A 55840-nucleotide genomic window follows, 5' to 3' on the forward strand; every position below is an offset into this window, starting at 1 on the left:
GCCGCTGCGGCGGGGCCTCGACGCGACGTCCGCGCAGGAGGCCGCCCCGCACCTGCGCTCCCTCACCGGCACGCCCGCCGTCGCGCTCGTCGACGCAGACGGCACCTGCCTGGCGTGGAGCGGCCCCTTCGAGGGGCTGTCCGAGCAGTTGCTCGCCGCCGCACATCGCGCGATCGCCGAGGACCGGCGCGTCCTCGTCGGTCACGGCGACCTCCGGCGGGGCGCCGACGATCAGGCCGCGCGGGCCGTCGTCGTACAGCCGCTCGTCATCGACGGCGTCGGGGTCGTCGGCGCGCTCGGCGTCGTCACGACCACCGAACCCGGGCCGGCCCTGCTCGGTGTGCTCACCGAGGTCGCCCGTTACGCCTGCAGCCAGATCGAACTCGCCGAACTCGACGCCTCCCGCGCCCGCCTCGACCGCGCCGAGGTGCGGGCCCTGCGCGCGCAGATCAGCCCGCACTTCATCTACAACGCCCTCGGTACCGTCGCGTCCTTCGTGCGCACCGACCCCGAACGCGCCCGCGAACTGCTCCTCGAATTCGCCGACTTCACCCGGTACTCGTTCCGGGCGGCCGGGGAGTACACGCTGCTCGCCGACGAACTGCGCAACATCGACCGCTACCTCACGCTCGAACGGGCCCGCTTCGGCAACGCCCTCGAGGTGCGGTTGCAGGTCGCGCCGGAGGTCCTGAACGTGGTGCTGCCGTTCCTCGCCCTGCAACCCCTCGTCGAGAACGCCGTGCGGCACGGCATCGCCGGCAAGAGCACCCGCACCGGCACCATCAGCATCGTTGCCGCGGACGAGGGCACCGACTGCGTCATCAGCGTCGAGGACGACGGCGTCGGAATGGATCCCGAACTCCTGCGCTCGGGCGACCTCGACGCCGAGGGACAAGGTCGCACCAGCGCGAAGGAGGCGGCGCACGTCGGACTCGCCAACGTCGACGACCGCCTGCGCGCGGCGTTCGGCAACGACTACGGCCTCGTCGTCGAGACGGCTCCCGGGGCCGGGACGAAGGTCAGCATGCGGGTACCGAAGTTCCGTCCCGGGATCCGGGCATGACGCGACCCTTCCGTCACCCGGTCACCCTGTGCGCGAGTGGCCCGGTCCGCTCCGCTCGGGCGGTCCGGCATGGCACGATGGACCGGCTGTGAACGACACCACCGACACCCTCACCGTGCTGGCCGTCGACGACGAACCGCCGGCCCTCGACGAGCTCGCGTATCTGCTGCGGCGGCGCGAGGAGATCGGCCACGTCCACACCGCGGGCGAGGCGACGACCGCGCTGCGGCTGCTGCGCGACGGCGGAATCGACGCGGTGTTCCTCGACATCAACATGCCCGGCCTCGACGGCCTCGAGCTCGCCGGCATCCTGCGCAACTTCGCGAACCCGCCCGCCGTCGTGTTCGTGACCGCACACGACGACCGGGCCGTGGCGGCGTTCGACCTCGGGGCCGTCGACTACCTGCTCAAACCCCTGCGCGAGGAACGGCTCGCGGAGGCGGTGCGCCGCATCGCCGAGCGCCGCACCCGCGGAACCGAATCCGCTACCACGGGTGCAGCGACCTCGGACGAGGTGATCCCCGTCGAACTCGGCGGCGTGACCACCCTGGTGCCGCGGTCGTCGGTGCAGTGGGTCGAGGCCGACGGCGACTACGCACGCCTGCATACCGGCACCGGCTCCCACCTCGTGCGCATCCCCATCTCCACGCTCGAGAGCCGCTGGGCCGACGCCGGGTTCCTGCGGGTGCACCGCTCCTACCTCGTGGCGCTGCCCCTGGTGACCGGCATCCGCAGCGTCGGTTCCGGCCTCGTGGTGTGCCTGCGCGCCGAGGAGGGCAAGCCGGCCGTCGAACTGCCAGTGAGCCGTCGTCACACCCGCGAACTCAAGGACCGCCTGATCCGCGGCCCGATGCAGACCTGGACGAGCAGATGAGTCCGTCCGGCGGCTCACCCTCGCGCAGCTCGGGCGGCAGTTCGGGCGGCCCGCCGCCGCGGGAACGGGTGGTGCTCGCCCAGCGCCGCGGCGCCCGCATTGTGCGCACCCGCGTGGAGGTCCAGGAACAGACCGAGGTCGGGGAGGCGATGGTGCGCGGCCTGGTCCGCGCCCAGCTCGGCCTCGCCGCACGGCTCGCGCTCGTCGCGGTGTGTCTGCTGTGCGCCCTGCCCGTGCTGTTCCACTTCGTGCCGCACCTGACGGACGTGACCGTGCTCGGCATCCGGTTGCCGTGGCTGCTGCTCGGGTTCGTCGGATATCCGCTGCTGCTCGGCATCGGCCGGCTCTACGTCCGCCTGGCCGAACGCAACGAGCAGGACTTCACCGACCTGGTCGACGACTGAGCGGCTCATGGATACCGGTTCGATCCCCGTCGCCACCGTCGTCGGTCTCGTCGCCGCTGCCGCCGCCACCGTCGCGATCGGCATCTACGGAGTCCGGCTGGCCCGCACCACCTCCGACTTCCTCATCGCCTCCCGCAGCGTCGGACCCCGGTGGAACGCCGCCGCGATCTCCGGTGAATACCTTTCCGCCGCCTCGTTTCTCGGCGTGGCCGGACTCATCGCCAAGTACGGCGCCGACGCCCTGTGGTACCCGGTGGGCTTCACCGCGGGCTACCTGGGTCTGCTGCTGTTCGTCGCCGCCCCGCTGCGCCGGTCCGGCGCCTACACCGTGCCGGACTTCGCGGAGTTCCGGCTCGGTGCGCGGTGGCTGCGCACCCTCTCGATGGTGATCGTCGCCGTCGTCTGTGTGCTCTACCTCGTCCCCCAGTTCCAGGGCGCGGGACTGACGCTGAACATCCTGCTCGGGGTTCCCGACTGGGTCGGCGTCGTCGCGGTCGCCCTGATCGTCGTCGGCAACGTCGTCGGCGGCGGCATGCGCTCGATCACCTTCGTCCAGGCGTTCCAGTACTGGCTCAAGCTCACCGCCGTCGCGGTGCCCGCCCTCGTGCTCGCCGTCCACTTCTTCGACGACGACCGCGCGGTCGGACAGCCGGCGCCGCCGACGGTCACCGAGCGCACCACCGTCGACGTCACCACCGATGTCGTCGTCCAGGTCGGCGAACCCCTCGCGGTCACAGCCACCGGCCGGGTCGACGGACGGACCGTGGACGGCACCGTGCTGCTCGCGCCCGGCGAGCACGAGGTGGCCGCCGGCACGGCGCTGGTGCTCGAACCCGGTGCGGCCGTGCCGGTAGTGGCCGGGGCGCCGGCCACCAACGACGACTGGGTCGCCCCCGGCGGAGGGATCGGGGGCGCCCACCCCATGTTCCAGGTGTATTCGCTGATCCTCGCCACCTTCCTCGGCACGATGGGATTGCCGCACGTGCTGGTGCGCTTCTACACCAACCCGGACGGGCGTGCGGCCCGCATGACGTCGCTCGCGGTGATCGCCCTGCTCGGGGTGTTCTACCTGTTCCCGACGCTGCTCGGGGTGTTCGCACGCCTGTACGTGCCGCAACTGCTCATCACGGGCCGCTCCGACGCGGCCGTGCTGCTGCTGCCGGGGTCGGTGCTCTCCGGATTAGGGGGCCAGCTGCTCGCCGCGCTCGTCGCGGCAGGGGCGATCGCGGCGTTCCTGTCCACGTCCTCGGGATTGCTGGTCAGCGTCGCCGGCGTCCTCTCCACCGACGTGCTGCGGGGACGCGTGCGCGACTTCCGGATCGCGGCCGTCCTCGCCGGTCTGGTGCCCCTCGGGCTGTCGCTGGCGGTGACGTCGCTGGACCTGTCGCGGGCCGTGGGCCTGGTGTTCGCGGTGGCTGCCTCCACGCTGTGCCCGCTGCTGATGCTCGGTATCTGGTGGCGCGGGCTCACCGCCGCCGGCGCGGCCGCCGGCATGGTGACCGGCGCGGTGGTGGCCGGGGGCGCGGCGCTGGTCGTCGTGCTGGTACGGATCGATCCCGAGGCCGGTGGCGGGTGGGTCGCCGCCCTCGTCGGCTACCCGGCCGCGGTGAGTGTGCCGCTCGCGTTCGTCACCATGGTCGTCGTCAGCCTCGCCACCCGCACTCGCGTCCCGGCGGACGTCGGCCGGGTCTTCTCCCGCATGCACGTGCCCGAGCGGCTCGGGATGGGCAGGGACCGGGAACTCGGGGCGTTCGAGGACACCGGCGTTCCGGCGGAGCCTCTCGGACCGGGACGGCCGTCCCCGCGCGGGGAGCGCTGAGCCGCCACTCGTCGCGCCCGGCAGACCGTTCGCCGCACCGGGCGACAGCTCACCGTGTGACCGGTGCCACCTTCTTTCCGTGTGACTCTCGTCTCATTACGGTCTACTGGTAGTACGCCTCACAGGGGCGATCCCTGAAGCCACGACCAAGGAGTCGGCAGTGACCACAGCTCACCTCGGCAAGGGCGGGGCGATCGAACGCCGCACGCCCGATGCGCAGGACTTCGTCGACATGCAGGCGAGTCCGGAGTTCCAGGACTTGCGCCGCCGGCTCCGGCGGTTCGTCTTCCCGATGACGGCTCTCTTCCTCACCTGGTACTTCGTGTACGTCCTGCTGGCCACCTACGCCGCCGACTTCATGGCGACCAAGGTGCTCGGCAACATCAACCTCGGCCTGATCCTCGGACTCGGCCAGTTCGTCTCGACATTCGTCATCACCGCGCTCTACGTGCGGTTCGCCAATCGTGACCTGGATCCGCGTTCCGCCGCGATCCGCGAAGAGCTGGAAGGACCGGCCCAGTGACAACGAATGCGCTCGCGCATGTGACAGTTCTGGCCCAGGGTGCCACGGACGTCGGTAACCCCCTGTTCAACATCGCGATCTTCGTCGCGTTCGTCGTCGTGACGATGAGCCTGGTGATCCGGGCCAGCCGCTCGACCAAGAAGGCCTCCGACTTCTACACCGGCGGCGGGCAGTTCTCCGGCCCGCAGAACGGCTTCGCGATCGCCGGTGACTACCTGTCGGCCGCGTCGTTCCTGGGCATCGCCGGCGCCATCGCGGTCTACGGGTACGACGGCTTCCTGTACTCCATCGGCTTCCTCGTCGCCTGGCTCGTCGCCCTGCTGCTCGTCGCCGAACTGCTGCGTAACACCGGCCGATTCACCATGGCCGACGTGCTGAGCTTCCGGCTCAAGCAGCGGCCCGTGCGTATGGCCGCCGCGCTGTCCACCCTCGCGGTGTCGCTGTTCTACCTGCTGGCCCAGATGGCCGGTGCCGGTGGCCTCGTCGCGCTGCTGCTCAACATCGACGGCAAGCTCGGCCAGGGCATCGTCGTCGCCGTGGTCGGTGTCCTGATGATCGTGTACGTGCTCGTCGGCGGCATGAAGGGCACCACCTACGTGCAGATGGTCAAGGCCGTTCTGCTCGTCGCCGGCGCCGGCATCATGTTCGTGCTCGTGCTGTTCGCGGTCCGCGGCAACTTCTCGCAGTTGCTGGCCGACGCGCAGGCCATGGTCAACAGCTCCACCAACGAGGCCGTCGCCGGCCGGGACGTGCTCGCTCCGGGCGCCAAGTACGGCATCAGCGACATGACCCGTCTCGACTTCGTCTCGCTCGGCATCGCCCTGGTGCTCGGCACCGCCGGCCTGCCGCACGTGCTGATGCGCTTCTACACCGTGCCCACCGCCAAGGAGGCACGTCGCTCGGTGACCTGGGCCATCGCCCTCATCGGCGGGTTCTACCTGTTCACCCTGGTGCTCGGCTACGGCGCCGCCAAGCTGGTCGGACCGGACGTCATCCTCGGCGCCCCCGGCAAGGAGAATTCGGCCGCCCCGCTGCTCGCCTTCGAACTCGGCGGCACCATCTTCCTCGGCATCATCTCGGCCGTCGCGTTCGCCACGATCCTCGCGGTCGTCGCCGGCCTCGCGATCACCGCGTCCGCGTCCTTCGCCCACGACATCTACGCCAGCGTGATCAAGCGCGGCAACGCCTCCGAGGAGGACCAGGTGCGGGTCTCCCGCATCACCGTCGTGGTCATCGGTGTGGTCTCGATCGTGCTGGGCATCCTGGCGATGGGGCAGAACATCGCCTTCCTGGTGGCCCTGGCCTTCGCGGTCGCCGCCTCCGCCAACCTGCCGACGCTGCTGTACTCGCTGTTCTGGAAGAAGTTCAACACCACCGGCGCCCTGTTCAGCATCTACGGCGGCCTGATCAGCTGCCTGCTGCTCATCGCCTTCTCCCCGGCGGTGTCCGGCAAGCCGTCCTCGATGTTCCCGAACGTGGACTTCGCCCTCTTCCCGCTCGCCAACCCCGGCATCGTGTCGATCCCGCTGGCCTTCGCCCTCGGCGTCGTCGGCACCTTCATCGGCCGCCGCAAGCTGGAGGACCCGGCCAAGCAGGCCGAGATGGAGGTCCGTTCGCTCACCGGTGTCGGTGTGGAAAAGGCTGTCGCCCACTAGGCAACACTCACGGAGCGCGGGTTCGGGGTCGATCACCCCGGGCCCGCGCTTCGGCGTCTACGCTGCCGGGCATGGCCAAACTCGAGGTATCGACCGATCTCCCGCTCGAACCGCACGTGACCTGGGTGCGCGCGTCGGATCTGCACGGGTTCGACGAATGGCTGACCATCCACGACGGGTGGCGCAGCGACCTGCCGAGCGAACTCGTCGTCGGCACCACCGCCGAGTCGGTCGTGTCGGTGAAGGGCATGCGCAACCGGGTCGCGTGGACCGTCCGCGAGATCGACTCGCCGCACCATCTCGTCCTGCACGGTTCCGGTAAGGGCGGCACCCGCTTCAAGTTGCGGATGACGGTCCGGGCGGCCGGGGTCGGTTCCGTGCTCAGCCTGAACATCGACCTGGGTGGGGCGCCGCTGTTCGGGCCGATCGGTTCCGGAGTCGCGCGGGCCCTGCACGGCGACATCGAAGCCTCGCTGCGCCGGTTCGCCGAGCTGTACGGCTGAGTCGCCTATGAGGTGCGCCGAGGATGCACTTTTCGCGGGCGACACGCGGAGGCCGGCGCGAGAACTGCACGCTCGCCGGCTCCTCTCGGCACAATGAGGCGATGACGACCCGCACGTTCGAAGGCCGTCGTCTGAATCTGACGAACCTCGACAAGGTGCTCTACCCCGACACGGGCACCACGAAGGCCGACGTGGTCGACTACTACGTGGCCGTGGCCCCGGTGATGCTGCCGCACGTCGCGGGCCGGCCCGGCACCCGCAAGCGGTGGCCCGAGGGTGTCGGCGGCGAGTCGTTCTTCGAGAAGAACGTCGCCTCCCACGCGCCGAAGTGGCTCACCCGCAAGACGGTTCACCACAAGCAGCGGTCGGTCACCTATCCGGTCTTCGACTCCGTCGCGGCCCTGGCCTGGCTCGGGCAGCAGGCGGCACTCGAATTGCACGTGCCGCAGTGGCGGTTCGCGGGTTCCGTTCCGGGCCCTGCGACGCGGATCGTGTTCGACCTCGACCCCGGGGAGGGGGTCACGCTGGTCCAGTGCGCCGAGGTGGCCCGGCTGGTGCGCGACATGGTCGGCGGGCTGGGCTGGCCGGCCTACCCGGTCACCAGCGGCAGCAAGGGGATACACCTGTATGTTCCGCTCGACCGCGAACTCGCGCCGGGTGGGGCGTCGGCCGTGGCCAAGCAGGTGGCGATCAACCTCGAGACGCTGCATCCGGACCTGGTCACCGCGACGATGGCCAAGGCCGCGCGCGGCGGCCGGGTGTTCCTCGACTGGAGCCAGAACAACCAGGCCAAGACGACCATCGCCCCGTATTCCCTGCGCGGTCGCGAGCAACCGTGGGTCGCCGCACCCCGCACCTGGGACGAACTCGACGATCCCGGACTGCGCCAGCTACGGTTCGACGAGGTGCTCGCGCGACTCGACACCGGACCCGACCCGCTCGCCGACCTCGACCCGCCGCTGCCCGAGCCCGACGCCCTGACCGAGTACCGGGGCAAACGCGATCCGTCCCGCACGCCCGAACCCGTTCCCTCCGCAGTGGGTTCCGGGCCGGGCGACTCGTTCGTCATCCAGGAACACCACGCTCGCCGGCTGCACTACGACCTCAGGCTCGAACGCGACGGGGTGCTCGCGTCGTGGGCGGTACCGAAGAACCTGCCGGACGGCCCGGGCCGCAACAACCTCGCGGTGCGCACCGAGAACCATCCGCTCGAGTACCTCACCTTCCACGGCGTCATCCCCAAGGGGGAGTACGGCGCCGGCAGCATGACGATCTGGGACACCGGCACCTACGAGACCGAGAAGTGGCGCGACGACGAGGTGATCGTGCGCCTGCACGGCGGGCGGGTGCAGGGCAGGTATGCGCTGATCCGCACGGCCGGCAACCAGTGGCTCGCCCACCGCATGAAGGACCAGGGCGTGCAGGCGGGTCCGTCGACGGGATTGCCGCGCGACCTCGAGCCCATGCTCGCGACACCGGGTGAGGTGACCGGGCTCGACGCCGACGAATGGGCCTTCGAAGGAAAATGGGACGGCTACCGCGCCGTCGCCGAGATCGAGAACGGGCAGCTGCGGCTGCATTCGCGGTCCGGTCGCGACATCACGGGCGACTACCCCGCCCTGGCCGACCTCACCCGCATCCTGGACGGACACGACGTCGTCCTCGACGGGGAGGTGGTCGCGTGCGACTCCCATGGCGTCACGAGCTTTCCGTTGCTACGGACCGGCGGCACCCCGCAATACTTCGTGTTCGATGTCCTCTACCTCGACGGGGTGACCCTCTACCGCAAGCCCTACGCCGACCGGCGACGGGTGCTCGATGCGCTCGCGGCCGCGGCCGACGGGCTGATCGTGCCGGACTTGCTGCGCGGCAACGGAACCGAGGCGCTCGAGGAGAGCACCCGGCGCGGCTGGGAAGGTGTGGTGGCCAAGCGGCGGAGCTCGGTGTACGTGCCGGGCCGACGCAGCCCCGACTGGTTGAAGTCGAAGAACTGGCTCACGCAGGACGTCGTCATCGGCGGCTGGCGCCTCGGGAAGGGGGCTCGTGCCGGCACTTTCGGATCGTTGCTGGTCGGCGTGCACGGAGAGGCCGGACTGGAGTACGTCGGCCGTGTCGGCACCGGCTTCGACGAACCGCAGCTCGCCGAACTGTCGGCCGCCCTGTCCGGTCTGCGGCGCCGCACCACCCCCTTCGTCGGCGACGTTCCGCGCGAGGACGCGCGGGATGCAGTGTGGGTGACCCCGAAACTGGTGGGGGAGGTGCGGTTCCGGGAATGGACCGACGCCGGCAAGCTCTGGCATCCGAGCTGGCGCGGGCTGCGTGACGACATCGACCCTCGGGACGTGCAGATGCCCGAGCAGTAGTTGCCGGACCCTGGCCGCGCCGGGTCGTCGGCTACGTCTGCCGTGCCCGCTCGAGCATCGTGAGGTAGGTGTCGAGCTGGGCCGCACCGGCGAGGAGGGCGCGGCTGCGCTCGGTCAGCCGATCCTGCCAGGAGTCGAGGAAGGCCGTCGACGCGTCGGCACCGCCTGCCGTGCGCAGCGAGTCGACGAACCGGGTGACCTGGGCCAGCGGACAGCCGCCCCGGCGCAGTTGCCGTGCGATCTCGGCATCGCGCACGCAATCCGGCCCGTATTCGCGGTAGCCCGTGGCCCGGTCGCGGTCGGGCCGCAGAATGCCCTGGGTTTCCCAGGTGCGCAACGTGGCCGGGTGCATGCCGAGTCGGCGTGCGAGCTCACCCACCGTCAGCGGTCGACCGCGCACGGGGGTCGACGTCGCGGTGGCCAGGGCGTCCAGAACGGTCGCCACCTCGAGGCGGGTGTCGCGTTCGGCGAGCAGCGCGACGTGCGCGGCGTCGATGAGCCGGTAGGCGGATTCGGTGTCGCCGCGATTGGTCGCGTGCATGATCTCCGTCGCCTGCCGGTGCCCGTGGCCCCTGCGCAACGCGAGGAAGGTCCGCAGCGCCTGTGCATGGAAGGACGTGTAGCGCCGATAGCCGGACTCGCTGCGCTCGGCCGGTGGGAGGATTCCCGCAGCGTCGTAGTTGCGGATCGCCTGCGCGGACAACCCGTGTTCCCGGGCCAGGTCGACAGGTCGCACCGTGCACCTCCGATTGAAGGTTCGACCTGCGGATCGCAGGTCGAGGTCGCAGAAGTTTCACTGGATTCTTCAACGATATCGTCGAGGGCAGTTCCTTTCGCGAGAGGAGTGTCATGTCATCTACCGCCTCACTACGCGAGATCGCCCGTCCGCTCGACGACCCGGCCGGCGTGGACCATGCCTTCGACGAGCTGCTCGCCGCGCGGAGCGAGCCGCCGGTCCTGCTGGCCCTCGGCGAGCCGACCCACGGGATCGAGGCGTTCCCGCTGCTGCGTAACGAACTCCTCGGTCACCTCGTCGGACGGGGGTTCCGGTCGATCGCCCTGGAGACCGACTTCTTCGCCGCGTCCGTCGTCGACGATTACGTGGCCGGGGCGCCAGGAGAGATCGACACGGTGCTCGCGACCGGGTTCAGCCACGGGTTCGGCGCCGTGCCGGGTAACCGGGAACTCGTCGAGTGGCTCCGCACGCACAATGCCGGGTGTGCGCCGCAGGATCGGGTTCGCTTCCACGGGTTCGATGCGCCGGTGGAGTACTCCGGTGCACCGAGCCCGCGACACGCCCTGGTCCGGGCCGGGGACTATCTGCCCGCGGCGCTGCGACCCCGATCGGTCCACGACCTCGACGCACTCCTCGGCGAGGACGCGGACTGGACCGACCAGGCGGCCATGTTCGACCCGGCCGCGTCCGTCGGAGACTCCGATCGTGCTCGGGCCCTGCGCATCGTCGCCGACGACGTCGCCGGCGCCCTGCGTCGCGCGGCACCGGCCCTGCGTCCCGCCGACCCGACCGGTTACGACCGAGCCGTCGCGCACGCGCGCACCGCGCAGGGCCTGCTGAGCTATCACGCGGCCATGGCCCATCCCGGCCCCGATCGCATCGCCGACCTGCTCGGCGTGCGCGCCGAGATGATGGCCGAGAACCTGCTCGCGATCGTCGCGCAGGAGCAGCAACGCGGACCCGTCCTGGTGTTCGCGCACAACGTGCACCTGCAGCGCGCGCAGTCCCGCATACAGGCCGGCGAGGACGAGGCGCACTGGGGAAGCGCCGGCGCGCACGTCGGACTCGTCCTCGGCGAGCGGTACGTCTTCGTGGCAACCGACGCCGGCCCGCACAGCGACCCGGGCACCCTCCAGCGGGTGCTGGCCGAGGCGACGACCCGGCGCGCCCTGTTCCCGGCGCCGGCTCTGCGCGCCGCGCTCGACCCGTCGATCGTCCCGGGCGCACCGATCGTGCCCGGCCACATCCCGCTGGGCCCGGCCGACCTGGACGGTGCCGACGCGATCGTCTTCGTCGCCGACACCGACGGAGAGCGGCACCGATACTGGTAGCCGGCCGCGGCGGAGCGACGGCCGGACCTGCGGTACGCCGCCCGGACACGCTGCGCGGCAGAGCGTCTCGCGCGCAGGCTCCTGCGCACCCACACCGGGAATAACTCGCTCGCATCTTCGGAATTCGCACAGGCCACGGCGTGGGCAGATTCCGAAGATGCGAGCAAGTCCGGGCGGTGGACGACCGCCGGGGGGTACGGAAACCTCACCCCGGGGTGCCTGTCGTCCTCCGCCGCACCGGCGCACCGTGGTCACACGGCACATCCGCCGACTGTGGCACGGGCGGCGCGCCCGGAGGAGGAATGTTCACGATGTTGCAGACGACCGACAGGGGCCGCCTCGGCCGTACCCTGATGACCGCGTACGGCGCGGTCGCCTACGCCGTGTTCTTCGCGGTGTTCCTGTACTCGATCGGGTGGGTCGAAGGTCTCGTGGTACCCCGCACCATCGACGAGGGGCCGCAGACGCCCGTCGTCGTGGCCGTGATGGTGAACCTGGCCCTGTTGTCCGTCTTCGCCGTTCAGCATTCGGTGATGGCCCGGCCGTGGTTCAAGCGCCGGTGGACCCGCATCGTCCCGCAACCGATCGAGCGCTCGACGTTCGTGCTGTTCGCCACCGCCGCCCTCGCACTGGTGATGTGGCAGTGGCGTCCGCTGCCGCAGGAGATCTGGGACGTGGACGCGACCCCGGTGCGCGTGGTCCTGTACGCGGTGTCGTTCGCCGGATGGGGTCTCGTGCTCGCATCGACCTTCGCGATCGACCACTTCGACCTGTTCGGCCTGCGCCAGGTGTTGCGGAACTTCGCCGGGAAGCCGCCCGCCGAAACCGAGTTCCGCACCCCGATGCTGTACCGGGTGGTGCGACATCCGCTGTATCTGGGCTTCCTGATTGCGTTCTGGGTAGCGCCGACGATGAGCGTGGGGCACCTGCTGTTCGCCGCGGTCACCACCGGATACATCCTCGTCGCACTGCGGTTCGAGGAACACGATCTGACCGAGACATTCGGCGACCGGTACCGCGACTACAGTGCCCGCGTGCCCCGGCTGGTTCCGCGCCCGCGCGCGATGAGCCGAACCTGACCATGTTCCGGGCCGGCTCCGGTGCGGACGATCCGCACCGGAGCCGTGCAACGCCGTAGGGTGCTTCCCGTGAGTATCGCGAAGTCCCTAGCCCTGTTCGCCGTGGCAGCGCTGTTCGAGATCGGCGGCGCCTGGCTCGTGTGGCAGGGAATCCGGGAGCAGCGCGGCTGGATCTGGGTAGGCGCCGGGGTGATCGCCCTCGGCGCGTACGGGATGGTGGCAACGCTGCAGCCGGACGCGAACTTCGGCCGCATCCTGGCCGCCTACGGCGGAGTGTTCGTCGCCGGATCGCTCGGGTGGGGGATGATCGTCGACGGCTTCCGCCCCGACCGCTGGGATGTGGCCGGGGCGCTGGTGTGCCTGCTCGGCGTGGCGCTGATCATGTACAGCCCGCGCTGAATCCCGGCGCGGTCAGCCGACGGTCACCGTCCCCACGGCCGGTGTCGAGTTGCAGATGGGGCCGCTGCTCAGGTTCACCGAACCGAATACGGTGGTGAGCACGTTGCCCGGCCCGGTGTTCACCACCTTCGCCAGGTTCGGGTACGTCCCCTCGAGGTCGACGATCCCCGCCTGGCCGGTGCTCTGGTTGAGCCAGGCGACCGACACCTGCCCGGCGGCAGGAATGGGGCCCAGTCCCGGTGCGGTGGAGAAAAGTACGTGACCGGGTGGGATCCCGGGACTCGCCTCCGGCCCGGCCTGCGCGGTGACCGCCGTGATCGAGGCCAGGCTGCCCTGGTTCAGGCATCCGAAGGTCAGTGCCGTGCCGAGGGATTGGGGCGGTGCGGCGCCGGCGCTGCCGGCGAACAGGACGGCCGCCGCGATCGGCGCGGCAGTGGCGAGGATTGCTCGGGTGGTTCGGGCGGCGCTCATGCTGATGCTCCTGGGATCGGAATGTCACGTCCGGGTGCCGACCGCCGCGCCCCGCCGGCGGCGCGCCCCGCGCACCGAATGACGCCCCCGAGTGTAGATCGCGAACGGCGGCGCATACGACGTTTCGCGGATCTTGGTTGCCGGGGATGTCAACGCACGCGGTAGAACTGCGCGGCGTTGTCGTGCAGTACCCGCGCGGCGAGTTCCGGGCCCAGGGCGTCGGTGACGATCTCGACGTCCGCGTCGAGGAACGGCCGCGGGGCCCGGGTGGACGGCAGATCGGTGCCGAACATCAAGGCATGCGGGTTCCGGTCGGCCACCGCGCGCAGCGCTGGGGCGACGTCGAAGTCGACTCGGCCGAAACCGGTCGCCTTGACCCGGACCCCTCGGTCGACCAGGGCCGCCAGGTGCGGCAGTCCGGCGGCGGACAGGCCCAGGTGGTCGATGCTCACCGCCGGGAGGGCGGCGATCGTCCCGGTGAGTTCGGGCAGTGCGCGCGCATCGACGTACAACTCGGTGTGCCAGCCGGCGACGTCGTGCACTCGGCGGGCGAGCGTGCCGAGGTGGTCGACGGATTCCGAACCGCCGCGGCGGATGTTGAACCGGATGCCCCGCACCCCGGCGTCGTTCAGCCGCGTGATCTCGTCGTCGGTCACGGTCGCCGGCAGCTGCGTGACCCCCACGAAGCCGGGTCCGAGCAGCGAGAGGGCGTCCAGCAGACAACTCTGGTCGAAGCCGTGGAAGGAGCCGGACACGACGGCGCCCCCGGTGACGCCGAGCCCGCGGACCCGCTCGCGATAGTCGGCGACCGTGAAAGCCGGGGGCACGTACCCCTGGTTCGGGGTCACCGGGAAGCGGAGATCGACGATGTGGAAGTGGGCGTCGAAGATCGGCATCCGGTGGGCACCGGTCACGTGCGGGTCACCGCGTCCGCGGTGATCTCCTTCACGGACGTCAGGCCGCTGAGCCCGAGCGTCAGATCGAACTCGGCAATGATGTTCGCGACGGCGTCGCGGGCTCCGTCCCGGCCGCCGACGGCCAGCCCGTACACGTGCGGGCGGCCGACGGTGACCGCGTCGGCGCCGAGTGCGAGCGCCTTGAACACGTCCGATCCGGTGCGGATTCCGCTGTCGAGCAGTACCGGCACCCGGCCTTCGACGACGGGTGCGATGCCGACCAGGGCATCGAGTGCGGCGATCGCGCCGTCGACCTGGCGGCCGCCGTGGTTGGAGACGATGATGCCGTCGACCCCGGCGTCGAGGGCGCGGCGGGCGTCGTCCGGGTGGAGGATGCCTTTGAGCAGCACGGGGAGATCGGTGCGCTCGCGCAGCGACTCGATCTCCGTCCACGTCAGGGAGGGTCGGGAGTAGATGTCGAGGAACGTCTCGACCGCGGCCCGGGGTTCGGGGGAGCGGAGGTTGTCGAGGAGCCGGCCGGGGTAGCGCCGACTCATCGAGAGCAGTGACCTGATCGCGCCGAGGGTCACCTCCACCTCGGGACGGGCGCCGGTGGCGGCCGCGATGCGCTCGCGGACGATGCGCACGAACGTCGGGTCCGAGGTGTACTGGGCGATCCCCTCGCCGCGGGCGAACGGCAGGGAACCGAGGTTGAGATCCTGAGGCCGCCAGCCCAACAGGGTGGTGTCCAAGGTGACGACCACGGCGTCCGCGCCGATCGCCTTCGCGCGGGCGAGCAGGCTGTCGACGAGGTCGTCGTCGCTGCTCCAGTACAACTGGAACCAGCGCGGAGCTTCCCCCATCGCCGCCGCGGTGGCCTCCATCGGGGCGCAGCCCTGGTTGGAGAGGATGTAGGGCACACCGAGTTCGGCCGCCGCGCCGCCGATCGCGACGTCGGCGTCGGGGTGCGCGAGTTCGGCGGCGCCGACCGGCGCCAGCAGGACCGGGGCGGGCAGGGTGCGGCCGAACAGCTCGACGCTCAGGTCGCGGTGGGACACGTCGCGCAGGACGCGGGGGACGATCTTCCAGCGGTCGAACGCCTCCCGGTTGGCGCGCATCGTCGCGCCCTCACCGGCGCCCCCGGCGATGTAGGCCCAACCACGGCGGCTCGTCTTCCGTCGCGCCAGGCGTTCCAGCCCCGCGAAGTCGGTCGGCACCGGGGGAGTGCGCCCGAGCACCCCGGCCCGGTAGATGACGTTCTGACGGGCACGGCCCGCGCCGGGCTGCGGCGTCACGGGTCCCTCGCTCATCGGCGATTCCTCACAGGTGCGTCGGGTCGGGGATCGTCTCGGACGCTACCGGAACGGCGGCCGCGCCGGACCTGAGCGACCGTCGCCCGAGCGGGACGGTGGACAGATCTCCGTATACCCCCTAGGGTATGTAGTACCCCGCGGGGTATGAACCTCGAACGACGGCACGATGCCCGCCTGATGTGGGCCGAGGAGTGGACAATGAGGGAAATCGACATCGCCGCATTCGCCGACGCGTGGAAGTCCGGCGCGACCGTGGTCGACGTGCGCGAGGACTACGAGTACGAGCAGGCACACGTGCCCGGCGCCCAGTGGATTCCGCTCGGCGAACTCGGGTCCCGCCTCGCCGAGATCCCGGGAACCGACCTCGTCTACGTCGTCTGCGCCTCCGGTAACCGCAGCCTGCGCGGCGCGGACATCGTGTCCGCGTCCGGACGGCCGGCGGTCTCGGTTGCCGGCGGCACCAAGGGCTGGTTGCAGGCCGGTCACCCGATCGAGCAGGGCGGCACCCGATGAGCCTGCCCGAGACGGTCGACGTCCGTCGCGCACGCGAGCTGCTCGCCGCCGGGGCGGTCCTCGTCGACGTGCGGTCCGCCGCCGAGTGCCGGTCCGGGGAACGGATGGTCAGGAGCGGTCGCCGCTGAAGGCGACGCCGGATCGAGCGGCCCGTGAGCCGGGAAGCGGCACCGAGTCGGACGATGGGCAGGGGAATACCCCACGGGGTATGATGGGTTCATCTTCAGTATGAAGGGGCCGACCATGACAGTTAACACCGTGAATGCCGCAGAATCCACCACCCAGGTCCTCAACCGGCTGCGCCGTGCTCAGGGCCAGCTCGCCGGGGTCATCTCCATGATCGAGAACGGGCGCGAGTGCCGCGAGGTGGTCACCCAGCTCGCAGCCGTCTCGCGTGCCCTGGATCGCGCCGGCTTCAAGATCGTCGCCACCCGGTTGCGGCAGTGCGTCCTCGACGAGCAGGACGACACCTGCGTCGACAAGCTGACCGAGGAGGAACTCGAGAAGCTCTTCCTCGCGCTCGCCTGACATCAGCGAATCACGAAGGAGCGTTATGACACTCGCCCTCGCCACCACGCTGCGCGCCCCGCTCGACGACGTCGTCGAGCGCACTCGTGAGGCGCTGAAGGAGCAGGGCTTCGGGGTGCTCACCGAGATCGACATGCAGGCCACCCTGAAGACCAAGATCGACGTCGATATAGAGCCGTACGTCATTCTCGGGGCGTGCAACCCGCCGCTCGCGCACCAGGCGGTGTCCGCCAACCGGCAGATCGGGCTGCTGCTGCCGTGCAACGTCGTCGTCCGGCGTGATCCGGAGGACTCCGGCACGGTGCATGTCGAAGCCATGAATCCCCAGTTGATGGTGCAGGTGGCCGAGGATCCCGAGTTGCAGCCGGTCGCCGACGAGGCCGCGCGGCGGCTGCAGGCGGCGATCGACGCACTGGGCGGCTGAGCCACGTCGAGACGGGCGCCGAGATCTCTCTCGGCGCCCGCGTGTGTCACCCGCCTTCGTATGCCGCCCGGGCCTTCGCGCGCAGGAGGCGTACCGCGCGCGCCGGGTCGTTCGTGCCGTAGACGGCGGTGCCGGCCACGAAGCAGTCGGCACCGGCCGCCGCGGCAGCCCCGATGGTGCCGAGGTTCACTCCACCGTCGACCTCGATGAGCACGTCGAGTTCTCCTGCATCGACCAGGCGTCGCGCCACGCGCACCTTGTGGAGCATCTCGGGAATGAACCGCTGACCGTTGAAGCCCGGCGGCACGCTCATCACCAGGAGCGTGTCGAAGTGCGCGAGCGTGCCGAGGTGCGGTTCGAGCGGGATGTGTGGTGCGAACGCGAGACCGGCGCGGGCGCCGGCGGCTCGCAGCCGGCCGGCGAGAGCGATCGGGTCGCCCGTCGCCTCGACGTGCACGGAGACGTTGTACGCGCCGGCCTCCGCGTAGTCGACTGCCCATCGGTCGGGATCCTCGATCATCAGGTGACAGTCGAGCGGCAGCGACGTGTGCCGGGCGAGGGATCGCACGACAGGCAGCCCAAAGGTGATGTTGGGGACGAAGTGCCCGTCCATCACGTCGACGTGCAGCCAGTCGGCTCCGCGGTCGGATCCACCGGTCACGATCCGTGCCTCGTCCGCGAGGCGCGCCAGATCGCCGGAGGCCAGGCTGGGCGCGATGAGGGGCTCGCGCCGCGGGCGGCGATCGGAGCCGGTGCGGACATCGGAGTCCATGCGACGACGGTACCCGGAGTCGGCGCGCGCACGAGCCGCACTGGGGTCATCGTCAACCGAACATTGACGATAGTCATGCGTCAACCTAAGGTTGACGCATGACGAATCCGATCCCCATGAGCAATCCCGTGCGGCTGGACGACCTCATCGATGCCATCAAGAAGGTCCACTCCGACGCCCTGGAACAACTGGCCGACGCGGTCCTCGCCGCCGAGCATCTCGGAGAGGTCGCCGACCACCTGATCGGCCACTTCGTCGACCAGGCCCGTCGCTCCGGCGCGTCCTGGACCGACATCGGCCGCAGTATGGGCGTTTCGAAGCAGGCAGTCCAGAAGCGTTTCGTAGCAAAGGGTTCCGCAGATCTCGATCCCGAGCAGGGTTTCAGCCGATTCACTGAAAGTGCCCGGAACGTCGTCATGGCGGCACAGAACGAGGCTCGGGCGGCCGGTAATGCCGAGATCGTCCCGGAGCACCTCGTACTCGGTCTGCTGAGCGAGCCCGATGCCCTTGCGATGCGTGCGCTCCTCGCACAGCACGTGTCGCCGGATGCGGTCCGTCGTGCCGTGGGGGAGGCGCTGCCGCCGGCCACCGGGGACGTGCCCGAACTGATCCCCTACGACGCGCGCGCCCGGAAAGTACTGGAACTGACCTTCCGGCAGGCGCTGCGGCTCGGGCACAACTACATCGGCACCGAGCACATCCTCCTCGCCCTGCTCGACCACGAGAACGGCGGCGGGGTTCTCGGCGGTCTCGAGGTGGACAGCGCCGCCGCCGAAGCGTACGTCGCCGAGGCCGTGGCAGCGGAACAGGCGGCATACGAGTCATCCGAATGAGCAGGTAGCGATCCGCTCTGCGGCAGGAATCCGCCTCCCCGGCCTGCTCTTCGATCTACCGTGGAGTCGAGTCGGCCGAGAGGGGGAGCAATGACCTACCCGCTCGTGGAGAAGACCCGGGAACGCTCGGAAACCGGGCGGCGTCTCGCGATCGAGGACTACACGAAAGCGCCGTCGCTCTGCCGTCACGGGGTGTGGGTCGGCCGGCAGATCGATTTCTCCGAAACCGTGCTGATCTCCTTCGAGCACGACCCCGAGAATCTGTCGGTCGGCTGGATCGTCAACGGCGCGGCGATCGTGCCGGCAGGCTACTACGCGCCCTGCCAGGGAGCGCCGACGATCCGGTACCGGTGTCCCGGGGACGGTAGGAACCTGCACACCATTTCGTTGACGAGTACGCCCGGCAGCGACCAGGACTGTGTGGACCTGCAGGTTGTGTTCACGCGTCCGCCTCAGTGGAATCCGCTCGAGTACGGCCCCTCGACGAGGGTGTGCCTCCGGGGGCGGGTCGTCGAGTGGCCGTGGTACCTGCTGCAGCAGGAACAGGAATGCTGGGAGCGGTTTCGGAACGTCTTCGAGAAGTACGTGGTGGTACCCCGTCCGGTTCCCGCTCCGCCCGGCCCGGTGGAGCGGTGGTTCGCAAGCCTTCGCGGCGACGAATCCGTGACGGTGCGGGCGTACCTGGACACTGTCGAGCAACTGGACCCCGCTCGGGACGGCGATCTCCTCGCGGAACTCCGTGCCGACCTCGCAGCGAGGTTCCTCCGGTGGGCGAACTCCGCGGACGGACCGGACACCGACCGCCGCTCGGCGCCACGCAGTGCGCCGGGCCGAGATTCCCCATGAAGGACGAGGGCAGGGCTGTGACCGACCGGGCCGTGCTCCGGCGAGTGGCGGAACGGGTGTACGACGGCACGGTGCTCGTGGTCGACACGGTCTTCACCGTGGTACGTGTCGCCGTGTGGCGCTCGCGCTGGAAGCCCGCCCTGAATGCCGTGCGCCGGTACAACAAGTTCGTCCTCAACCCGGTGATCCTGAAGAGGGGAGGGGCGACGGTCACCGCGGTGCACCACGTAGGTCGCAGCTCCGGGAAGGCATACGTCACCCCGGTATGGGCGGAACGAGCCGGACAGTCGTTCTTCATCCATCTGCCCTATGGCACCGACGTCGACTGGTGCCGCAACGTCCTGGCCGGTGGAGGCTGCATCCTCGAGCAGGACGGCGAGCGCTACGACGTCGTCGCTCCCGTGATCGTGCCCGCGGCCGAAGCGGAACCGCATCTGTCACCGGCATCGAGAAGGATGCACCGCCTGTTCGGCGTCCGGTCGTACCTGCGGCTCGACATCGCCTCCGAAGCGAAGGTCGACTGAGCGAGCGCCGACAGCAGAACTCGGCCGGTGTTCTCGTGTGCCCCCGGCAGGATTCGAACCTGCGACACCGGCTTTAGGAGAGCCGTGCTCTATCCCCTGAGCTACGAGGGCGGCGCGCGGTGAACCGGTTCGATTCGATGCGCGGTGTGAGTGTAGCCGGGATCGTGGTACCGGTGTGAAACGGTTGTAGACCAGCGGCGCAGTGGTCGCATCCGGCCACTCCGCCTGACCGAATGTCACATGCCGTCGATCCAATCGAACCCATGTGACATTCGGTCGGGCGCATCCGGCGGCGGTCGGGCGCATCCTGGCGGCGGCAGCGGGGCGGCATCCCGGCGGAGGTGCGGCCAGTGCTCCCGGGGGTGGGAAACGTCCCCCTCGGGGTGACGGATGCAGCCCGAAGAGTCCTGGAACGAGGCCCCCGCACGCCGGAGGGTGGATCCGCAAGCCGAATCCTCGTCCCCCGGGAGTGCTCATGCCTCGTTCCGTTTCGCGCACGATCCGTCTCGCCGCCGTGGCCATTGCCGCCGCGGTGCCCGCCCTCGGTGCCGTCGCTCCGGCCGCCGCGGAGGACGAGGCTGCACTGCAACAGCTTTCACCCACGGCGGAGTGCCCGTTCTCTGCCGAGAGCACCGGGCAGTACACGACGGAGATGATGGGACCGTATGTGCAGTGCTTCCTTCCCTCGATCGAGTCGTGGATCGATGCCACCTACACGGACATGCCGCATCCGACCGCCTACTACGCGGTGGCTGCGGGGACGTCGGGGGAGGCGGCGCCCGGCTGCGCATACAACGAGAACTCGCTGATGTACTGCGCGGCCGACCGCAGCCTCTACATCGGCGAGAAGGCGGCGGCGGAACTGGTGAACGGCTACGGGGAGATCGCCGTCGCTGCGGTGCTGAGCCATGAGGTGACGCATCACTTCCAGACGATGCTGGCGCTGCCGCAGCCCGATCCGGCAGAACCCAACAGCGCCATCCCGTACGAGAACCAGGCCGACTGTGGCTCGGGCGCCTTCGTCGCGTACTCCGAGCGGGACCTCGGCGTCACGATCGAGCAGGCCGACCTGGCGTCACTGGGACGGGCGTTCGCCGCGGTCGGTGAGGACAAGGGGCCGGAGCGCACCCACGGCACCGTCGAGCAGCGCATCCAGGCATTCGACACCGGCTACCTCAGCCCCTCGCCCACGCCGTTGCTCTCGTGCGTCGACTATGTCCCCGACGCGCCCCTCGCGTATGTCGGCTGACTCGACAGGCGCACCGCTGTGATCACAATCACATAACCGGACTCGTCCGCCGACGGTGGTCCAGGCGTGCGACGTCGCGTCCGGGTCCGGCCGGCGTCCGCGCCGTCCCGGGCGAGCCGAAGGGCGGGTTTCCGCTGTTCACGAGGCCGGAAACGCGCGACGGTCGCCGACGCTACCGCGGCGTCGACCCTCCTACCCAGCGTGGCGGTGTCCGAAACGTAACGCTGGCGCTGCCCTATATCGTTTTGTTACTTTGAGTCGCCAGAAACGGCCGGGGCACACCCGGCGCGCAACGGACGACGGATGAGGTAGCAACTGTGGGACGGCACCAGCGGGCAGGCGACGAGGCGACCACCTTCGAGATGGACCTGCCCGGTGCGTCCTCCGGCCGCGGCCGGCACCGCGTCGAGCCCACCGGCCCGTCCGCACCCGTGAAGGCCGCCACCGTGGCCGCCGCCACCGGCGCCTTCTTCGCCGTCGGCGCGCAGCTCACCGCCGGCACGGCCAGTGCCGCACCCGCCCCCGCCCAGACCGGCACCCTGCCGTTCGAGGTGCCCCAGGGACTGCTGCCCGAGGGCTTCGAGCTTCCGCAGCTGCCCGGCGCGCCCGCCCCCGCCGACGAGCACGGCCACGAGCACGCCGCCGCTCCCGCCCTGCCGCCGGAGCTCGGCACCCTGGTCGACCAGTTCGCCGCAGGCCAGGGCTGGCTGAACAACCTCAACCCGGCCAAGCCCGCCACGGTGCAGCCCGTCTCGGGCACACTCACCTCGGAGTTCGGTCCCCGCTGGGGCAGCCACCACGGCGGCATCGACATCGCCGCCCCGATCGGCACCCCCATCAAGTCCGCCGCCGACGGCACCGTCGTCGACGCCGGCGCCGCCTCCGGCTACGGCCAGTGGGTGCGCATCCTCAACGACGACGGCACCACCGCCGTCTACGGCCACGTGGACACCTACCAGGTCAGCGCCGGCCAGCGGGTCACCGCCGGCCAGCAGATCGCCACCGTCGGCAACCGGGGCTGGTCCACCGGCCCGCACCTGCACTTCGAGGTGTGGGATCAGGCCGGGGGCAAGACCGACCCCAACGCCTGGCTCAGCACCCGCGGCGTCGTCGCCGACTGGAGCAGCTACCGCGCCGTCTGACGCTCGCCCCCACCCGTGGTCGCTCGGCCGCTAGGCTGACGAATCATCACCTAGCGGGGGAGAGGGACACGGCTCCATGGGCACGCAGATCAAGGCTCGCTCCTTCACCCGCGCCGACCGGCGCGAGTTCCGCACCAAGGTGCAGGCCTGTCTGGCCGCCCTCGATCGGATGCTGCGCGAAGGCGCCTTCACCGATGCGCGCGAACGTCCGGAGCCGCTCCTGGGCATGGAGATCGAGTTCAACCTCGTCCAGGACGACATGGAACCGGCCATGTGCAACCTCGAGGTGCTGCAGGCGATCGACGATCACGCCGTGTTCCAGACCGAGCTCGGCCAGTTCAACGTCGAGATGAACGTCGACCCCGGGCCGTTCGCCGGTGACTCCGTCCTCGACATCGAGAACTCCCTGCGCGAGTCGCTGCGCCGCGCCGACACCCGGATGCACCGGCAGGACGCCCAGCTCGTCATGATCGGCATGCTGCCGACGCTCGAGCTCGCCCACCTCGACCGGGAGCGCATCACCGCCAATCCGCGTTACGAGGCCCTCAACGAGCAGATCTTCGCCGCGCGCGGGGAGGACATCGAACTCGATCTCGACGGCGTGCCTCTCCCAAGCCGTGACGGCGCCGCCGAACAGCTGCGGGCCGATGCCAACTCGGTCGTGCCGGAGGCGGCGTGCACGTCGCTGCAACTGCATCTGCGGGTGGCCCCGGAAGACTTCGCCGAGCATTGGAACGCCGCCCAGTGCCTGGCGGGGGTGCAGGTGGCGCTCGCCGCCAACTCACCGTTCCTCGCGGGCAAGGCGCTGTGGCACGAGAGCCGGATCCCGCTGTTCGCGCAGGCCACCGACACCCGCACCCAGGAGCTGAAGAACCAGGGGGTGCGTCCGCGGGTGTGGTTCGGCGAGCGCTGGATCGACTCGGTGACCGACCTGTTCGAGGAGAACTCGCGGTACTTTCCGGCACTGCTTCCCGAGGTCTCCGAGGTCGACCCGCTCACTGAGCTCGACGCCGGACGGACTCCGGCGCTGCGCGAACTGCAGATGCACAACGGCACCATCTACCGCTGGAACCGGCCCGTCTACGACGTCGCCGACGACCACCCGCACCTGCGGCTCGAGAACCGGGTGTTGCCGGCGGGCCCGACGGTGCTCGACATCATGGCCAACGCCGCGTTCTACTACGGGGCGCTGCGGGCCCTCGTCGACGCCGATGTGCCGCTGTGCCGGTTCATGAGCTTCGATGCCGCGCGCGAGAACCTCGGGATCGGGGCCAAGTACGGTCTCGACGCACGACTGTACTGGCCCGGACTGGGGTGGGTCGGGGCCGACGAACTCGTGCTGCGCCGACTGTTGCCGATGGCGGACGCGGGGCTGACCGCCTTCGGTCTGTCGCAGCAGGCGCGGGACAGGTACCTGGGCATCATCGAGGGCCGCTGCCTGAACCGCCAGACCGGTGCGGCGTGGCAGCGCGCGCAGGTCGTCGAACGGGAGGACGCCGGCGCCGACCGGCGCACCGCCCTCCACGGAATGATGCGCGACTACATCCGGAACATGCTCAGTGGCAAGCCCGTTCACGAGTGGCCGCTCGGCGCGGTGTGATCACAACCGGACGGTGCGGGTCACCGCGACTGCCGGGGTGACCACGGCCCGGTCGTCCGGCGCGCGGTATCCCGGGACGACCGTCAACTCGTCGGTGACGTCGGCGACGTGCAGCACGGTCGCACCGGCGCGTGGAACGACGGTCAGCCGCACCTCGATGCCCTCGGCCGGGGTCCCGGAGAACAGGAACCCGAACGGCGCGGCCGGTGCGGCGTTCCGGCCGGCCACCGTGGCCTCCCGCACCTCCGCGGTCGTCTCGTCCACCCACAGCCCGACCGTCGACGCCCCGCGCGGTGACGTCAGCCGCAGCGTCAGCGTCCGCTCGTCGCCGTCGGTGACGTCCGCGACGACGTCGAGCCCGGGCGCGGGCAGCGGCGCGGCCGGTGCCGGGCCGTGCGCGAACCTGGTCTCGCTGCGCCACGGGAACGCGTCCGGCAGGGTGGCCGGCGCCTCGGTCAGCAGGGCGCGGCTCCAGTCCGACGCGGGGGCGCGCGGCGAGGCCCACACGGCGCCGCCGGTGTCGGCGTTCAGTGCGTAGAGCAGCTGTTCCTGCCGGGGCGGGGTGGCGCCGTCGCGGTTGACCCAGCCCCCGACCGGCGCGGCCACCACCACGAGCGCCGCGGCGGCGATCGCGGCGAACCGCAGCTGCGACGGGCCGCCGGCGGTGTCGACGAGCGGCAGCGCCAGCGCGAACAGCACCGCGACGAACACCCCCGCGAGCGGCGCTCCGGTGAGCAGGCCGGCGTCGAACGAGGCTACCGCGCCGGGCACGAGCACCACGACCGCCGGCACGGTCCCGGCCACCGTCACGGGCACCCACCACCCGCGCCGGTCGGCGGGCAACCGGTTCACGACGAGCGCGGCGAGCGCGGCCGGCAGCGCCGGCAGGACCAGGACGGTCGCGACCCCCAGGAAGGGCAGTGCGGCCACGGCGGTGACCGTGACGGCGAGCAGCGCACCCGTCGCGAACGCGGCAGGGCCGACGCGGCGGCGCACCGCCGGGTACGCCGCGAGCAGGACGGCGACGGCCGCGGCCACCGCGGCGACCTGATACGGCACCGGCCGGTACGGTTCCCGCAGGACCGCCGAGGCCTGCCCTGGGGCGATCCGCAGCGCGAGCCACCACGGGACGAACGCCGCACCCGCCGCCGCGGCCGCCACGGCGATCGAGATCACGCCCGATGCCGCGAGACGGCCCGCCGAGGCGGTACCGTCCCGGATCCGCCGGGCCACGAGAACCCCGGTGGCGGCGGCGAGCAGCGCGGTCAGCGCGATCTCGAGCCAGCGGGGGTAGTGCACCGGTCCCCAGGGCAGGGTGACGACGACGTCGTCGCCGCCGGAACCGAGTTCCGCCAGGTCGATGGACGAGAATCGCTGCGCAGCAGCGAGGGTCGTGTCGCCCATGTGTTGCAGCGACGCGGTGTCGAGCCGGTCCGCGGTGTCGAGGGGGCTGTGATAGTAGGCGCCGCCACCGGCGACCGCGGTGTCCGCGGCGTGCAGGCCGGCCTCGGTGAGGCGACGGAAGTCGGTGTCGTTGGGCAGCAACTCGAACGCCGTCTGGGTGAACGAGTCCGCGGTCGTGCCGGGCACGTCGGCCAGCACATCCACGAGACCCGCGTTGGGGGAGGAGATCCGGAAGGTGACGGGGACGCCGCCGTTCCCGCGGGCCTCGTGGTTGAGCACCACAGTCGGCCGCGCGCCGGCCGGTTGCCGCCTCGCGTACTCCTCGGCGCCGAGCAGGCCGCGTTCCTCGCCGTCGGTGACGAGCACCGTCACGTCGTTCCGGGGACGGGGGGCGGCGGACAGGGCTCGGGCCGCCTCTAACACCGTGGCGATCCCGATTCCGTCGTCGCCCGCGCCTGGGGAACCTGCGACCGTGTCGTAGTGCGCGGCGAGCACGACGGAACCGGTGGGGTCGGTGCCCGGCAGGGTGGCGACCACGTTGGCGACCCGGCCGCCGCGCTGGGTGCCCTGCACGGCGGTCGCCGACCAGCCGACACCGTCGTCGACGCGGACGGACCAGCCGAGCCCGTCGAGGACACCGACCAGGTAGTCCCGCGCCGCGGCGTGGCCGGCCGAGCCGGGCGGGCGCGGCTGCGAGGACACCGCTTCGACGTGCGCCGTCGCGCGGGCGGCGCTGAACTCGGTGGGCGCGGTGTCGGCCGGTGCGGGCTCCACCGGGGTCCGCAGCGTGGCCGCGAGCGCGACGAGGAGCAGTACGAGCAGTCCGATCCGGGCGGGACCGCGGGGCGTGTCCGCACGGGCGGGGACCGCGACGTCGTCCATGCGAGCGAGCCTAGCGCCGGATCGTGGAGACGACCGTGCCCCGGCTGCGGGGCCGGGGCACGGTCGGACGGGACTCAGGCGGTGGGCGCCCAGCTGTCCGGGCCGAACACCTCGTAGTGGATGTTCTCGGCGGGCACGTTGCGCTCGATCAGGGCCTCGCGCAGCGAGAGCATGAACGGCAGCGGACCGCACAGGTACGCCTTGGTGTTCGGGTCGAGCGGCAGGTCGGACACGTCGGCCCGGCCCACGCGCACGGTCTCGAGCGGTTCGCGGGCGCCGAGATCCTCGTACCAGCGGTGCACCTCGGCGGACGGGATGCGCTCGACGAGGGTCGCGAGCTCCTGCCGGTGGGCGTGGTTGGCGACGGAGCGGTCAGCGTGCAGCACCGAAACCTTGCGTCCGTCACCGGTTTCCGCGAGATGCGCGAGCATGCCGATCATCGGGGTGCAGCCGATGCCGGCGGAGGCCAGCAGCAGCGGAGCGCCGTCGTCGGGCAGCACCAGGTCGCCGAACGGGGTGGTGACCTGCAGGTCGTCGCCCTCGAAGACGTTGTCGTACAGGAAGTTCGACACTTCACCGGCCGGCGCGACGGTGCCGTCGGGGGTGGTGGTCGCCAGGATCCGCTTGACGGTGATGCGCCAGTCCCCCTGCGACGGCGCATTGGTCAGGCTGTACTGGCGGATCTGGCGGGCACCGTCGGGGAGCTCGACGCCCACCGAGAGGTACTGGCCCGGGCGGAAAGTGGGCAGCGGGGCGCCGTCGAGCGAGGTCAGGACGAACGAGACGGTGTCGGCGGACTGGTGCCGGCGCTCGGCGACCCGGACGGTGCGCCACACGTCGCCCGGTGCGACGCCCGCGGCCTTGTACAGGTCGTCCTCGAGCTTGATGAGGGTGTTGGCCATCAGCCAGTACAGCTCGTCCCAGGCCGCGGCGACCTCGGGGGTGACGGCCTCGCCGAGCACCTCCACGATGGCTTCGAACAGGTGCTTGTGGACGATCCAGTACTCGTCGGGCTTGATGCCGAGGGAGGCGTGCTTGTGCGCGATGCGCGACAGGATGGCCTCGACCCGGGCGGGATCGGGGTCGAGCTGCAGGGTCGCGAACGCGGCGATGGAGCCGGCGAGGGCCTTCTGCTGTTCGCCCTGCTTCTGGTTGCCGCGGTTGAACAGGTTCCGCTCGAGTTCGGGGTGCGCGGCGAACATCTTCTTGTAGAACAGGGGGGTGATGTCGCCGATGGCGGCCCCCACGGCGGGGAGGGTGGCGCGGACGACTTCCTTGGACTCGGCTGAGAGCGGCATCGTGGACTCCGTTTCGATCGGGCTGGGCGGGTTCACGGGCTGTGAACCCGGCGGTCAGACGGCGGGGCGGGTGAGTTCGAGCAGGACGGTGCGGGTGGGCGGGCGGGCGAGGTCGGCGACGGTGACGCCGTCGAGGGTGGTGTAGAACGCCTCCTGGGCGCGCCGCAGTGCGCCCCGGAGGCTGCACCCGGCGCGCAGCGGACACGGCTTGTCGCCCTCGCAGGCGACGACCTCGTCGTCGCCTTCGAGTTGCCGGGCGAGCCATCCGACGGTTGCGGACCGGCCGAGCTCGGTGATGGCCAGTCCGCCGCCGCGGCCGCGGCGCGTCGTGACGACGCCGAGTTCGCTCAGTCGTGCGACCACCTTGGTGGTGTGGGCGTACGACAACTCCAGTTGCTCGGCAACGCGTCTGGTGCTGGGGGAGCTGTCTGGCGCGGTGGCCGCCAGGTACATGACAACTCTCAGTCCGAGATCGGTGAACTGGGTGAGTTGCATGACTCGAGACTAGATAATTGTCATCCCAGATGACAATTTAATGTGACGCAGATCGCTTCCCGGTCTTCAGCGCTCGAGCAGGGGAAGGATATTGCGCCAGCTGACGATTCCGATCGGCCGGCCGTCGCGCACCACCGGCACGGACCGCAGCCGCATCTGCAGCATCGCCCGCGCGATGTCGAACAACTCCGCGTCCGCGTCGAGGGCGACGGGCGGCAGCGCGACCGCCCGCACCGTCAGCGGCCGGCGGATCGCGCTCACGATCGGCTCGGGCAGATCGGCGTACACCGACAGCCGCGCCAGATGCGCTCCCGCCAGGGCCTCCTCGGTGATCAGACCGCACAGGCTGCCGTGCTCGTCCACCACCGGAAGCGTGGTGAAACCGTTGCGCGCCAGCACCTCCCCGGCCCGCTCCAGGGTGGCGTCCACCGTCACCGCCAGTACCGGCGTGCTCATCACGTCCGCCGCGCGGACCTTGCGGGCCGCGGCATCCGTCACACGGATCGGTCCACCGGACATGATGCGCCTCCTCTCCCCACGATTGTGGCCGCATCCACCCCGCCGGACCAGTGGCTCCGGACTTCCCGGAGAAGGACCAAAGACCATTCCTGCCTCAGGGGGAGCGGGCTAACCTCGACCCCGAGGACGATCCCTGCGACGAGAGCGGTGACCGACGTGAAGTTCCCCGGCAGCAAGACGCACCACGAGCCCGCGCACGACGAGTCGGTGCGGTCGAACACCGTGGTGGTCGGGATCGACGGCTCTCCGGCCTCCGACGACGCCGTCCGGTGGGCCGCTGCGACCGCCGCCGACCGCGGACTCCCGCTGCACATCGTGCACGCTCTGGACTTCGCCCCCAGCGGGTACAGCGGGGCGCCGTTCATCCAGACCGCACAGGTCTTCGAATGGATCGAGGACGAGGGCAAGACGCTGCTGCAACGGGCCGAGGAGGTCGCCCGCACCGTCGCCCCGGCACTCGAGATCACCACCCGTCTCGCCGCCACCGGCAGCGCCCGCTGGCTCATCGACCTGTCCGCTCACGCGCGCATGCTCGTGCTCGGCTCCTCCAGCACCGGCCGGGTGGGCGAGGCCCTGCTCGGCTCCACCCCGGTCGCCGTGGCCAGCCACGGTCGGTGCCCCGTCGTCGTCGTCCGGGGCGAGGCTCCGGAGTCCCTGCCCGACACCCGGCCCATCGTCGTCGGGGTCGACGGCAGCACGCTCAGCGAGAAGGCCGTGCGCGCGGCGTTCGAGGAGGCGGGTCTGCGGGGCGTCGACCTCGTCGCGGTCCACGTGTGGAGCGACATGCGGCGCGGCACGTTCGACGAGGCCGTGGAGGTCTCGATCGATCCCGACGCGTTCGCGGAATCCGAGCAGGCCCTGCTCGCCGAGCGCCTCGCCGGGTTCCACGATCGCTACCCCGACGTGAACGTGCGCCGCGAAGTGTACGTCGACGGGCCGCGCGCTCACCTGCTCGCCTGGTCCGAGAAGGCGCAACTGCTGGTGGTCGGCAGCCGCGGACGTGGCGGATTCACCGGCATGCTGCTCGGGTCCACCAGCAACTCGCTGATCCGGGACGCACACTGCCCCGTGATGGTCGTGCGCCCCGACGAGTCCTGAGGATCGGTGCCGCGCCCCGGCGGTAGGGTACCGGGAAAACGGTACGAGCGTGCCCGTCCGGGCACGCACCAACGGATCACGGGGTATGCCGATGCGCATCGGGATGGGACTGAACTACAGCGGCGGCTTCGCCGAGACTGCGGCGGAGGTGGCCGATCTGGAACGGGCCGGCCTCGACATCATCTTCGTGCCGGAGGCGTACTCGTTCGATGCGGTCAGTCAGCTCGGCTACCTTGCGGCCAAGACCGAACGACTCGAGCTGGCCTCGGGCATCTTCCAGATCTACACCCGCACGCCGAGTCTGACCGCGATGACCGCCGCGGGCCTGGACTACGTCTCCGACGGCCGCTTCGTCCTGGGGATCGGTGCCTCCGGCCCGCAGGTCATCGAGGGATTCCACGGCGTCAAGTACGACGCGCCCCTCGGCCGCACCCGGGAACTCGTCGACATCTGCCGTCAGGTCTGGCGCCGGGAGAAGGTCCAGTACCAGGGCAAGTACTACCAGATCCCGCTCCCGCCGGAGAAGGGCACCGGGCTCGGCAAGCCGCTCAAGCTCATCAACCACCCGGTGCGGGAACGCATCCCCGTCCTGATCGCCGCGATCGGCCCCAAGAACGTCGAGATGACCGCCGAGATCGCCGAGGGCTGGGAGCCGATCTTCTTCCATCCGGAGAAGGCCGCCGACGTCTGGGGCGAATCCCTCGCGCGGGGCAAGGCCAAGCGCGATCCCTCGCTGGGCGACCTGCAGGTCTACGTCGGCGCCGCGCTCGCCATCGGTGACAACGTCGACTTCCTCCTCGACTTCGTGCGCCCGCACCTGGCGTTGTACATCGGCGGCATGGGTGCGAAGGGGAAGAACTTCTACAACGATCTCGCCGTCCGCTACGGCTACGCGAAGGAAGCGGAGACCATCCAGGATCTGTACCTCGCCGGCCGCAAGGAGGAGGCGGCCGCGGCAGTGCCGGACGACCTCGTGCGGGCCGTCTCGCTGATCGGCCCCGAGAGCTACGTCCGGGAGCGGGTCGCCGCGTTCGCCGAAGCCGGCGTCACCACCCTCACCGTCACCCCGATCGCGGAGGACACCGCCGGCCGGGTCCGACTGATCGAACAGCTGCGGGAGATCTGCAACTGACGCCCGAGAGAACCGGGCCGCCGGCCCGCCGACAAAGGGGACACCTATGACCGATACCCAACCGATCGTCGTCGCGGTCGACGGATCCGACGCGGCCGCCACCGCGGTGATCTGGGCGACCCGCGCCGCCGCGGCCCGTGCGTTGCCGCTGCGCATCGTCACCGTCGTGCACATCCCCGCGTTCTACTACTCCGAGCCCTACCTCGCGGAGAGCTTCCACGAGGAGATGAAGGAGACGGCGCGGGCCCGGCTCGACAGCGCCGAGGTGCTCGCCAAGCGCATCGCCGACGAGCAGGGCCCGGTCGAGATCACCACCGAGCAGATCGAGGGCAAGATCGTCCCCACCCTCGTCGAGGTTTCACACCGTGCAGACACCATCGTGCTCGGCTCCCGCGGACTCGGCGAGGTCAAGGGGCTGCTCGTCGGTTCCGTCACCCTCGGTCTCGCCTCGCACGCCCACTGCCCGGTCGCGATCGTGCGCGGCCGCACCCTCGACGGGGCGCCGCCCTCCGACGGCCCGGTCGTGGTGGGTGTCGACGGTTCCGAGGCGTCGGTGCGCGCCGTCGAGGTGGCGTTCGCCGAGGCGTCCGCCCGCAAGGCCACACTCGTCGCGGTGAACGTGTGGAGCGACGTGAGCGTGCAGCCCTCCCTGGGCGCGGTGCCCGAGGATCCGCAGTGGAGCCGGATCCAGACGGGCGAGGAGGTCGTGCTCGCCGAGAACCTCGCCGGGTTCCAGGAGCGCTACCCGGACGTCGTCGTCGAACGCGTCGTCGCGCGGGACCGGCCGGTGCGGGTGCTGAGCGAGTACGCCGAACGCGCCCAGCTGATCGTCGTCGGCTCCCGAGGTCGTGGTGGTTTCAAGGGCCTGCTGCTCGGGTCGACCAGCAACGCGCTGATGCAGACCGCCGACTGCCCCGTGCTGATCGTCCGGCCCGACGGCGAGAAGTAGCTTTCCCGTTCCGGCTGCGCCGCATGTGGTTGCGCGGCAGGGTGCTTCCCGCGCGCGTTCTCACGCGCGCGGGAAGCACCGCAGCGCGCGACCGCCGGGAACGTACCCGGACGTTCGATGCCCGGCACCCAGGTGCCGGGCATCGTCGCACGGTGGTCTCCTCGGTCCGCGAGTCAGCCGAAGTCGTCGAGGCCACGCTCACGCAGTTCGCGCCAGACGTCGGCCGGATGGATGCCGCGACGGACCGCGTCGTTCTCGATGAGGACCCCCAGCAGCACCGAGCTCAGGTAGGCGACGTCCTCCGGGCGGTGGGTGCTGCTCTTGGCTGTCAGCCAACCGGACACGTCGCCGCGTTTCGCGGCGCGCGCCATGTCCAGAACCGAGCCGAAGAGCTTGCTGTCCGTGGTTCCGGCCAGGGGGTTTCCGGTCCCGGGCTCGCGCACGCTGGTCATGCGCTCGCCCCTGCGTGTTCGCTCCGCCGGGCCTGGCGCGCGAGCGCGCGGTCCCGGGCCTCCTCGAACCGCTCGGCCTTCGTCCGCAGATCGGCGAGGAAGACGTCGAGGTCCTCGCGCAGCTGCTCGCCGCGGCCGCCGAAGTCGGTGCGCTCGAACACCCGCCACTTGCGGAGCACCGGGAGCACCACGTCGTCGAGGTGCTGGCGCAGGTCGTAGATGCCGCCCTTGGCGATCAGGACGGCGTTGCGCCGGAAGTTGGCCATCGACGCACCGGGCATCCGGAACCGGGTCAGCACGCTCATGATCGCGGCCAGCGTCTGGTCGGGGGCGATGTCGAGGGCGCCGTCGACGATGTTGCGGTAGAACATCATGTGCAGGTTCTCGTCCGCGGCGACGCGGGCGAGCATGCGGTCCGCGATCGGGTCGCCGCACGCCTTGCCGGTGTTGCGATGCGAGACCCGGGTCGCCAGTTCCTGGAAGGTCACGTACGACACGGACTCGAGCATCGATGTCGAACCCGGGTCGAACCCGGTGGTCATGTGCGCCATGCGCGCGTTCTCGAGTGCGACGGGGTCCACCCCCCGGGTGACCACGAGGTAGTCCCGCATGACGACGGAGTGCTTGTTCTCCTCGGCCGTCCAGCGCCCCACCCACGTGCCCCACGCCCCGTCGAGGCTGAAGTGCTCGGCGATCTCGCGGTGGTAGGAGGGCAGGTTGTCCTCGGTGAGCAGGTTGGTGATCATCGCTGCCTGCGCGGTGTCGGACAACGCGGACTGGGTGGGATCCCAGTCGGTGCCGCCGAGGGCGGCGAAGTTGCGGCCCTCGTCCCACGGAACGTAGTCGTGCGGATGCCAGTCCTTCGCCGTCGCCAGGTGGCGGTGGACGTTGTCCTCGGCGATCGGCTCGAGCTCTCGGAGCAGCTGCAGGTCCGTGAGTTCCCTTGTCACAATGATGTTTTCCCTCTCTGATGGGTCGCGGCGCCCCCCTGCGGCGCCCGGTTCGGTCTGATCAGAACCCGATCCGCATGATCAGTTGCGGAAGGCCGCCGAGGTCCATCCGTTCGGCGAGCCGGGCCGCCGAGTCCTCCACGCGGAGTGGATAGGTGAGCACGGAGGCGGACAGCCGGGCATCGACCGCCGCCAGCCACGCCCGCTCGGATGCGATGCCCACCCGCACCAGGTCGATCGGATCGGCGGACTGCACCGAGAAGACCAGCACGGTCTCCCGGTCGATGGCCGCCGCGAGCTCGGCGGTGTCCGGCACGCCGGTGGTGATCAGTGCCCGCCCGGCCGCTCCGCCGGCGTCCAGATCGGCGCCCCAGTCGGTCACCACCTCGGCGTTGCCCTCCGGATGCCAGTGCGACGTCCACCGGAACATCTCGCGCTGGTAGTGCGGGTTGCGGCGCATCGCCTCGGCCGAATACGTGAGCATGTCGGCGAGGGCCGGCGCCTCGTCCGATGCCAGCAGGCGGACGCGGACACCAGGGATGTCTGCGGCGGTCATCACATCGGCGACGGTGGTGGCCGGCACCGGGATCCGGGCGAACGACTCGCGGTGGCTGCGCCGGTGCGAGATCGCGGCGAAGTACCCCAGATCGGTGCTCGACGGCGTGGCCGGTGCCGCCGCCTCGATCCGCGCGATCAGCTCGGGCCGCTGCGGCTCCGGTAGCAACCGGGTCCGGGTGCTCCAGCCGAGCGCGCGGATGCCGAGTTCGAGATTGGCGACGGCGGCCCCGCACGAGATGAGGCGGTCCGGACGCAGCGGGTCCGAACCGGGCGCGGCGAACTCGACCCGCTCCTCCAGTTCGGCGGTGCGCGCCGGGAGGCGCAGATTCCACGGCTGGGTGTCGTGAATCGAGGGGGCCGCGATCACGGCACGCGCGATGACCTCGGTGTCGCTCGTGGACCAGGTGTCGGGCACCGTGGACATCGCAGCCTCCTCGTCCTGGTCGGTCGTCCCGCACGGCTCATCGGGACGACGTTCCGAGCATCGCCCGCGGGCTGCGCCGGGCGCATGTGCCGAAGGTCCCGAAACTGCCGTCGAACGGCCCGGGGCAGGCGGTGTGCGAGCATGGTCACCGCAACACCGGTGCCAGGAAAGGTGAGGGACGATGCCTCGGGTATTTCTCGTCGACGACCACGAGATCGTGCGGCGCGGGTTGGTCGACCTGCTCGACAGTGTGCCCGACTTCACGGTCGTCGGGGAGGCCGCGTCGGTCGGCGAGGCGCTGGCCCGCATCCCGGGCAGCGGTGCCGAAGTCGCGGTCCTCGACGTGCGCCTGCCCGACGGCAACGGCGTGGAACTGTGCCGTGAGCTGCGGGCCCGCATGCCGGAGCTGCGCGCTCTCATGCTCACCTCCTACGCCGACGACGAGGCCCTGTTCGACGCGATCATGGCGGGCGCGTCCGGGTTCGTGCTCAAGCAGATCCTCGGTACCGACCTGGTGTCGGCGATCCGGACCGTCGCGGCCGGCGGCTCGCTGCTCGACAGCCGGGCGACGGCCGCGCTCATGGAACGCATCCGCGCGTCCCGCACGGCGGATCCCCTCGCCGAACTGTCCGACCAGGAACGGGCGGTGTTCGAGCTGATCGGCGAAGGCCTGACCAATCGTGAGATCGCCGAGCGGTTGTTCCTGGCGGAGAAGACGATCAAGAACTACGTCTCGCGGCTGCTGGCGAAGCTCGGGATGCAGCGCCGCACGCAGGCCGCGGTGCTCGCCACCGAGTTGCGCAAGCAGCGCGAGGTCTGACGCAGAGGTCAGAGCGGCACCTGCCACACCACGCGCGTGCCGCCCGTCGCGCCGGGGCCGATGCTGCAGCACCCGCCGCACTGCTGGGCACGCCGGTCGAGGTTGGCGAGGCCGCTGCGGCGCGGGGCGTCCGGCAGCCCGATTCCGTCGTCGACGATCTCGATCGTGAATTCGTCTCCCGCTGTGACGGATACGGAGATCTTCTCCGACTGCGAGTGGCGCAACGCGTTGCTGAGTCCTTCCCGCAGCACCGCTTCGGCGTGCGGATGGATGCGGGCGGGAACCAGAGTGTCTATCGGCCCGGAGAACTGGACGTTCGGCGCCACCGGCGACTGGGCGGTCAGGTCGCCGACCACGTCCAGCAGCCGCCGCCGCAGGCTGGTCGACGCCGCGGCGCCGGTGGTGTGGAGATCGAAGATGGTGGTGCGGATCTCGCGGACGGTGCGGTCGAGTTGCTCGACGGCGTGCTGGACGATATCCGTGACCCGGTCGGGGTCGGTGCCGGGCACCAGCGTGCTCTGCAGACTCATTCCAGTGGCGAACAACCGCTGGATCACGTTGTCGTGCAGATCCTGCGCGATACGGTCGCGGTCCGCGAGCACGTCCAGCAACCGCTTCTTGCGTTGCTGCGTGGCGAACTCCAGTGCGACGGTGACGAGATCGGCCATGGATTCGAGCCGGACGACGTCCTCGTCGTCCCACGCGTCGGATCGGGCCGCGCGGGTCACGATCAGGGCGCCGCTCGCACCGGAGGTGGCGGACAAGGGCAGGATGACGGCGCGGACTTCGGCGCCCGACGCGCCCGGAACGCCCTCGAGACTGTCGGTGAGCAGGGTGCGGCGCGTCCGGATCGCCTCGAGCACAGGCGAATCGGTGAGGTCGAGACGGGCGCCGGCCGACGGCGGCCCGGGTGCGGCGCCGGCCCGGACCGTGCCCTGGGCGCCGTCGACGAGCACGACGTAGCTGCCTTCGGTATGGGCGAGGTCGCGCACGCGGTCGACCAGCAGTTCCAGAGTCTCGTCGACCGAACCGCCCACCAGCAGCCGGGAGTTGATCGCCGCCATCGCCTCGAGCCAGCGTTCGCGGGTGACGGACCCCTCGAACAGGCGCGCGTTGTCGATCGCGACGCCCGCGGAGGTCGCGAGCACCTTCAGGATCACCTCGTCCTCTTCGGTGAACGCCGGGGAACCGACCTTCTCGGTGAGGTAGATGCTGCCGAACACTTTGCCGCGCACCATGATCGGAGTGCCGAGGAAACTCTTCATCGGTGGATGCCCCGGAGGGAATCCGATCGATGCGGGATGCCGGGACAGGTCCGCGATACGCACCGGCCTCGGGTCGTTGATGAGCAGACCGAGCAGGCCGCGGCCCTCCGGGAGATGGCCCATGCGACCGCGCGCCTCGGGGGTGATCCCCACGTAGACGAACTCCGAGAGTCCGCCGTCGGGAGCCCGCACGCCCAGCGCGCCGTAGCGGGCGTCGAGCAGCGTCACGGCCGCGGAGACGATGCGCTGGAGCATCGAGTCGAGTTCGAGGCCCGACCCGACGACGAGCACCGCCTCGAGCAGGCTCTGCAGGCTCGCGCGGGTGGTGACGGTGTCGGTCAGCCGGTCCCGGATCTCGGCGAGCAGTCCGTCGATGTCGGCGGTGCCGTCGTTCGAGTCACCGACGGCGGTGCCGTCGTTCGAGTCACCGACGGCGGTGCCGTCGCTCGTAGCGTCACCGGTAGTGCTCACACCGTCAGCATAGGTGCAGACGAAGACGGTCCCTTCCCGTGCACCGGGTGCAACCTGCCGCCGGCGCCTCGTCGGCGTGTGAGAATTTCGGGTATGGAGAACACACCCGCCCGTGCCGGGCTCGGGTGACGGCCGTCGTGCGATTCCCGGGCGCCGCACTGTTCACCGACCTGTACGAGGTCACGATGGCCCAGGCCTACGCGGTCCGGGGCATGTCGGAGACGGCCGTGTTCGAGACGTTCTTCCGCAAGCTGCCGGCCGGAAGGTCGTACGTGGTGGCCGCCGGCCTGCCCGATGTGCTCGACTTCCTGGAGGCGTTCCGGTTCGAGGAGGACGACCTGCGGTACCTGCGCGGACTCGGATTGTTCTCCGACGAGTTCCTCGGACAGCTCACCGCGGTGCGCTTCACCGGCGACGTGTGGGCGGTGCCGGAGGGCACGGTCGTCTTCCCGAACGAACCGATCGTGCAGGTCGTCGCACCGATCCTTGAGGCGCAGCTCGTCGAGACGTTCGTGCTGAACCGCATCCACCTGCAGAGCGTCCTCGCCAGCAAGGCCGCGCGCGTCGTCGAGGCCGCGCGGGGCCGCCTGGTGGTGGACTTCGGCGCACGCCGGGCGCACGGCACCGACGCCGCGCTGCACGTCGCCCGCACCGGATACCTCGCGGGAGCCGCCGGTACGTCGAATCTGCTCGCCGCCAGGGAGTACGGCATTCCGGCGTTCGGCACGATGGCGCATAGCTTCGTCCAGGCCTTCGACGACGAGTCCGAGGCCTTCGAGGCGTTCGCCCGGCTCTATCCGGCTACGACGCTGCTGGTCGACACCTACGACACCCTGCGCGGTGTGGACCTTGTCGTCGACCTGGCCGGTCGGCTGGGGGAGCGGTTCGACGTGCGCGCGATCCGGCTGGATTCCGGTGACCTGGGTGCCCTGTCGAAGGCCGCGCGCGCCCGGCTCGATGCGGCCGGGCTGCCCGACGTCCGGATCTTCGCCTCGTCGGGCCTCGACGAGTACAGCATCGCAGCACTGCTGGACGCCGGTTGCCCCGTAGACGGCTTCGGTGTGGGCACCCAGCTGTCGATCGCCCAGGACGCGCCGACCCTCGACATGGCGTACAAGCTGGTCGAATACGCCGGCGTCGGACGTACGAAGCTGTCGAGCGGCAAAGTGCTCCATCCCGGGCGCAAGCAGGTGTATCGGCGGACCGACGGCGGCGTGTTCGCCGGCGACACCATCGGCCGGCCGGACGAGGACCTCCCGGGTGAGCCGTTGCTGGTGCCCGTGATGCGCAGCGGCCGGCGGCTGGCGCAGTACGACGCCGGACTCGACGAGGCGCGACGCCGTGCGCGGCAGCAGATCGACGCTCTTCCGGCGGCGCTTCGTTCCCTCGACGAGGCGGGCTCGCCGTATCCCGTGACGGTGAGCGCGCGGGTGCAGGACGATCTCGATCGGTTGCGCCGGGACCGGCAGGCTCACTGACCGGGATCCTGTCGGATGGGCGGAGGTCGCTTCGTGGGGTCACTCGCCGTGCCGACGGTGGCGTTCGCTCTTCGACCCCATGGATGTCGTTCGGTGCCTTTCCGGAGGGCGGCTGCGTCGTCTGTACCGGCGAAGGTTGCGCCAGTGGAACGTCCTGGCCGACTCTGAGTAGGTGAGGGAGGACGTCGTGGGGGGTACGGACGCCGGCGCGGACCCGGTCGACGCCGCACGGCGAGCGCTCGCTTCCGTGGGTACGTTCCTGATGCCGGCGGCAGACCTGTGGCGATCCATCGGTGCCGACGCCGAGACCTGGGTTCGGTTCTCCGCGCATTGGGAGGAGCTCGAGCCCGACCCGTACGCGGCAGAACAGGGCGTGCACCGGCTGCGGCGCTACGGTCGGTTCCGGTACCGGGCGACCGACGGCGCACTGGAGCTGGCGGCGCACCGGGAATTCGCACAGCCTGACGAGTCCAACGTTCTCTACCTCGGACGAGACCGCCAGTTCGAACCGCTGACGGCCGCGTTCCTCGCAGATCCGCTGTTCGAGCGCACGGTGAAGCTGGTGGGCCGGATCGTGCCGGTCCTCGACGACGCTTCCATATGGACGGTCTGGGTGCATCCGTTCCGCGTGGTCGCATCGGCAGACAACGAGGGCCGGCCCACGCCCGAGGGCGTGCACCGCGACGGTGTCACGCTGGTCGGTTCCCTGTTGATCGGCGTCGACAATGCCGTCGGGGGCGAAAGCTCGGTGTTCGGCCCGCAGGGCGATCGACTCGTGACGACGACCCTGCGCGAACCCGGCACCTTCCTCCTGGGCGACGACCGTTGCACCTGGCACGGTGTGTCGCCGATCCGACCCGTCGACCGCGGTAAGCCGGCCCGTAGGGACGTGCTGGTAGTCACTTTCGCACCGTCGGCTTCCTGCGGCGGGACATGAGCACGAAGGCCGCCACCGCCACAGCGACGGGCAGGACGCTGACAGTCAGCATGGTGAGTCGTACCGCGTCGGCCAAGTCCGCTCCGAGATCGAGACCGCCCACCTGCCGCAGCAGGTTCGGGTCGTACCCGGCGCCACCGAGGCTCTGCGCCACCGCGCTGCGCGCGGCGTCCACGGCCTGCTCGCCCTGGGTCGCCGTCAGCCCGCGTGCCTCGGCGTCGGCCAGCCATTCGCGCTGGAAGAACACGTCGAGGAGCAGCAGGTACACGGTGGGCCCGAACGCATAGCCGGTCATCCCGAAAGCCAACTGCACGGAAGCCACCGTTCCGGACTGCCCGCTCGGCGCCTGGGAGAGCACCGTCTCGGACACCGATGTGGAGGTCACCATCGAGCCGAGGTTGTACAGCCACACGGCCGAGACGAGCAACCACAATGCCATCGTCGGGCCGACTGTGCCCGCCATCAGCAGTCCGGCGGCTGCCATGAACAGGAGGCCGACGACCATCACCGGTCTCGGCGAGAACTTCCCCACCAGGTTCCCGGACAAGACCACGAAACCGGCGATCAGCAGCGTGCCGGGGAGGAACAACAGGCCGATGGTCTCCGGGGAGAGCGCGAGCACCACACTGCCGAACTGCCCCAGGACGATGCCGAGCCCGGCCATGAGGAAATTCAACGTGAATGCCGCCGCCAGAGCCACGCTGAAGGGTCGGCTTCCGAACAGAGCCAGGTCCAGTGCCGGTTCGGGGGTGCGGCGTTCGTGGCGAACGAAAAGCACGGCTGAGACCACGCTGACAGCCAGCGGCAGCCATGTCTCGGGCCGGAACATGCCGTTCTGCGCGGCGGCCAGTCCGATGACGAGTGCCAGGAGCGCCGTACCGACCAGGGCGACGCCTGCCACGTCCAGCCGAGCGCGATGCTGCACGGGTGTCTCCGGCACGTACCTCGCCGTCAGCAGAAACGAGATCACGGCGAGCAGCGGTGCGACCAGGAACACGACTCGCCAGCCGACGGCCGCCACCGCCCAGCCCGCCAACGCTGGGAGCACCCCACAGAGAACCATCTCGACGGCCACGAAAACGCCGATGGCCGTCGGCCGCTGCTTTTCCGTCACGGACGCCTTGAGCAGGGCCAGCGGCACGCCGAGCAGCGCCGTCATTCCCAATCCGTCCAAGACCCGCATCGCAAGCAGAAAGACGTAGTTGGGGGAGAGCATCGAGAGCAGGTTGGCGACCGTGACTACGACCAGTCCCGACATCAGCAAGCGTCGAAGCCCGAACGCGTCGCCGAGATTGCCCGCGGCGAGGACGGCTGCCGCCATCACCAGCGTCGCCATGCCGCCCAGCAATCCCACGAACTGCGGTGGCACCTCGAGGGCCCGGCTCACCTGCGGCAGATTCAGGCTCAGCACCAGCGGGTCGACGACCGTGATCGTGAAGGCGAGGGACAGGGCCAGGATAATGGGCAGGGTCCTCAGACCGGTCTGCAACCGAGACGTAGGCACCGCCCACCTCCCCTGCTCCCACGTCCGACGTGATCGACTCTAGCGCCCGGCTTCTGCATCCCGTTCGAGGTTCGGAGGACCGAACCGAAGGCCCGGCTGCAGCGGCTCGTGATGGATACGAGAGACCGCCGTCGTCGAGGATCCACCCGAGACCCGGCCGCCGACGCGTTGCGCGCGGCCGTGGGGGCTACGCCCGGGACGAGGTGTCCGAGAGGAGTCCGGACACGGCGTGCACGATCGACGGTGCCGGATCGGTCCGCGCCTTGCTGAGATCGTGGGCTGCGCCCGTCACCGGGACCAGCAGAACGGGCGCCGGTATCAGCGGCAGCGCGTCGCGCATCTCGTCCAGGGTGCCGAACGGGTCGCGGTCACCGTGGGTGAACACCGTCGGCACGGCGAGCGCGGGCAGGTGTTCGGTGCGCGCCTTCTCGGGCTTGCCCGGCGGGTGCAGCGGATAGGACAGCAGGACGAGCGCGTCCGCGACGCCGGGCTGCTCGGCCGCGAGCATCGACGTCTGCCGGCCGCCGTACGAGACGCCGCCGAGCACGAGTGGACCGCAGGTGCAGGCCCGCATCGCCGCGGCCGCCGCCGCGATCCCGGCCCGGTCCTCCGCGGCCCGCGACGGCTGCGGCGGGCCCTTCGGATGTCGGCGCCGGAACGGCAGGTCGAAGCGCAACGCGAGGAACCCCGCCTCGGCGAAGGCGCCGCACAGCTGCCGCAGGATCGCCGCGTCGCAATTTCCACCCGCCCCGTGGGTCAGGGCCACCGCACCGCGTGGAACGCTGCCGGGGCGATGCAGCACGCCGTGCACCGGATCGTCGTCGAAGTCCTCGGTGGTCACCGGCCCACGGTAGCCGGACGAGGACGCAGCACCGTGCGCCACAGGTGCACGAGCATCGCCGCGAACACCGCCGCCCACACCGTCACGGCCACCCACAGTTCCGTCCTGCCGACGACCCCGACCCACGGCAGCTCGTCGGCCTCGGCGAGGTAGACGCCGGCGACGCCGTACATCCCGAGCGGGAACACGATCGACCACAGGCCCGGCTCGTAGCGCAGCCGGATGCGGTGGGTGCGGTGCCGCCACCACCCGGCGGCGACGAGGGCGGGCAGCAGCCACGTCGCGAACGCCCAGAACACCACCACCAGCCCGGCGACGAGTCCGCGGGTGGCGTCGACCATCGGGGCCGACTCCATGGCCACGATGCGTGAGCCGGCCACCACGGTGATCGCCGCAGCGCCCATCGACACCCAGTACGACGGTGTGAGGTCCACCGGCCGGAGCGGATACTGCATCATCCGTGCCGCGACGAACACGCCCGCCGCGGCGTAGAGGAACAGGCCCACCGACCACGCGAACACGGCTACCAGCGACAGCGGCCGGCGGAGGTCGTCGTAGATCGGCTCGAGGGTTGCCGCGGCGAGTGCGACCGACTGGGCTGCGACCACCCACACGAACCAGCTGCCGTTGGCTTTGGCGATCACCGGGCGCCGGCGGGTGCCGAGCACTGCCGTCCACGGGATGACGTAGCCGAGCACGAGCCACGTCGCGGCCGCCCCGGCGAGCAGGACCGCGGCCGTCGAGTGCCACCCGTCCATGGTCAGGCGGATCCCCAGCACGTTGCTGCCCGCGACGAACGTGAAGAAACCGAATGCGCGGCTCGCGTCGGTGAGGTCGGTGCGGATCTCACCGCGGAACCGCACGAGCCGCCACCCGGTCAGCGCGAGCAGGACGACGTAGGCGACGACGGACACCAGTAGCAACGCCGCCGACACCGTCGTCAGGCCGTGCAGCTGCATGCCGATCGACACGATGCCGGTCGCCATCACGAGCGCGAAGTAGCCGGGGTCGAGCGTGCGGGTGCACCTGCGGAGACCGTCGAGAACCGTCACAGCCGCACGTTACCGCCGTGGTGTCCGTTCGGATCGGCACGGGTCCGCACGGCACCGTTCACTTGACCAGTCGCGACAGCCGCCGGTCCGCGAGGATCCTTCCGCCGGTCTGACACGTGGGGCAGTACTGGAAGGAGCGTTCGGCGTAGGCGACCTCGCGGACGGTGTCGCCGCACTCCGGGCAGGGCAGCCCGGTGCGGGCGTGGACCCGCATCCCCGACCGCTTCTCACCTTTGAGCCGTGCGGCGTCCTGCCCTACGGAACGGCTGACGGCGTCGAGCAGCACCGTGCGCATCGCGTCGTACAGCGCCTGTCGTTGCTCGTCGCCGAGCCGGCCTGCCGGCGCGAACGGCGACAGCCTTGCGACGTGCAGGATCTCGTCGGAGTAGGCGTTGCCGATCCCGGCGAGCACCTGCTGGTCGGTGAGGGCGGTCTTCAGGCGGGCGGTGCTGCCGGCCAGTCGCGCCGCCAGCTCGTCGGCGGTGACGGCCAGCGCGTCGGGACCGAGCCCGGCGAGGCCGGGCACCTGCTGCGGGCGGTCGACGAGCCACACGGCCAGACGTTTGCGGGTGCCGGCCTCGGTGAGATCGAAGGCGGGGGTGGCGGCCTCGGGGGTGAACAGATGTACCCGCAGCGCGAGCGGGCCGCGGCCCAGCTTCGGCGGGGCCGGCGACGGGTTGTCCTGCCAGCGCAGCCACCCGGCGCGCGACAGGTGCACGACGAGCCACAGTCCGGAGCAGTCGACCGCGAGGAACTTCCCGAAGCGGGAGACGCCGGTGACGTCGCGGCCCTGCAGCGCGGTGACCGGCGGGTCGGCGGTCTGCAGGACGCTGAGCGCCGCCACGTCGATCCGGCCGACGACGGCACCGACGGCGTGCTCGCGCAGGAACACGGCCAGGGCTTCCACCTCGGGTAGCTCGGGCATGGAGTCAGGCTATCGCGCTCGTGCGTGCTTCGGGCTGCCCCGACTGCCACAACCACGCACGGGCGATAGCCTGTCGTGGTGCCCCGGGCGATAGCCTGTCGTGGTGCCCCGGGCGATAGCCTGTCGTGGTGACTGCCGTGCCCACTCCGTACGAAGATCTTCTCCGCCTGGTGCTCGAGACCGGCACGCCGAAGGCGGACCGGACGGGCACCGGTACGCGCAGCCTGTTCGGGCACCAGATGCGTTTCGACCTCGCGCAGGGCTTTCCGCTGATCACCACGAAGAAGGTGCACCTGAAGTCGATCGTGTACGAGCTGCTGTGGTTCCTGCGCGGCGACTCGAACGTCAAGTGGCTGCAGGAGCACGGCGTGACCATCTGGGACGAGTGGGCCGACGCCGACGGGGAGCTCGGTCCCGTCTACGGGGTGCAGTGGCGGTCCTGGCCGGCCCCCGACGGCGGCCACATCGACCAGATCACCAAGGCGATCGACACCATCCGCACCGACCCCGACTCGCGGCGCATCGTGGTCTCCGCATGGAACGTCGGCGAGATCGACAAGATGGCGCTCGCGCCGTGCCATGCGTTCTTCCAGTTCCACGTCGCCGACGGCAAGCTCAGCTGCCAGCTGTACCAGCGCAGCGCCGACCTGTTCCTCGGCGTGCCGTTCAACATCGCCAGCTACGCGCTGCTCACCCACATGGTCGCTCAGCAGACCGACCTCGAGCCGGGTGAGTTCGTGTGGACGGGCGGGGACTGCCACATCTACGACAACCACGTCGAGCAGGTCGCCGAGCAGCTCGGCCGCGAGCCCTACCCGTACCCCACCCTGGAGCTGAACCGGCGCGGGTCGATCTTCGAGTACGAGTACGAGGACGTGCAGGTCACCGGTTACCGGCACCACCCGCCGATCAAGGCCCCGGTCGCGGTATGACGGCGACGGGGGACGTCGTCCTGATCTGGGCGCAGGACCGCGCCGGTGGCATCGGCCGCGACGGTGCGATCCCGTGGCACATCCCCGAGGACATGGCGCACTTCCGGGCCGCGACGCGGGGGAAGCCGGTGATCATGGGCCGGTTGACGTGGGAGTCGCTGCCGTCGCGCTTCCGGCCGCTGCCGGGCCGGCGCAACATCGTCGTCACCCGAGACCCGGCCTGGTCGGATGCGGGCGCCGAGGTGGCCCACGGCGTACCGGAGGCCCTGGCGCTCGCCGGTGACGGTGACGTCTGTGTCATGGGTGGTGGACAGATCTACGCGCAGGCGATGCCGCATGCGACGCAGCTGCTCGTCACGGAGGTGGACCTGGAGACCGGAGCGGACGCCTTCGCTCCACCGATCGGTTCCGAGTGGGCGGCCGTGGACGTCGGTGCGTGGCAGGAATCCGGCGACGGAATCGGGTTCCGCTTCGTCCGGTACACGCGAACCTGACCGGTGGCGCGTCCGGTGGGCCATACTGCGAGGGCGTACCCCGACCAGGAAGGGCAGCCATGGACAAGCTTTCCCTCACGGCTCTGGCGCGACAGCAACTGAAGCTGGCGGCGGCATCGAGCAGCGGCCGCAGCTCGCAGACCATCTTCGGCGGGCACGCCAGGCATCTGCGGCAGACGATGGTCGCACTGCTCGCCGGACACGAACTCGCCGAGCACGACGGCCCCGGCGAAGGGTCGCTGCAGGTGCTCAGCGGACGCCTGTCCCTGATCGCCGGGGACGATTCCTGGAAGGGCTCGACCGGCGACTACCTGGTGCTGCCCACCGCCCGGCACAGCGTCACCGCGCTCGAGGACGTGGTGTTCCTGCTGACCGTGGTCAAGTGAGCGCTCACCGCTGCGGCAGCGCCACTCCGCGGTAGCCGCGGTACCCGGCCCAGGCCAGTCGCCGCTCCCGCCACGGGTCGTACTCCACGTGCGTCGGGTCGTCGAAGACGACGGTGGCGCGGTCGCGTTCGTCGTAGCGCGGCCACGACGGCAGCGGTTCTCCCTCCTGTGCGAAGTGCAGCCACTGACGCTGCACCGAGTCGCTCACCGCGCGCAGCGCGCGCCGGCCACCGGCGGCCGTGACCACCCGGCCCAGGGCGGTGTCGGCCTGTCCGAACACGGCGAGCAGCTCGAAGGCGTGGGTGGCGTGGAAGCCGGTCCAGCGCAGCAGCGGCGGTGCGTAGTCGAACCGGTAGCTGTAGGTGGGGGCGTGACGGGCGTGGGCCTGGGCGATCTCGATCGAGGGATGCCAGAACGTGAGGTCGCCGCCGAGATCGACGGCCGCCCGGGCGTCCGGGTAGCCGGGATAGGCCGCGACGATGCGTTCCTGGGCCGTGGGGTCGGTGAGCCCGAACATCTGCTCGATGCGGAGTTGATTGGTCGGCAGCGCGTCGAGGACCCGCGGGAACAGTGTCCCCTCCCGGGCGTTGGTGCCGATGATGAGCGGAACCCGATGGGCGGCACCGCTTTCGTAGGCCTCGATGGGGCTGGTGGGGAGGTAGTCGCCGTCGACGACGGGGCCGAACGCGTGCAGGCCCGGAGTCTCGTGCAGGATGCGCCCGCTGAGCCGCCGGGCGGCGCGGCCGAACTCGACCGGCGTGGCGGATCCGAGCGCCTCGGCCGCGGAATCCCGGTCCGCGCCGAGCAGTTCGACGAAACGTCGCGCCCACTCGGCCGCATGATCGGCATCGACGACGAGGTTCGGTGCCGAACTCTGGGCGACAGCCCGGGTGAACAGTCCCTCGGCTGCGGGGGTGGCGAGCAACGTGGTCACGGCATTGCCGCCGGCGGACTCGCCGAAGATCGTGATGTTGTCGGGGTCGCCGCCGAAGGCGGCGATGTTGCGGCGCACCCACGCCAGCGCGGCAACCTGGTCGCGTAGCCCCGGATTGGAGTCGAACGGTCTGTCGGCCGTGGAGAACTCGGTGAAGTCGAGATAGCCGAGGCTGCCGAGCCGGTAGTTGATCGACACGTAGATCAGGTCACCGCGGCGTACCAGCGATTCCCCGCTGTAGAGCGGCAGCGCCGTGGTGCCCAGCGTGTAGGCGCCGCCGTGGATGAACACCATCACCGGCCGGGGCGCCGCGGCGGGCGTCGCGGGTGCCAGCACGTTGAGCGTCAGGCAGTCCTCGCTCGCGGGCTGCTGCTTCCGGAAGCCGATGGTCAGGCCCCGTGGGTGCTGGCTCGCCGCGGCACCGAAATGCGTGGCGTCGCGTTCGCCGGTCCAGGGTTGCACCGGCTGCGGGGCGCGCAGTCGCAGCGGGCCGACCGGAGGAGCCGCGTAGGGGACTCCGCGCCAGGCGAGGAGGTCGCCGATGCGGGTGCCCCGCAGGGCGCCGTCGGAAACTGTGACAAGGGTCTCGGCCGCCATGCTCGAACTGTACGTGACGGCCGGTCATAGGTGCCGCGGTTACCAGTGCCGGCCGTGCAGGCCGTGGGCGGCGAGTTCGGCGTCGGTGTGGGCACGCAGGGCGGCCCGGGTGGGGAAGCACTCGTCGTCGAGTGCGACGAGGGCCAGGGTGTAGCGCTCGCCCTGACGGCACAGGTATGCGGCGAGCCGGGTGGACGTCGCGGCCCGGGCGGTCGCGAGACCCGGATGGACGGCGCGGGTCGCGACGCCGGTGGTGCGGTGCGGCCCGAAGCCGTCGAGCACCGCGGGCAGCGGTCCGATGTTGGAGCACAGCAGGTCCCGCTCACCGGCCCCGGCGGCGAGACGCGCGGCGAGCCGGTCGGGCAGCAGTTGCAGCGCCTCGTCCGGCAGGCCGTGCGGCGCCCCCTCCCGACTTCGGGTGTACGCCTCCCGGGCGTGGTGGCGGATCGACGCCGGGGTGTCGGATGCGTCGACCACCACCTCCGTCATCGTCACCCCGTTGCCGGCGCCGGGGAGCCCGGGTGCGGCGGTGCGGCCGTCGACGGGTACCGCGATCCGCACTGGCCAGTCGAGTCCGGCGCGGTGCGCGATGCCCGCGGCGACGGCGAGGAAGAGCGAGTTGGGGGTGCCGCCGGACGTGTCGGCGGCGGTGTCCCAGGCGCTCGCGTCCACGTCGAGCAGCGACGTGCGCGCGGGCGAGCGGATCGGACGGGGTTGCGGGGGCTTGTCGGTGCCGCGGGCCCAGCGGGCCCGGCGCAGGCCGCGGGCGACGCGCCGGACCAGCCGCGCCGCGTCGCGGATGTCGGAGACGCGCTCGGGGTCGGACGGACGGATCCGCTCGGCCAGTGCGTCGGCGACGGCGTCGATCAGACCGCGCGCGTCGGCGAGCACGTGCGAGCACACCAGCGAGACGACGGTTCCGCCGCCCTCGACGCGGGTGGCGGTCAGCGCCCAGCCCGGGCCGAGTTCGGGGTCGACGTCCACCTCCGCCTGCTGGTCCGCCCAGGTGAGGACGTCGGCGGCGGGGATCGGTTCGGGTGGGTAGCGCAGCGGGTAGCTGCGCAGGCCCGGCTCGAGCCGGGGGCGGGCGCCCGGGACGTGCGGGCGAACCACGCGACGGCCGAGGGGCCCGCAGCCGAGCGCGTCGTGCAGCGAGATCAACAGGGGAGCCCCGACGGTGTCGCCGGTGCGCCACAGCCCCTGCAGTGCGATGGGCAGGCCGAGGCCGCGATGTCGGTACAGGAAGATCTCGTCCACCACGCTGAGCCGGTTCACCGTCCCGACGGTAGCCGCCATCCTTGACCCAAGCTATGAATCGAGGTTCAATTCTTTCGTGGCCTACCGCCGGACCCCCGCCGTGCAGCAACGGCTCGACGCGCAACGCGAGGCGATCGCCGACGCCGCCGTCGGCCTGCTGGCCGAGCGCGGCTACCAGGGACTGTCCATCGCGGCGGTCGCCGAGCGCGCCGGCGTCGCCACCGGCAGCGTCTACCGGCACTACGCCGACAAGTCCGAACTGATGGTGCGCATTTTCCGCAGCCTGTGCGGGCGGGAGGTCGACGCCGTCGTCGCGGCCGCCGACGCGGCCCGGCCGCACGGTGCGGCCGCACAGGTAGCCGCCGTCGTCGAGACCTTCGCCCGCCGCGCCCTGCGCAACCCCACCCTCGCCTACGCCCTGCTCGCCGAACCCGTCGACGCGGCCGTCGACGCCGAACGCCTGGTGCTGCGCCGCGCCTTCGCGGCGGCGTTCGAGGACGCCGTGCGCCGCGGTGTCGACTCGGGCGATCTCACCTCTCGCAACCCGGCGCTGTCCGCTGCCGCCCTCGTCGGCGCCGTCGGCGAGGTCCTCACCGGCCCGCTGCAGTCCGGTGTGGCCGCCACCGACACCGTCCCCGAACTCGTCGCATTCGCCCTACGCGCACTAGGAGCCCGGCCATGACCGAATCACCCACGTATCCCGGCACCCACGAGGTGTTCAACCAGGTGCCCGACCTCGTGCCGTACCAGGCGGCCGACGACGCGGCACTGCTCGAGGGTCTGCGCCGCGAAGGAGCCGCCTGGTCCGAGGACGAGGTCCGGGAGATCGGCGCGCTCGCCGGAGGGACGCGCGCGCAGGAATGGGGCAGGCTCGTCAACGAGTACCCGCCCGTGCTGCACACCCACGATCGCTACGGGCACCGCATCGACGAGGTGGAGTTCCATCCGCACTGGCACGACCTCATGACGGTGGCCGTCGAGCACGGCATGCACGCGGCACCGTGGCGCGACCCCCGGGCCGGGGCGCACGTCGCCCGGGCCGCCAAGTTCTACGTGTGGGGCCAGGCCGAAGCGGGACACATGTGTCCGATCTCCATGACGTACGCGGTGATACCGGCGCTGCGGCACAACCCCGAACTCGCTGCGACGTACGAGCCGCTGCTCACCGCCCCGCACTACGACTTCGGGCTCCGGGAACCGTCCACCAAACGCGGCCTGATAGCCGGCATGTCCATGACCGAGAAGCAGGGCGGATCGGACGTGCGGGCCAACACGACGACCGCGACACCTCAGGCGGACGGCAGTTACCGCATCGTCGGACACAAGTGGTTCACCTCCGCACCGATGTCGGACATGTTCCTCACGCTGGCGCAGACCGCCGGCGGCGTCTCGTGCTTCCTGTTGCCGCGGGTGCTTCCCGACGGCAGCCGCAACCCCATCCGCATCCAGCGACTCAAGGACAAGCTCGGGAACAAGTCCAATGCGTCCTCCGAGATCGAGTACGAGGGCGCAACCGGCTGGCTCGTCGGCGCGGAGGGCCGCGGCGTCAACACCATCATCGAAATGGTGAACATGACGCGCCTGGACTGCGTGATCGGCTCGGCGACCGGAATGCGCGCGGCGACGCTGCGTGCCGTCCACCACGCCCGCCACCGGAAGGCGTTCGGTGCCCTGCTCGTCGACCAGCCGCTCATGCGGAACGTGCTCGCCGACCTGATCGTCGAGTCGGAAGCCGCGACGACCATGATGATGCGGCTGGCCGGCGCGACCGACCGCGCATCGACGGATCCGCAGGAGGCGGCGCTGCGCCGCATCGCTCTCGCGGTCACCAAGTACTGGGTGTGCAAGCGCGCCCCCGCCCACGCCGCGGAAGCCCTCGAATGCCTCGGCGGCAACGGCTATGCGGAGGAATCCGGAATGCCGCGGCTGTACCGCGAGGCACCGCTCATGTCGATCTGGGAGGGCTCGGGCAATGTCGCCGCCCTCGACGCGCTGCGGGCGATGGGCAAGCAGCCCGAGACGGTAGACGCGTTCTTCGCCGAGGTGCGCCTGGCCGAGGGGGCCGACTCCCGCCTCGACGATGCCCTGGCGCGCGTCGGCAAGGAACTCGTCGACCTCGAGAACGTCGAGTACCGGGCCCGCCGGATCGTGGAACTGATGGCGCTGGTCCTGCAGGGTGCGCAGCTTGTGCGCCACGGGCATCCCGCCGTCGCGGACGCATTCTGTGCCACGCGGCTGGGCGACGACTGGGGCATCGCCCTGGGGACCATGCCCCCCGGCGTGGACACCGCGGCGATCCTCGCGCGCGTCTGATCGGCGGCGATCCTCACGCCACCCCGACCGGCGACGATCCGCAGGGCATACTGGAGGTAACGACAACGATCGTCGAGCGAGCCCGGAGCCCCTCATGATCAGAAGCAGCGAATGGCGGGAGTGGGGGGTCCCGGTCGCGGTGGCCGTTACCGAGTACGCCGCCCTGGTGGAGGCCGAAACGCGGGTGCGTGCCGCGATCGCGGAATCCGAGGCGGCCTGCAACCCGCAGCGCGGCGATGCGGAGATCCACGAGGTCAATCTCGCCCAAGGCATTCCCGTGCAGGTCAGCCCGAGGTTGTCGGCGTTGCTGCGTTCGGCGCTCTGGGCCGCCCGGATGACCGACGGGACGGTGAGTCCCTTGGCGGCCGACGACGCCGGGATCGACGAGGACGCCACCCCGCCCATCCATCCGCTTCCCGACTACAGCGACATCCACCTCGACGGCGAGACCGTGCTGGCCCCGTTCGGCGTCAACCTCGACATCACCGAGACGGCCAGGGCCGACACCGCCGACCGGGCCGCCGCGACCGTGGCACGCAGCCTCGAATGCGGTGTCCTGGTGCGTATGGGCGACGTGACGGCCACCGCCGGTCACAGTCCCGCCGGCGGGTGGCAGGTGTCCGTCCCCGGCGCCGGCACCGTCGAACTCCCGGCGGGAAGCGCCATGGCGACGCGCATGCGCGACGAATCCGACGAAGAGCAGAACAGCGAGAACGACGTCTCGGGACGGTGGGTGCAGGTCACCGTCATCGCCGAGGACGCGTTGTGGGCCGACGCCGCGGCCGCGGCAGCTCTGCGCCGCGGAGCGCCCGCGGTGCGGTGGCTCGAGCAGTACGACCTGGCCGCCCGCCTCGTCGACGGCGGCGGCCGGGTGCACATGACCCGCCGTTGGTCCCGTCCGCACGCCGCCTGAACGCCCGAGCCCGCGCCCCAACCGGTGGGTCTGCCGGAAGGTCCGGCATCGGCCCGCCGGTGCTACTTGCGGCGCCACCGCCGGATGGTGCGGACGAGAGTGTCGGTGGAACTGTCGCCGGTGTCGGGGTCCGCCTCGCCGGTCAGCGCGGGTGCCAGCTCCAGGGCCTGGGTCTTGCCGAGCTCGACGCCCCACTGGTCGAACGAGTCGATACCCCAGATCACGCCCTGGACGAACACCTGATGCTCGTACAGGGCGATCAGCTGGCCCAGCGTCGAGGGCGTCAACGCCGGGGCGAGCAGGGTGGTCGAGGGCCGGTTGCCGGGCATCACCTTGTGCGCCACCAGCGCCGGATCGGTGCCGTCGGCGGCGACCTCGGCCGCGGTCTTCCCGAACGCGAGGACCTTGGCCTGGGCGAGCATGTTCGCCAGCAGCACCTGCTGCATGCTCCCGGTGCCGTCCCGGGTGGGCAGATCCTCGAGCGCGGTGGCGAACCCGACGAAATCGGCCGGGATCAGCCGGGTGCCCTGGTGCAGCAGCTGGAAGAACGCATGCTGACCGTTGGTGCCCGGCTCACCCCAGAAGATCTCTCCGGTGTCGTGGTCGACGGGACTGCCGTCGCGCCGCACGGACTTGCCGTTCGACTCCATGGTCAGCTGCTGCAGATACGCCGGCAGCCGCGCCAGGTCCTGGCTGTAGGGCAGCACCGCCCGTGTCTGCGCCCCCAGCACCGACGCGTACCACACCCCCAGCAGCCCGAGCAGCACCGGCGCGTTCGCCTCGAGCGGGGCGGTGGCGAAGTGCTCGTCGACGGTGTGCATCCCGGCCAGGAACTCGGCGAAGCGGGCCGGACCGATCGCGCACATCACCGACAGGCCGATCGCCGAGCCCACCGAGTACCGTCCGCCCACCCAGTCCCAGAACCCGAACATGTTCGCCGGGTCGATACCGAACTCGGCGACCTTGGTGGCATTGGTGGACACGGCCACGAAGTGCGCCGCGACGGCGTCCTCACCGAGCGCGGCGACCAGCCAGCGCCGCGCAGCGGTGGCGTTGGTGAGCGTTTCGATGGTGGTGAACGTCTTCGACGCCACCACGAACAGCGTCCTGGCCGGATCCAGGCCGGACAGTTGCGCGGTCAGGTCCGCCGGATCGATGTTGGCGACGAACCGGGCGTCGGGGCCGTCGGCGTAGTGCCGCAACGCCCGCGCCACCATGGCCGGGCCCAGGTCCGAACCGCCGATCCCGATGTTGATCACCGTCGTGATCGTCTGTCCGGTGGCGCCGCGCCAGGTGCCGGAGCGGACCTTCTCGGCGAAGCCGGCCATTGCGTCGAGCACGGTGTGGACCTCGGGGACCACGTCGGCGCCGTCCACGGGCAGCGTCGCCGACCGCGGCAGGCGCAGTGCGGTGTGCAGCACCGCGCGATCCTCGGTGGTGTTGATGTGCTCCCCGGCGAGCATCGCGTCCCGGTGGGATTCGACGCCGGCGGCGCGGGCCAGATCCAGCAGCAACCCCACCGTGGTGTCGGTGATGCGGTGCTTGCTGTAGTCGATGTACCAGTCCCCGGCGGTGACCGACAACCGCTGGGCCCGAACCGGATCCGCCGCGAACAATCCCCGCAGATCCACCGCCTCGAGTTCCGAACGGTGCCGGTCCAACTGCTGCCACGGTGCGGTTCGAGTCACGTCGCTCATGAATTCAGAGCCTAGTGCGGGCCCGTAGTTACCGGCGGGTTCGGAACCGGCCGGGGTCCCGGAGCGCATGATGTGGGACATGGACACCGAAGAACTGATCCGGACCGTACCGACAGAACTGTTCCTCGGCGGGGACTGGGTGGCCGCCGAGAACGGCGCCACCTTCCCCGTCCACGATCCCGCCACCGGCGACACCCTCACCGAGGTCGCCGACGCGAGCCCCGCCGACGCCGTCCGCGCCCTCGACGCCGCGGTGGCCGCGCAGCACGAGTGGGCGGCGACCGCGCCGCGTGAGCGGGGCGAACTGCTGCGTTCGGTGTTCGCGAGGATCACCGAACGTGCCGAGGACTTCGCGCTCCTGATGACACTCGAAATGGGCAAGGCTCTGCCGGAGAGCCGGGCCGAGACCAAGTACGGGGCCGAGTTCTTCCGCTGGTTCGCCGAGGAGGCGGTGCGGATTTCGGGGCGCTACACGTACGCACCCGCAGGCAACGGACGGATCCTGGTGACCAAGCAGCCGGTGGGACCGTGCCTGGCGATCACGCCGTGGAACTTCCCGCTCGCGATGGGTACCCGCAAGATCGGTCCCGCCCTCGCCGCGGGCTGCACGATCCTGATGAAGCCGGCGTCGGAAACCCCCTTGACGATGCTGCTGCTCGCCCAGCTGTTCGCCGAGGCCGGGCTTCCGAAGGGCGTGCTGTCGGTGCTGCCGACCTCGCGTGCCGGCGCGGTCACCGGCCCGCTGATCGACGATCCCCGCCTGCGCAAGCTGACCTTCACCGGTTCCACCGAGGTGGGCCGGACCCTGTCGGAGCGGGCGGGGAAGGCGATGCTGCGCACGTCGATGGAACTGGGTGGCAACGCGCCGTTCCTGGTGTTCGACGACGCCGACCTCGACGCCGCGGTGGAGGGAGCGCTGGCTGCCAAGCTGCGCAACGGGGGCGAGGCGTGCACGGCCGCGAACCGCTTCCACGTCGCCAATCCGGTGCGAGAGGAGTTCGTGAAGAAGCTCACCGAGCGGATGGGGCGGTACCGGCTCGGGCCGGGCACCGACCCCGGAACCACGCTCGGCCCGCTGATCAACGCCGGCCAGCGGGAGACCGTGGGCACGCTGGTGCAGGATGCGGTCGCAGCCGGCGCGAGCGTGCGACTCGGCGGGGACGTCCCCGACGGCCGGGGATGGTTCTACCCCGCGACCGTCCTCGACGGGGTGACGGCCGACGCCCGGATCCTGCGCGAGGAGGTGTTCGGTCCCGTCGCCGCCGTGACCGGGTTCGACACCGAGCAGGAGGCGATCGACGCGGCCAACGCCACCGAATACGGCCTGGCCGCGTACATCTACACGCAGAGCCTGGACCGGGCGCTGCGGGTGTCCGAGGCCCTCGAGTCCGGCATGGTGGGCGTCAACCGGGGTGTGATCTCCGACGTGGCGGCACCGTTCGGCGGCGTCAAAGCCTCCGGCCTGGGCCGCGAGGGCGGCAGCGAAGGCATCGAGGAGTACCTCGAGACGAAGTACATCGCGCTGCAGTGACCTGCGCGACGGCTACGCCCCCGAGCGTCGCGTGCTCGGGGGCGTACCGGAGCCCGGGGGACTCGGTGACCCAGTCGGCCGTGGCCTCTCAGTGCCCCAGTCGGCCGCAGTTCCTCAGTGGCCCAGTCGGCCGCGGCCGAGCCGCAGCAGCAGCATGGCCAGCGTGTGACCCTCCTGGCCCAGCTCGCTGAATCGCTCGAGGACCTTCATCTCCCGGCTGTGCACCAGGCGGGTGCCGCCGGACGCCATGCGGGTCTGGCCGATGATGCGCGAGACCTCGGTGCGGCGCTTGACCGCTGCGAGGATCTCGGCGTCGAGCCGATCGATCTCCTTGCGGAGCTCGTCGATCTCCGCCTCGGTGGTGGGCAGGGCAGCATCGGATGCGCTGGCTCCGGAACCGGTGGCCTCGGTGTTGGTGCTCATGTCGTCTCCTCGCGTCAGCTCTGGGATCGCTTCGGATTCTGCGGGCGTTACCGGTCCGGCCGTCGGCTCGGGCTTCGGTGGTGCGGCAGCCGAAGCCTCGGGGTGCGGTCAGGCCTCGGTCATCGGCTCTCGTACCGATGGCAGTGTCGCCGGTAGCGGCGACGTGGAGCACATGACATGACGTTCAGTTTGCCATCCGTCCCCGAACCGGCCAAGTAAGGCATACCTGTCGAATCGGTCCCGCCCGGGCGGCACGGCTGTCGGCGATCGCCGGTAGTTTGGTACCACGATGAACACTCCCGTTGCCTCCGGCCGTCCCGTCCCCGCCCCGAATCCGGGGGTGCGAGCGACGACCTCCGATGCTCTGCTCGAGGGTCTCAACCCACAGCAGCGGGAGGCGGTGACCCACACGGGTTCTCCGCTGCTCATCGTCGCGGGGGCCGGCTCGGGCAAGACGGCGGTGCTGACCCGGCGAATCGCGTACCTGCTGGGGGAGCGGGGGGTGACGCCGGGCCAGATCCTGGCCATCACGTTCACCAACAAGGCGGCCGCCGAGATGCGCGAACGCGTCGCCCACCTCGTCGGTCCGCGGGCGAACAGCATGTGGGTGTCGACGTTCCACTCGAGCTGCGTGCGGATCCTGCGGGCGCAGTCGGCGCTGCTGTCCGGGATGAACTCGAACTTCACCATCTACGACGCCGACGACTCCCGGCGTCTGCTCACCATGATCGCCAAGGACCTCGACCTCGACGTCAAGCGGTACTCCGCGCGGCTGCTGGCCACGCACATCTCCAATCTCAAGAACGAGTTGATCGGTCCGGAGGAGGCCGCGGCCGACGCGGACCGCGAGGCGTCGGAACTGCCACGGATCGTCGCGACGGTCTACGCCCACTACCAGCAGCGATTGCGCGCGGCCAACGCCTTCGACTTCGACGATCTGATCGGGGAGACGGTGGCGCTGTTGCAGGCGCATCCGCAGGTGGCCGAGTACTACCGCCGACGGTTCCGCCACGTTCTCGTCGACGAGTACCAGGACACGAACCACGCGC

The 55840-nt window shown here is 70.7% G+C and carries 56 protein-coding genes and 1 tRNA gene (2 of these 57 only partly in view); 35 read left to right on the top strand and 22 right to left on the bottom strand.

Going from position 1 to position 55840, the window contains the following annotated elements; translation table 11 throughout:
- The 8 genes from AC2IPW_RS05840 to AC2IPW_RS05875 form a co-directional block, all read left to right on the top strand.
- Positions 1 to 1063, top strand: the 3' portion of a protein-coding gene (locus AC2IPW_RS05840; RefSeq protein WP_003936344.1) for a sensor histidine kinase. Its footprint begins 149 nt before the window's first position; only the last 1063 of its 1212 coding nucleotides appear in the window; its start codon lies off the left edge, out of view; its stop codon occupies positions 1061 to 1063.
- A gap of 88 nt (positions 1064 to 1151) precedes the next feature.
- A complete protein-coding gene (locus tag AC2IPW_RS05845) occupies positions 1152 to 1937 on the top strand; it encodes a LytR/AlgR family response regulator transcription factor (RefSeq protein WP_486376488.1) in 786 nt (261 codons plus the stop codon).
- Complete coding sequence (locus AC2IPW_RS05850) at positions 1934 to 2341, top strand: hypothetical protein (protein ID WP_486376489.1); 408 nt, start codon at positions 1934 to 1936, stop codon at positions 2339 to 2341. The genes AC2IPW_RS05845 and AC2IPW_RS05850 overlap by 4 nt, the downstream gene beginning before the upstream one ends.
- A gap of 7 nt (positions 2342 to 2348) precedes the next feature.
- Positions 2349 to 4160 carry a sodium/solute symporter gene (locus tag AC2IPW_RS05855; protein ID WP_486376490.1) on the top strand — a complete coding sequence of 604 codons (1812 nt, stop codon included), beginning with the start codon at positions 2349 to 2351 and terminating at the stop codon, positions 4158 to 4160.
- Positions 4161 to 4320: 160 nt separating this feature from the next.
- Positions 4321 to 4683 (top strand): DUF485 domain-containing protein, encoded by a 363-nt coding sequence (locus tag AC2IPW_RS05860; protein WP_054375053.1) that lies wholly within the window; start codon positions 4321 to 4323, stop codon positions 4681 to 4683.
- Positions 4684 to 4703: 20 nt separating this feature from the next.
- Positions 4704 to 6338 carry a solute symporter family protein gene (locus AC2IPW_RS05865; protein WP_054375054.1) on the top strand — a complete coding sequence of 545 codons (1635 nt, stop codon included), beginning with the start codon at positions 4704 to 4706 and terminating at the stop codon, positions 6336 to 6338.
- 71 nt (positions 6339 to 6409) lie between these two features.
- Positions 6410 to 6841, top strand: coding sequence for a type II toxin-antitoxin system Rv0910 family toxin (locus tag AC2IPW_RS05870; RefSeq protein WP_003936338.1), 432 nt, complete (start codon positions 6410 to 6412; stop codon positions 6839 to 6841).
- Positions 6842 to 6942: 101 nt separating this feature from the next.
- A complete protein-coding gene (locus AC2IPW_RS05875) occupies positions 6943 to 9204 on the top strand; it encodes an ATP-dependent DNA ligase (RefSeq protein ID WP_486376491.1) in 2262 nt (753 codons plus the stop codon).
- 31 nt (positions 9205 to 9235) lie between these two features.
- On the opposite strand, the gene AC2IPW_RS05880 is transcribed toward AC2IPW_RS05875, so the two are convergent.
- A complete protein-coding gene (locus AC2IPW_RS05880) occupies positions 9236 to 9940 on the bottom strand; it encodes a MerR family transcriptional regulator (protein ID WP_486376492.1) in 705 nt (234 codons plus the stop codon).
- A 113-nt stretch (positions 9941 to 10053) separates the two neighbouring features.
- Here AC2IPW_RS05880 and AC2IPW_RS05885 point away from each other — a divergent pair, with 113 nt between their 5' ends.
- From AC2IPW_RS05885 to AC2IPW_RS05895, 3 genes are all read left to right on the top strand, one after another.
- Entirely contained in the window at positions 10054 to 11271 is a 1218-nt protein-coding gene (locus AC2IPW_RS05885; RefSeq protein ID WP_486376493.1) for an erythromycin esterase family protein, read from the top strand.
- A 311-nt stretch (positions 11272 to 11582) separates the two neighbouring features.
- On the top strand, positions 11583 to 12350 hold the full coding sequence (gene mddA, locus AC2IPW_RS05890; protein WP_289377686.1) for a methanethiol S-methyltransferase: 768 nt from the start codon (positions 11583 to 11585) through the stop codon (positions 12348 to 12350).
- Positions 12351 to 12419: 69 nt separating this feature from the next.
- A complete protein-coding gene (locus tag AC2IPW_RS05895) occupies positions 12420 to 12749 on the top strand; it encodes a YnfA family protein (RefSeq protein WP_040782206.1) in 330 nt (109 codons plus the stop codon).
- Between the two features lie 12 nt (positions 12750 to 12761).
- Here AC2IPW_RS05895 and AC2IPW_RS05900 read toward each other — a convergent pair whose 3' ends face one another.
- The 3 genes from AC2IPW_RS05900 to AC2IPW_RS05910 form a co-directional block, all read right to left on the bottom strand.
- On the bottom strand, positions 12762 to 13220 hold the full coding sequence (locus AC2IPW_RS05900; protein WP_003936332.1) for a hypothetical protein: 459 nt from the start codon (positions 13218 to 13220) through the stop codon (positions 12762 to 12764).
- Positions 13221 to 13369: 149 nt separating this feature from the next.
- Positions 13370 to 14134, bottom strand: coding sequence for an amidohydrolase family protein (locus AC2IPW_RS05905; RefSeq protein ID WP_486376494.1), 765 nt, complete (start codon positions 14132 to 14134; stop codon positions 13370 to 13372).
- Positions 14131 to 15426, bottom strand: a complete 1296-nt coding sequence (locus tag AC2IPW_RS05910) for a lactate 2-monooxygenase (RefSeq protein ID WP_416062899.1) — start codon at positions 15424 to 15426, stop codon at positions 14131 to 14133. Before AC2IPW_RS05910 ends, AC2IPW_RS05905 begins: the two co-directional genes overlap by 4 nt.
- A 201-nt stretch (positions 15427 to 15627) precedes the next feature.
- On the opposite strand from AC2IPW_RS05910, the gene AC2IPW_RS05915 reads away from it, so the two are divergent.
- From AC2IPW_RS05915 to AC2IPW_RS05930, 4 genes are all read left to right on the top strand, one after another.
- Positions 15628 to 15942: a rhodanese-like domain-containing protein gene (locus AC2IPW_RS05915; protein WP_486376495.1), complete on the top strand. Its 315-nt coding sequence runs from the start codon at positions 15628 to 15630 to the stop codon at positions 15940 to 15942.
- Positions 15939 to 16070 carry a hypothetical protein gene (locus AC2IPW_RS05920; RefSeq protein WP_416062900.1) on the top strand — a complete coding sequence of 44 codons (132 nt, stop codon included), beginning with the start codon at positions 15939 to 15941 and terminating at the stop codon, positions 16068 to 16070. The genes AC2IPW_RS05915 and AC2IPW_RS05920 overlap by 4 nt, the downstream gene beginning before the upstream one ends.
- A 115-nt stretch (positions 16071 to 16185) precedes the next feature.
- Entirely contained in the window at positions 16186 to 16470 is a 285-nt protein-coding gene (locus AC2IPW_RS05925) for a metal-sensitive transcriptional regulator (protein ID WP_037201469.1), read from the top strand.
- Between the two features lie 25 nt (positions 16471 to 16495).
- Positions 16496 to 16894, top strand: coding sequence for a DUF302 domain-containing protein (locus AC2IPW_RS05930; protein WP_486376496.1), 399 nt, complete (start codon positions 16496 to 16498; stop codon positions 16892 to 16894).
- Between the two features lie 46 nt (positions 16895 to 16940).
- On the opposite strand, the gene rpe is transcribed toward AC2IPW_RS05930, so the two are convergent.
- Positions 16941 to 17666: a ribulose-phosphate 3-epimerase gene (gene rpe / locus AC2IPW_RS05935; protein ID WP_003936325.1), complete on the bottom strand. Its 726-nt coding sequence runs from the start codon at positions 17664 to 17666 to the stop codon at positions 16941 to 16943.
- A 98-nt stretch (positions 17667 to 17764) separates the two neighbouring features.
- Here rpe and AC2IPW_RS05940 point away from each other — a divergent pair, with 98 nt between their 5' ends.
- The 3 genes from AC2IPW_RS05940 (at position 17765) to AC2IPW_RS05950 (ending at position 19869) form a co-directional block, all read left to right on the top strand.
- A complete protein-coding gene (locus tag AC2IPW_RS05940; protein WP_450119802.1) occupies positions 17765 to 18499 on the top strand; it encodes a Clp protease N-terminal domain-containing protein in 735 nt (244 codons plus the stop codon).
- A 90-nt stretch (positions 18500 to 18589) separates the two neighbouring features.
- Positions 18590 to 19345 carry a hypothetical protein gene (locus AC2IPW_RS05945; protein ID WP_486376497.1) on the top strand — a complete coding sequence of 252 codons (756 nt, stop codon included), beginning with the start codon at positions 18590 to 18592 and terminating at the stop codon, positions 19343 to 19345.
- Positions 19346 to 19362: 17 nt separating this feature from the next.
- Positions 19363 to 19869 carry a PNPOx family protein gene (locus AC2IPW_RS05950; protein WP_486376498.1) on the top strand — a complete coding sequence of 169 codons (507 nt, stop codon included), beginning with the start codon at positions 19363 to 19365 and terminating at the stop codon, positions 19867 to 19869.
- 38 nt (positions 19870 to 19907) lie between these two features.
- Here the strand turns inward: AC2IPW_RS05950 and AC2IPW_RS05955 are convergent.
- A tRNA-Arg gene (locus AC2IPW_RS05955) sits at positions 19908 to 19980 on the bottom strand.
- Positions 19981 to 20344: 364 nt separating this feature from the next.
- On the opposite strand from AC2IPW_RS05955, the gene AC2IPW_RS05960 reads away from it, so the two are divergent.
- The 3 genes from AC2IPW_RS05960 (at position 20345) to AC2IPW_RS05970 (ending at position 23860) form a co-directional block, all read left to right on the top strand.
- A complete protein-coding gene (locus AC2IPW_RS05960; protein WP_486376499.1) occupies positions 20345 to 21118 on the top strand; it encodes a neutral zinc metallopeptidase in 774 nt (257 codons plus the stop codon).
- 317 nt (positions 21119 to 21435) lie between these two features.
- Positions 21436 to 22260, top strand: coding sequence for a M23 family metallopeptidase (locus AC2IPW_RS05965; RefSeq protein ID WP_003936320.1), 825 nt, complete (start codon positions 21436 to 21438; stop codon positions 22258 to 22260).
- A 76-nt stretch (positions 22261 to 22336) separates the two neighbouring features.
- The gene (locus AC2IPW_RS05970) at positions 22337 to 23860 is read left to right on the top strand and encodes a glutamate-cysteine ligase family protein (RefSeq protein WP_416062904.1); all 1524 of its coding nucleotides are present in this window, start codon (positions 22337 to 22339) and stop codon (positions 23858 to 23860) included.
- Here AC2IPW_RS05970 and AC2IPW_RS05975 read toward each other — a convergent pair whose 3' ends face one another.
- The 4 genes from AC2IPW_RS05975 to AC2IPW_RS05990 all read right to left on the bottom strand — a co-directional run bounded on the left by AC2IPW_RS05975 (position 23861) and on the right by AC2IPW_RS05990 (position 28458).
- The gene (locus AC2IPW_RS05975) at positions 23861 to 26146 is read right to left on the bottom strand and encodes a M28 family peptidase (protein ID WP_486376500.1); all 2286 of its coding nucleotides are present in this window, start codon (positions 26144 to 26146) and stop codon (positions 23861 to 23863) included.
- A gap of 74 nt (positions 26147 to 26220) precedes the next feature.
- A complete protein-coding gene (locus AC2IPW_RS05980; protein ID WP_289377740.1) occupies positions 26221 to 27444 on the bottom strand; it encodes a globin domain-containing protein in 1224 nt (407 codons plus the stop codon).
- A gap of 54 nt (positions 27445 to 27498) precedes the next feature.
- Positions 27499 to 27939, bottom strand: coding sequence for an RrF2 family transcriptional regulator (locus AC2IPW_RS05985; RefSeq protein WP_054373054.1), 441 nt, complete (start codon positions 27937 to 27939; stop codon positions 27499 to 27501).
- Between the two features lie 66 nt (positions 27940 to 28005).
- On the bottom strand, positions 28006 to 28458 hold the full coding sequence (locus tag AC2IPW_RS05990) for a CBS domain-containing protein (protein ID WP_003937727.1): 453 nt from the start codon (positions 28456 to 28458) through the stop codon (positions 28006 to 28008).
- Positions 28459 to 28605: 147 nt separating this feature from the next.
- Here AC2IPW_RS05990 and AC2IPW_RS05995 point away from each other — a divergent pair, with 147 nt between their 5' ends.
- From AC2IPW_RS05995 to AC2IPW_RS06005, 3 genes are all read left to right on the top strand, one after another.
- Positions 28606 to 29556 (top strand): universal stress protein, encoded by a 951-nt coding sequence (locus tag AC2IPW_RS05995; protein ID WP_450121169.1) that lies wholly within the window; start codon positions 28606 to 28608, stop codon positions 29554 to 29556.
- Positions 29557 to 29647: 91 nt separating this feature from the next.
- A complete protein-coding gene (locus AC2IPW_RS06000; RefSeq protein WP_054373078.1) occupies positions 29648 to 30688 on the top strand; it encodes an LLM class F420-dependent oxidoreductase in 1041 nt (346 codons plus the stop codon).
- A 46-nt stretch (positions 30689 to 30734) separates the two neighbouring features.
- Positions 30735 to 31637: a universal stress protein gene (locus AC2IPW_RS06005; protein ID WP_054373055.1), complete on the top strand. Its 903-nt coding sequence runs from the start codon at positions 30735 to 30737 to the stop codon at positions 31635 to 31637.
- Positions 31638 to 31810: 173 nt separating this feature from the next.
- Here the strand turns inward: AC2IPW_RS06005 and AC2IPW_RS06010 are convergent, their stop codons facing one another.
- The 3 genes from AC2IPW_RS06010 to AC2IPW_RS06020 all read right to left on the bottom strand — a co-directional run bounded on the left by AC2IPW_RS06010 (position 31811) and on the right by AC2IPW_RS06020 (position 34021).
- The gene (locus tag AC2IPW_RS06010; protein WP_054373056.1) at positions 31811 to 32089 is read right to left on the bottom strand and encodes a hypothetical protein; all 279 of its coding nucleotides are present in this window, start codon (positions 32087 to 32089) and stop codon (positions 31811 to 31813) included.
- Positions 32086 to 33039 carry an acyl-ACP desaturase gene (locus AC2IPW_RS06015; RefSeq protein ID WP_416062906.1) on the bottom strand — a complete coding sequence of 318 codons (954 nt, stop codon included), beginning with the start codon at positions 33037 to 33039 and terminating at the stop codon, positions 32086 to 32088. Before AC2IPW_RS06015 ends, AC2IPW_RS06010 begins: the two co-directional genes overlap by 4 nt.
- A gap of 61 nt (positions 33040 to 33100) precedes the next feature.
- A complete protein-coding gene (locus tag AC2IPW_RS06020) occupies positions 33101 to 34021 on the bottom strand; it encodes a nitroreductase family protein (RefSeq protein WP_450121170.1) in 921 nt (306 codons plus the stop codon).
- A gap of 181 nt (positions 34022 to 34202) precedes the next feature.
- Between AC2IPW_RS06020 and AC2IPW_RS06025 the strand changes: the two genes are divergently transcribed.
- The gene (locus AC2IPW_RS06025; RefSeq protein ID WP_003937734.1) at positions 34203 to 34841 is read left to right on the top strand and encodes a response regulator; all 639 of its coding nucleotides are present in this window, start codon (positions 34203 to 34205) and stop codon (positions 34839 to 34841) included.
- Between the two features lie 8 nt (positions 34842 to 34849).
- On the opposite strand, the gene AC2IPW_RS06030 is transcribed toward AC2IPW_RS06025, so the two are convergent.
- On the bottom strand, positions 34850 to 36481 hold the full coding sequence (locus tag AC2IPW_RS06030) for a sensor histidine kinase (RefSeq protein ID WP_450121177.1): 1632 nt from the start codon (positions 36479 to 36481) through the stop codon (positions 34850 to 34852).
- A 233-nt stretch (positions 36482 to 36714) separates the two neighbouring features.
- Between AC2IPW_RS06030 and AC2IPW_RS06035 the strand changes: the two genes are divergently transcribed.
- Complete coding sequence (locus tag AC2IPW_RS06035; protein WP_450121178.1) at positions 36715 to 38055, top strand: nicotinate phosphoribosyltransferase; 1341 nt, start codon at positions 36715 to 36717, stop codon at positions 38053 to 38055.
- Positions 38056 to 38227: 172 nt separating this feature from the next.
- Positions 38228 to 38992 (top strand): 2OG-Fe dioxygenase family protein, encoded by a 765-nt coding sequence (locus AC2IPW_RS06040; RefSeq protein ID WP_486376501.1) that lies wholly within the window; start codon positions 38228 to 38230, stop codon positions 38990 to 38992.
- On the opposite strand, the gene AC2IPW_RS06045 is transcribed toward AC2IPW_RS06040, so the two are convergent.
- The 4 genes from AC2IPW_RS06045 to AC2IPW_RS06060 form a co-directional block, all read right to left on the bottom strand.
- Positions 38955 to 40481, bottom strand: a complete 1527-nt coding sequence (locus tag AC2IPW_RS06045; protein WP_450121179.1) for an MFS transporter — start codon at positions 40479 to 40481, stop codon at positions 38955 to 38957. The genes AC2IPW_RS06040 and AC2IPW_RS06045 overlap by 38 nt on opposite strands.
- Positions 40482 to 40683: 202 nt before the next feature.
- Positions 40684 to 41379, bottom strand: a complete 696-nt coding sequence (locus AC2IPW_RS06050) for an alpha/beta hydrolase family protein (protein ID WP_416062910.1) — start codon at positions 41377 to 41379, stop codon at positions 40684 to 40686.
- Positions 41334 to 42389 carry a tellurite resistance/C4-dicarboxylate transporter family protein gene (locus AC2IPW_RS06055; protein ID WP_289380949.1) on the bottom strand — a complete coding sequence of 352 codons (1056 nt, stop codon included), beginning with the start codon at positions 42387 to 42389 and terminating at the stop codon, positions 41334 to 41336. The genes AC2IPW_RS06050 and AC2IPW_RS06055 overlap by 46 nt, the downstream gene beginning before the upstream one ends.
- A 58-nt stretch (positions 42390 to 42447) precedes the next feature.
- Positions 42448 to 43314, bottom strand: coding sequence for an Fpg/Nei family DNA glycosylase (locus AC2IPW_RS06060; RefSeq protein WP_371382847.1), 867 nt, complete (start codon positions 43312 to 43314; stop codon positions 42448 to 42450).
- A 137-nt stretch (positions 43315 to 43451) separates the two neighbouring features.
- On the opposite strand from AC2IPW_RS06060, the gene AC2IPW_RS06065 reads away from it, so the two are divergent.
- The 3 genes from AC2IPW_RS06065 to AC2IPW_RS06075 are packed head-to-tail and all read left to right on the top strand — an operon-like array spanning position 43452 to position 45126.
- Positions 43452 to 44246, top strand: a complete 795-nt coding sequence (locus AC2IPW_RS06065; protein WP_040783202.1) for a thymidylate synthase — start codon at positions 43452 to 43454, stop codon at positions 44244 to 44246.
- Positions 44243 to 44740: a dihydrofolate reductase gene (locus AC2IPW_RS06070; RefSeq protein WP_416062911.1), complete on the top strand. Its 498-nt coding sequence runs from the start codon at positions 44243 to 44245 to the stop codon at positions 44738 to 44740. Before AC2IPW_RS06065 ends, AC2IPW_RS06070 begins: the two co-directional genes overlap by 4 nt.
- Before the next feature lie 59 nt (positions 44741 to 44799).
- The gene (locus tag AC2IPW_RS06075) at positions 44800 to 45126 is read left to right on the top strand and encodes a cupin domain-containing protein (RefSeq protein ID WP_416062912.1); all 327 of its coding nucleotides are present in this window, start codon (positions 44800 to 44802) and stop codon (positions 45124 to 45126) included.
- Positions 45127 to 45130: 4 nt separating this feature from the next.
- Here the strand turns inward: AC2IPW_RS06075 and AC2IPW_RS06080 are convergent, their stop codons facing one another.
- Positions 45131 to 46657 carry a carboxylesterase/lipase family protein gene (locus AC2IPW_RS06080; protein ID WP_416062913.1) on the bottom strand — a complete coding sequence of 509 codons (1527 nt, stop codon included), beginning with the start codon at positions 46655 to 46657 and terminating at the stop codon, positions 45131 to 45133.
- 39 nt (positions 46658 to 46696) lie between these two features.
- On the bottom strand, positions 46697 to 47932 hold the full coding sequence (locus AC2IPW_RS06085; RefSeq protein WP_416062914.1) for a hypothetical protein: 1236 nt from the start codon (positions 47930 to 47932) through the stop codon (positions 46697 to 46699).
- Between the two features lie 58 nt (positions 47933 to 47990).
- Between AC2IPW_RS06085 and AC2IPW_RS06090 the strand changes: the two genes are divergently transcribed.
- From AC2IPW_RS06090 to AC2IPW_RS06100, 3 genes are all read left to right on the top strand, one after another.
- Positions 47991 to 48596: a TetR/AcrR family transcriptional regulator gene (locus AC2IPW_RS06090; protein ID WP_124259062.1), complete on the top strand. Its 606-nt coding sequence runs from the start codon at positions 47991 to 47993 to the stop codon at positions 48594 to 48596.
- On the top strand, positions 48593 to 50227 hold the full coding sequence (locus AC2IPW_RS06095) for an acyl-CoA dehydrogenase family protein (RefSeq protein WP_486376502.1): 1635 nt from the start codon (positions 48593 to 48595) through the stop codon (positions 50225 to 50227). The genes AC2IPW_RS06090 and AC2IPW_RS06095 overlap by 4 nt, the downstream gene beginning before the upstream one ends.
- A 94-nt stretch (positions 50228 to 50321) precedes the next feature.
- The gene (locus tag AC2IPW_RS06100) at positions 50322 to 51140 is read left to right on the top strand and encodes an FAD:protein FMN transferase (protein ID WP_416062916.1); all 819 of its coding nucleotides are present in this window, start codon (positions 50322 to 50324) and stop codon (positions 51138 to 51140) included.
- 62 nt (positions 51141 to 51202) lie between these two features.
- On the opposite strand, the gene pgi is transcribed toward AC2IPW_RS06100, so the two are convergent.
- Positions 51203 to 52837: a glucose-6-phosphate isomerase gene (pgi, locus tag AC2IPW_RS06105; protein WP_486376503.1), complete on the bottom strand. Its 1635-nt coding sequence runs from the start codon at positions 52835 to 52837 to the stop codon at positions 51203 to 51205.
- Positions 52838 to 52916: 79 nt separating this feature from the next.
- Here pgi and AC2IPW_RS06110 point away from each other — a divergent pair, with 79 nt between their 5' ends.
- Positions 52917 to 54368, top strand: coding sequence for an NAD-dependent succinate-semialdehyde dehydrogenase (locus AC2IPW_RS06110; protein ID WP_416062918.1), 1452 nt, complete (start codon positions 52917 to 52919; stop codon positions 54366 to 54368).
- A gap of 114 nt (positions 54369 to 54482) precedes the next feature.
- Here AC2IPW_RS06110 and AC2IPW_RS06115 read toward each other — a convergent pair whose 3' ends face one another.
- A complete protein-coding gene (locus tag AC2IPW_RS06115; RefSeq protein WP_003937752.1) occupies positions 54483 to 54791 on the bottom strand; it encodes a chorismate mutase in 309 nt (102 codons plus the stop codon).
- Between the two features lie 289 nt (positions 54792 to 55080).
- Between AC2IPW_RS06115 and pcrA the strand changes: the two genes are divergently transcribed.
- Positions 55081 to 55840, top strand: partial view of a DNA helicase PcrA gene (pcrA, locus tag AC2IPW_RS06120; protein WP_486376504.1) — the 5' end (the start) only. Its footprint extends 1673 nt past the window's final position; 760 of the gene's 2433 nt are visible here — the first part of the coding sequence; the start codon lies at positions 55081 to 55083; the stop codon falls past the right edge of the window.

This window comes from Rhodococcus sp. NS-SX18, assembly GCF_057367935.1.

Excerpts from the sequence above, each read along its gene's own strand:
- AC2IPW_RS06010 (WP_054373056.1), bottom strand. The coding sequence starts at position 32,089 with ATGACCAGCGTGCGCGAGCCCGGGACCGGAAACCCCCTGGCCGGAACC.
- AC2IPW_RS05985 (WP_054373054.1), bottom strand. The coding sequence starts at position 27,939 with ATGCAACTCACCCAGTTCACCGATCTCGGACTGAGAGTTGTCATGTAC.
- AC2IPW_RS05870 (WP_003936338.1), top strand. The coding sequence starts at position 6,410 with ATGGCCAAACTCGAGGTATCGACCGATCTCCCGCTCGAACCGCACGTG.
- AC2IPW_RS06100 (WP_416062916.1), top strand. The coding sequence starts at position 50,322 with ATGATCAGAAGCAGCGAATGGCGGGAGTGGGGGGTCCCGGTCGCGGTG.
- AC2IPW_RS05915 (WP_486376495.1), top strand. The coding sequence starts at position 15,628 with ATGAGGGAAATCGACATCGCCGCATTCGCCGACGCGTGGAAGTCCGGC.
- AC2IPW_RS06115 (WP_003937752.1), bottom strand. The coding sequence starts at position 54,791 with ATGAGCACCAACACCGAGGCCACCGGTTCCGGAGCCAGCGCATCCGAT.
- AC2IPW_RS05990 (WP_003937727.1), bottom strand. The coding sequence starts at position 28,458 with ATGTCCGGTGGACCGATCCGTGTGACGGATGCCGCGGCCCGCAAGGTC.
- AC2IPW_RS06095 (WP_486376502.1), top strand. The coding sequence starts at position 48,593 with ATGACCGAATCACCCACGTATCCCGGCACCCACGAGGTGTTCAACCAG.
- AC2IPW_RS06025 (WP_003937734.1), top strand. The coding sequence starts at position 34,203 with ATGCCTCGGGTATTTCTCGTCGACGACCACGAGATCGTGCGGCGCGGG.
- AC2IPW_RS06080 (WP_416062913.1), bottom strand. The coding sequence starts at position 46,657 with ATGGCGGCCGAGACCCTTGTCACAGTTTCCGACGGCGCCCTGCGGGGC.
- AC2IPW_RS05900 (WP_003936332.1), bottom strand. The coding sequence starts at position 13,220 with ATGAGCGCCGCCCGAACCACCCGAGCAATCCTCGCCACTGCCGCGCCG.
- AC2IPW_RS05940 (WP_450119802.1), top strand. The coding sequence starts at position 17,765 with ATGACGAATCCGATCCCCATGAGCAATCCCGTGCGGCTGGACGACCTC.
- AC2IPW_RS06075 (WP_416062912.1), top strand. The coding sequence starts at position 44,800 with ATGGACAAGCTTTCCCTCACGGCTCTGGCGCGACAGCAACTGAAGCTG.
- AC2IPW_RS06070 (WP_416062911.1), top strand. The coding sequence starts at position 44,243 with ATGACGGCGACGGGGGACGTCGTCCTGATCTGGGCGCAGGACCGCGCC.
- AC2IPW_RS05925 (WP_037201469.1), top strand. The coding sequence starts at position 16,186 with ATGACAGTTAACACCGTGAATGCCGCAGAATCCACCACCCAGGTCCTC.
- rpe (WP_003936325.1), bottom strand. The coding sequence starts at position 17,666 with ATGGACTCCGATGTCCGCACCGGCTCCGATCGCCGCCCGCGGCGCGAG.
- AC2IPW_RS06060 (WP_371382847.1), bottom strand. The coding sequence starts at position 43,314 with ATGCCCGAGCTACCCGAGGTGGAAGCCCTGGCCGTGTTCCTGCGCGAG.
- pgi (WP_486376503.1), bottom strand. The coding sequence starts at position 52,837 with ATGAGCGACGTGACTCGAACCGCACCGTGGCAGCAGTTGGACCGGCAC.
- AC2IPW_RS05970 (WP_416062904.1), top strand. The coding sequence starts at position 22,337 with ATGGGCACGCAGATCAAGGCTCGCTCCTTCACCCGCGCCGACCGGCGC.
- AC2IPW_RS05910 (WP_416062899.1), bottom strand. The coding sequence starts at position 15,426 with ATGAGCGAGGGACCCGTGACGCCGCAGCCCGGCGCGGGCCGTGCCCGT.
- AC2IPW_RS05930 (WP_486376496.1), top strand. The coding sequence starts at position 16,496 with ATGACACTCGCCCTCGCCACCACGCTGCGCGCCCCGCTCGACGACGTC.
- AC2IPW_RS05920 (WP_416062900.1), top strand. The coding sequence starts at position 15,939 with ATGAGCCTGCCCGAGACGGTCGACGTCCGTCGCGCACGCGAGCTGCTC.
- AC2IPW_RS05875 (WP_486376491.1), top strand. The coding sequence starts at position 6,943 with ATGACGACCCGCACGTTCGAAGGCCGTCGTCTGAATCTGACGAACCTC.
- AC2IPW_RS05885 (WP_486376493.1), top strand. The coding sequence starts at position 10,054 with ATGTCATCTACCGCCTCACTACGCGAGATCGCCCGTCCGCTCGACGAC.
- AC2IPW_RS05850 (WP_486376489.1), top strand. The coding sequence starts at position 1,934 with ATGAGTCCGTCCGGCGGCTCACCCTCGCGCAGCTCGGGCGGCAGTTCG.
- AC2IPW_RS05980 (WP_289377740.1), bottom strand. The coding sequence starts at position 27,444 with ATGCCGCTCTCAGCCGAGTCCAAGGAAGTCGTCCGCGCCACCCTCCCC.
- AC2IPW_RS05945 (WP_486376497.1), top strand. The coding sequence starts at position 18,590 with ATGACCTACCCGCTCGTGGAGAAGACCCGGGAACGCTCGGAAACCGGG.
- AC2IPW_RS05960 (WP_486376499.1), top strand. The coding sequence starts at position 20,345 with ATGCCTCGTTCCGTTTCGCGCACGATCCGTCTCGCCGCCGTGGCCATT.
- AC2IPW_RS06005 (WP_054373055.1), top strand. The coding sequence starts at position 30,735 with ATGACCGATACCCAACCGATCGTCGTCGCGGTCGACGGATCCGACGCG.
- AC2IPW_RS05975 (WP_486376500.1), bottom strand. The coding sequence starts at position 26,146 with ATGGACGACGTCGCGGTCCCCGCCCGTGCGGACACGCCCCGCGGTCCC.
- AC2IPW_RS06020 (WP_450121170.1), bottom strand. The coding sequence starts at position 34,021 with ATGTCCACGGTGCCCGACACCTGGTCCACGAGCGACACCGAGGTCATC.
- AC2IPW_RS06000 (WP_054373078.1), top strand. The coding sequence starts at position 29,648 with ATGCGCATCGGGATGGGACTGAACTACAGCGGCGGCTTCGCCGAGACT.
- mddA (WP_289377686.1), top strand. The coding sequence starts at position 11,583 with ATGTTGCAGACGACCGACAGGGGCCGCCTCGGCCGTACCCTGATGACC.
- AC2IPW_RS05855 (WP_486376490.1), top strand. The coding sequence starts at position 2,349 with ATGGATACCGGTTCGATCCCCGTCGCCACCGTCGTCGGTCTCGTCGCC.
- AC2IPW_RS06110 (WP_416062918.1), top strand. The coding sequence starts at position 52,917 with ATGGACACCGAAGAACTGATCCGGACCGTACCGACAGAACTGTTCCTC.